The sequence below is a fragment of the Daejeonella lutea genome (assembly GCF_900168015.1).
Taxonomy (GTDB): Bacteria; Bacteroidota; Bacteroidia; order Sphingobacteriales; family Sphingobacteriaceae; genus Daejeonella; species Daejeonella lutea.
The window spans coordinates 1,945,388-2,002,296 of the sequence record NZ_FUYR01000001.1 but is presented as its reverse complement, the minus strand read 5'-3'; the positions used below and the strand labels follow the sequence as shown (position 1 = coordinate 2,002,296).

General features: G+C 41.9%; 63 protein-coding genes (2 of these 63 running past the window's edge). 46 read left to right on the top strand and 17 right to left on the bottom strand.

The window, feature by feature from the left end:
- The 3 genes from B5X60_RS08990 to B5X60_RS08980 all read left to right on the top strand — a co-directional run.
- Positions 1-1,182, top strand: partial view of a T9SS type B sorting domain-containing protein gene (locus tag B5X60_RS08990; RefSeq protein ID WP_139377409.1) — the 3' portion only. Its footprint begins 144 nt before the window's first position; the window shows 1,182 of its 1,326 coding nt (coding positions 145-1,326); the start codon falls outside the window, past its left edge; it ends in the stop codon at positions 1,180-1,182.
- A gap of 6 nt (positions 1,183-1,188) precedes the next feature.
- Positions 1,189-2,118, top strand: coding sequence for a PorP/SprF family type IX secretion system membrane protein (locus B5X60_RS08985; protein ID WP_170878412.1), 930 nt, complete (start codon positions 1,189-1,191; stop codon positions 2,116-2,118).
- A 144-nt stretch (positions 2,119-2,262) separates the two neighbouring features.
- Positions 2,263-4,182 carry a beta strand repeat-containing protein gene (locus B5X60_RS08980; protein WP_139377408.1) on the top strand — a complete coding sequence of 640 codons (1,920 nt, stop codon included), beginning with the start codon at positions 2,263-2,265 and terminating at the stop codon, positions 4,180-4,182.
- A gap of 91 nt (positions 4,183-4,273) precedes the next feature.
- Here the strand turns inward: B5X60_RS08980 and B5X60_RS08975 are convergent, their stop codons facing one another.
- Complete coding sequence (locus B5X60_RS08975) at positions 4,274-4,861, bottom strand: hypothetical protein (RefSeq protein ID WP_079702243.1); 588 nt, start codon at positions 4,859-4,861, stop codon at positions 4,274-4,276.
- A 1,286-nt stretch (positions 4,862-6,147) separates the two neighbouring features.
- Here B5X60_RS08975 and B5X60_RS08970 point away from each other — a divergent pair.
- The 31 genes from B5X60_RS08970 (at position 6,148) to dnaK (ending at position 24,654) form a co-directional block, all read left to right on the top strand.
- Positions 6,148-6,363, top strand: a complete 216-nt coding sequence (locus tag B5X60_RS08970) for a hypothetical protein (RefSeq protein ID WP_139377407.1) — start codon at positions 6,148-6,150, stop codon at positions 6,361-6,363.
- Positions 6,364-7,042: 679 nt separating this feature from the next.
- Positions 7,043-7,660: a 50S ribosomal protein L3 gene (gene rplC / locus B5X60_RS08965; protein WP_079702241.1), complete on the top strand. Its 618-nt coding sequence runs from the start codon at positions 7,043-7,045 to the stop codon at positions 7,658-7,660.
- A 4-nt stretch (positions 7,661-7,664) separates the two neighbouring features.
- Complete coding sequence (rplD, locus tag B5X60_RS08960) at positions 7,665-8,294, top strand: 50S ribosomal protein L4 (RefSeq protein WP_079702240.1); 630 nt, start codon at positions 7,665-7,667, stop codon at positions 8,292-8,294.
- 1 nt (position 8,295) lies between these two features.
- Positions 8,296-8,586 carry a 50S ribosomal protein L23 gene (rplW, locus tag B5X60_RS08955; protein WP_079702239.1) on the top strand — a complete coding sequence of 97 codons (291 nt, stop codon included), beginning with the start codon at positions 8,296-8,298 and terminating at the stop codon, positions 8,584-8,586.
- 7 nt (positions 8,587-8,593) lie between these two features.
- Entirely contained in the window at positions 8,594-9,418 is an 825-nt protein-coding gene (gene rplB, locus B5X60_RS08950; RefSeq protein ID WP_079702238.1) for a 50S ribosomal protein L2, read from the top strand.
- Positions 9,418-9,684 carry a 30S ribosomal protein S19 gene (rpsS, locus tag B5X60_RS08945; protein ID WP_079702237.1) on the top strand — a complete coding sequence of 89 codons (267 nt, stop codon included), beginning with the start codon at positions 9,418-9,420 and terminating at the stop codon, positions 9,682-9,684. Before rplB ends, rpsS begins: the two co-directional genes overlap by 1 nt.
- 3 nt (positions 9,685-9,687) lie before the next feature.
- Positions 9,688-10,050, top strand: coding sequence for a 50S ribosomal protein L22 (rplV, locus tag B5X60_RS08940; RefSeq protein WP_079702236.1), 363 nt, complete (start codon positions 9,688-9,690; stop codon positions 10,048-10,050).
- A 6-nt stretch (positions 10,051-10,056) separates the two neighbouring features.
- Positions 10,057-10,950, top strand: coding sequence for a 30S ribosomal protein S3 (gene rpsC, locus B5X60_RS08935; RefSeq protein WP_079702235.1), 894 nt, complete (start codon positions 10,057-10,059; stop codon positions 10,948-10,950).
- A 96-nt stretch (positions 10,951-11,046) separates the two neighbouring features.
- Positions 11,047-11,469: a 50S ribosomal protein L16 gene (rplP, locus tag B5X60_RS08930; RefSeq protein WP_079702234.1), complete on the top strand. Its 423-nt coding sequence runs from the start codon at positions 11,047-11,049 to the stop codon at positions 11,467-11,469.
- An 83-nt stretch (positions 11,470-11,552) separates the two neighbouring features.
- The gene (gene rpmC, locus B5X60_RS08925; RefSeq protein WP_079702233.1) at positions 11,553-11,789 is read left to right on the top strand and encodes a 50S ribosomal protein L29; all 237 of its coding nucleotides are present in this window, start codon (positions 11,553-11,555) and stop codon (positions 11,787-11,789) included.
- Between the two features lie 13 nt (positions 11,790-11,802).
- On the top strand, positions 11,803-12,057 hold the full coding sequence (gene rpsQ, locus B5X60_RS08920; protein WP_079702232.1) for a 30S ribosomal protein S17: 255 nt from the start codon (positions 11,803-11,805) through the stop codon (positions 12,055-12,057).
- Position 12,058: 1 nt separating this feature from the next.
- The gene (rplN, locus tag B5X60_RS08915; RefSeq protein ID WP_008244575.1) at positions 12,059-12,427 is read left to right on the top strand and encodes a 50S ribosomal protein L14; all 369 of its coding nucleotides are present in this window, start codon (positions 12,059-12,061) and stop codon (positions 12,425-12,427) included.
- A gap of 2 nt (positions 12,428-12,429) precedes the next feature.
- Entirely contained in the window at positions 12,430-12,771 is a 342-nt protein-coding gene (gene rplX, locus B5X60_RS08910; protein ID WP_079702231.1) for a 50S ribosomal protein L24, read from the top strand.
- Positions 12,771-13,337, top strand: a complete 567-nt coding sequence (gene rplE / locus B5X60_RS08905) for a 50S ribosomal protein L5 (protein ID WP_079702230.1) — start codon at positions 12,771-12,773, stop codon at positions 13,335-13,337. Before rplX ends, rplE begins: the two co-directional genes overlap by 1 nt.
- On the top strand, positions 13,337-13,606 hold the full coding sequence (gene rpsN, locus B5X60_RS08900) for a 30S ribosomal protein S14 (protein WP_079702229.1): 270 nt from the start codon (positions 13,337-13,339) through the stop codon (positions 13,604-13,606). The genes rplE and rpsN overlap by 1 nt, the downstream gene beginning before the upstream one ends.
- A gap of 183 nt (positions 13,607-13,789) precedes the next feature.
- Positions 13,790-14,188: a 30S ribosomal protein S8 gene (rpsH, locus tag B5X60_RS08895; RefSeq protein WP_079702228.1), complete on the top strand. Its 399-nt coding sequence runs from the start codon at positions 13,790-13,792 to the stop codon at positions 14,186-14,188.
- A 14-nt stretch (positions 14,189-14,202) separates the two neighbouring features.
- Positions 14,203-14,760, top strand: a complete 558-nt coding sequence (gene rplF / locus B5X60_RS08890) for a 50S ribosomal protein L6 (RefSeq protein ID WP_079702227.1) — start codon at positions 14,203-14,205, stop codon at positions 14,758-14,760.
- Positions 14,761-14,765: 5 nt separating this feature from the next.
- A complete protein-coding gene (gene rplR / locus B5X60_RS08885) occupies positions 14,766-15,119 on the top strand; it encodes a 50S ribosomal protein L18 (RefSeq protein ID WP_079702226.1) in 354 nt (117 codons plus the stop codon).
- A 12-nt stretch (positions 15,120-15,131) separates the two neighbouring features.
- A complete protein-coding gene (gene rpsE, locus B5X60_RS08880) occupies positions 15,132-15,650 on the top strand; it encodes a 30S ribosomal protein S5 (protein ID WP_079702225.1) in 519 nt (172 codons plus the stop codon).
- Between the two features lie 5 nt (positions 15,651-15,655).
- A complete protein-coding gene (rpmD, locus tag B5X60_RS08875) occupies positions 15,656-15,835 on the top strand; it encodes a 50S ribosomal protein L30 (protein ID WP_079702224.1) in 180 nt (59 codons plus the stop codon).
- A 4-nt stretch (positions 15,836-15,839) separates the two neighbouring features.
- Complete coding sequence (rplO, locus tag B5X60_RS08870; RefSeq protein ID WP_079702223.1) at positions 15,840-16,286, top strand: 50S ribosomal protein L15; 447 nt, start codon at positions 15,840-15,842, stop codon at positions 16,284-16,286.
- 8 nt (positions 16,287-16,294) lie between these two features.
- The gene (secY, locus tag B5X60_RS08865; protein WP_079702222.1) at positions 16,295-17,620 is read left to right on the top strand and encodes a preprotein translocase subunit SecY; all 1,326 of its coding nucleotides are present in this window, start codon (positions 16,295-16,297) and stop codon (positions 17,618-17,620) included.
- Positions 17,621-17,625: 5 nt separating this feature from the next.
- The gene (map, locus tag B5X60_RS08860; protein WP_079702221.1) at positions 17,626-18,411 is read left to right on the top strand and encodes a type I methionyl aminopeptidase; all 786 of its coding nucleotides are present in this window, start codon (positions 17,626-17,628) and stop codon (positions 18,409-18,411) included.
- Positions 18,412-18,568: 157 nt separating this feature from the next.
- Complete coding sequence (gene infA / locus B5X60_RS08855) at positions 18,569-18,787, top strand: translation initiation factor IF-1 (RefSeq protein WP_026897900.1); 219 nt, start codon at positions 18,569-18,571, stop codon at positions 18,785-18,787.
- Between the two features lie 7 nt (positions 18,788-18,794).
- Entirely contained in the window at positions 18,795-18,911 is a 117-nt protein-coding gene (rpmJ, locus tag B5X60_RS08850; protein WP_079702220.1) for a 50S ribosomal protein L36, read from the top strand.
- 91 nt (positions 18,912-19,002) lie between these two features.
- Complete coding sequence (gene rpsM, locus B5X60_RS08845; RefSeq protein WP_079702219.1) at positions 19,003-19,380, top strand: 30S ribosomal protein S13; 378 nt, start codon at positions 19,003-19,005, stop codon at positions 19,378-19,380.
- Between the two features lie 134 nt (positions 19,381-19,514).
- Positions 19,515-19,904, top strand: a complete 390-nt coding sequence (gene rpsK, locus B5X60_RS08840) for a 30S ribosomal protein S11 (protein ID WP_079702218.1) — start codon at positions 19,515-19,517, stop codon at positions 19,902-19,904.
- A gap of 71 nt (positions 19,905-19,975) precedes the next feature.
- The gene (gene rpsD / locus B5X60_RS08835) at positions 19,976-20,584 is read left to right on the top strand and encodes a 30S ribosomal protein S4 (RefSeq protein WP_079702217.1); all 609 of its coding nucleotides are present in this window, start codon (positions 19,976-19,978) and stop codon (positions 20,582-20,584) included.
- A gap of 152 nt (positions 20,585-20,736) precedes the next feature.
- On the top strand, positions 20,737-21,729 hold the full coding sequence (locus tag B5X60_RS08830) for a DNA-directed RNA polymerase subunit alpha (RefSeq protein ID WP_079702216.1): 993 nt from the start codon (positions 20,737-20,739) through the stop codon (positions 21,727-21,729).
- 81 nt (positions 21,730-21,810) lie between these two features.
- Positions 21,811-22,485, top strand: coding sequence for a 50S ribosomal protein L17 (rplQ, locus tag B5X60_RS08825; RefSeq protein ID WP_079702215.1), 675 nt, complete (start codon positions 21,811-21,813; stop codon positions 22,483-22,485).
- 252 nt (positions 22,486-22,737) lie between these two features.
- On the top strand, positions 22,738-24,654 hold the full coding sequence (gene dnaK / locus B5X60_RS08820; RefSeq protein WP_079702214.1) for a molecular chaperone DnaK: 1,917 nt from the start codon (positions 22,738-22,740) through the stop codon (positions 24,652-24,654).
- A gap of 223 nt (positions 24,655-24,877) precedes the next feature.
- Here the strand turns inward: dnaK and B5X60_RS08815 are convergent, their stop codons facing one another.
- From B5X60_RS08815 to B5X60_RS08790, 6 genes are all read right to left on the bottom strand, one after another.
- The gene (locus B5X60_RS08815; protein WP_079702213.1) at positions 24,878-25,744 is read right to left on the bottom strand and encodes an alpha/beta hydrolase; all 867 of its coding nucleotides are present in this window, start codon (positions 25,742-25,744) and stop codon (positions 24,878-24,880) included.
- Between the two features lie 184 nt (positions 25,745-25,928).
- Positions 25,929-26,849 carry a nucleotidyltransferase family protein gene (locus B5X60_RS08810; RefSeq protein WP_170878411.1) on the bottom strand — a complete coding sequence of 307 codons (921 nt, stop codon included), beginning with the start codon at positions 26,847-26,849 and terminating at the stop codon, positions 25,929-25,931.
- A 40-nt stretch (positions 26,850-26,889) separates the two neighbouring features.
- Positions 26,890-28,422 carry a helicase HerA-like domain-containing protein gene (locus B5X60_RS08805; RefSeq protein ID WP_079702211.1) on the bottom strand — a complete coding sequence of 511 codons (1,533 nt, stop codon included), beginning with the start codon at positions 28,420-28,422 and terminating at the stop codon, positions 26,890-26,892.
- 67 nt (positions 28,423-28,489) lie between these two features.
- Positions 28,490-29,596, bottom strand: coding sequence for a M42 family metallopeptidase (locus B5X60_RS08800; RefSeq protein WP_079702210.1), 1,107 nt, complete (start codon positions 29,594-29,596; stop codon positions 28,490-28,492).
- 7 nt (positions 29,597-29,603) lie between these two features.
- Positions 29,604-30,011, bottom strand: coding sequence for a GNAT family N-acetyltransferase (locus B5X60_RS08795; RefSeq protein WP_079702209.1), 408 nt, complete (start codon positions 30,009-30,011; stop codon positions 29,604-29,606).
- A 95-nt stretch (positions 30,012-30,106) separates the two neighbouring features.
- On the bottom strand, positions 30,107-31,648 hold the full coding sequence (locus B5X60_RS08790; RefSeq protein ID WP_079702208.1) for an acyl-CoA carboxylase subunit beta: 1,542 nt from the start codon (positions 31,646-31,648) through the stop codon (positions 30,107-30,109).
- A gap of 240 nt (positions 31,649-31,888) precedes the next feature.
- Between B5X60_RS08790 and B5X60_RS08785 the strand changes: the two genes are divergently transcribed.
- The 3 genes from B5X60_RS08785 (at position 31,889) to B5X60_RS08775 (ending at position 34,710) form a co-directional block, all read left to right on the top strand.
- A complete protein-coding gene (locus B5X60_RS08785) occupies positions 31,889-32,224 on the top strand; it encodes a hypothetical protein (RefSeq protein ID WP_079702207.1) in 336 nt (111 codons plus the stop codon).
- A gap of 176 nt (positions 32,225-32,400) precedes the next feature.
- Positions 32,401-33,078 (top strand): carbonic anhydrase, encoded by a 678-nt coding sequence (locus B5X60_RS08780; RefSeq protein ID WP_079702206.1) that lies wholly within the window; start codon positions 32,401-32,403, stop codon positions 33,076-33,078.
- Between the two features lie 66 nt (positions 33,079-33,144).
- The gene (locus B5X60_RS08775) at positions 33,145-34,710 is read left to right on the top strand and encodes a SulP family inorganic anion transporter (protein ID WP_079702205.1); all 1,566 of its coding nucleotides are present in this window, start codon (positions 33,145-33,147) and stop codon (positions 34,708-34,710) included.
- 109 nt (positions 34,711-34,819) lie between these two features.
- On the opposite strand, the gene pruA is transcribed toward B5X60_RS08775, so the two are convergent.
- Together pruA and B5X60_RS08765 are read right to left on the bottom strand one after the other, a co-directional pair.
- Complete coding sequence (pruA, locus tag B5X60_RS08770; protein WP_079702204.1) at positions 34,820-36,454, bottom strand: L-glutamate gamma-semialdehyde dehydrogenase; 1,635 nt, start codon at positions 36,452-36,454, stop codon at positions 34,820-34,822.
- A gap of 186 nt (positions 36,455-36,640) precedes the next feature.
- Positions 36,641-37,612 (bottom strand): serine hydrolase, encoded by a 972-nt coding sequence (locus tag B5X60_RS08765; protein WP_245803486.1) that lies wholly within the window; start codon positions 37,610-37,612, stop codon positions 36,641-36,643.
- 134 nt (positions 37,613-37,746) lie between these two features.
- Here B5X60_RS08765 and lpxK point away from each other — a divergent pair, with 134 nt between their 5' ends.
- The 3 genes from lpxK to B5X60_RS08750 are packed head-to-tail and all read left to right on the top strand — an operon-like array spanning position 37,747 to position 41,570.
- A complete protein-coding gene (lpxK, locus tag B5X60_RS08760; protein ID WP_079702203.1) occupies positions 37,747-38,811 on the top strand; it encodes a tetraacyldisaccharide 4'-kinase in 1,065 nt (354 codons plus the stop codon).
- The gene (locus B5X60_RS08755; RefSeq protein ID WP_079702202.1) at positions 38,783-39,604 is read left to right on the top strand and encodes a purine-nucleoside phosphorylase; all 822 of its coding nucleotides are present in this window, start codon (positions 38,783-38,785) and stop codon (positions 39,602-39,604) included. Before lpxK ends, B5X60_RS08755 begins: the two co-directional genes overlap by 29 nt.
- Entirely contained in the window at positions 39,597-41,570 is a 1,974-nt protein-coding gene (locus B5X60_RS08750; protein ID WP_139377406.1) for a putative porin, read from the top strand. The genes B5X60_RS08755 and B5X60_RS08750 overlap by 8 nt, the downstream gene beginning before the upstream one ends.
- A 114-nt stretch (positions 41,571-41,684) precedes the next feature.
- Here the strand turns inward: B5X60_RS08750 and B5X60_RS08745 are convergent, their stop codons facing one another.
- Positions 41,685-42,947, bottom strand: coding sequence for an asparagine synthetase B (locus tag B5X60_RS08745; RefSeq protein WP_079702201.1), 1,263 nt, complete (start codon positions 42,945-42,947; stop codon positions 41,685-41,687).
- A gap of 114 nt (positions 42,948-43,061) precedes the next feature.
- Between B5X60_RS08745 and B5X60_RS08740 the strand changes: the two genes are divergently transcribed.
- Complete coding sequence (locus B5X60_RS08740) at positions 43,062-43,499, top strand: peptidylprolyl isomerase (RefSeq protein WP_079702200.1); 438 nt, start codon at positions 43,062-43,064, stop codon at positions 43,497-43,499.
- A 140-nt stretch (positions 43,500-43,639) separates the two neighbouring features.
- Complete coding sequence (locus tag B5X60_RS08735) at positions 43,640-44,167, top strand: DUF5606 family protein (protein WP_079702199.1); 528 nt, start codon at positions 43,640-43,642, stop codon at positions 44,165-44,167.
- A 382-nt stretch (positions 44,168-44,549) separates the two neighbouring features.
- Here B5X60_RS08735 and rlmH read toward each other — a convergent pair whose 3' ends face one another.
- The 6 genes from rlmH to B5X60_RS08705 all read right to left on the bottom strand — a co-directional run bounded on the left by rlmH (position 44,550) and on the right by B5X60_RS08705 (position 51,737).
- Positions 44,550-45,023, bottom strand: coding sequence for a 23S rRNA (pseudouridine(1915)-N(3))-methyltransferase RlmH (rlmH, locus tag B5X60_RS08730; protein ID WP_079702198.1), 474 nt, complete (start codon positions 45,021-45,023; stop codon positions 44,550-44,552).
- Positions 45,023-47,035, bottom strand: a complete 2,013-nt coding sequence (locus tag B5X60_RS08725; protein WP_079702197.1) for a PKD domain-containing protein — start codon at positions 47,033-47,035, stop codon at positions 45,023-45,025. Before B5X60_RS08725 ends, rlmH begins: the two co-directional genes overlap by 1 nt.
- Before the next feature lie 48 nt (positions 47,036-47,083).
- Positions 47,084-47,950 carry an SDR family oxidoreductase gene (locus tag B5X60_RS08720; protein ID WP_079702196.1) on the bottom strand — a complete coding sequence of 289 codons (867 nt, stop codon included), beginning with the start codon at positions 47,948-47,950 and terminating at the stop codon, positions 47,084-47,086.
- Positions 47,951-48,088: 138 nt separating this feature from the next.
- Positions 48,089-50,356 carry an aconitate hydratase gene (locus tag B5X60_RS08715; protein WP_079702195.1) on the bottom strand — a complete coding sequence of 756 codons (2,268 nt, stop codon included), beginning with the start codon at positions 50,354-50,356 and terminating at the stop codon, positions 48,089-48,091.
- Between the two features lie 286 nt (positions 50,357-50,642).
- On the bottom strand, positions 50,643-51,008 hold the full coding sequence (locus B5X60_RS08710; RefSeq protein WP_079702194.1) for a response regulator: 366 nt from the start codon (positions 51,006-51,008) through the stop codon (positions 50,643-50,645).
- Positions 51,009-51,119: 111 nt separating this feature from the next.
- A complete protein-coding gene (locus B5X60_RS08705) occupies positions 51,120-51,737 on the bottom strand; it encodes a polysaccharide deacetylase family protein (protein ID WP_079702193.1) in 618 nt (205 codons plus the stop codon).
- 103 nt (positions 51,738-51,840) lie between these two features.
- Here B5X60_RS08705 and B5X60_RS08700 point away from each other — a divergent pair, with 103 nt between their 5' ends.
- From B5X60_RS08700 to B5X60_RS08685, 4 genes are all read left to right on the top strand, one after another.
- Positions 51,841-53,190, top strand: coding sequence for a TolC family protein (locus tag B5X60_RS08700; RefSeq protein WP_079702192.1), 1,350 nt, complete (start codon positions 51,841-51,843; stop codon positions 53,188-53,190).
- A gap of 32 nt (positions 53,191-53,222) precedes the next feature.
- The gene (locus B5X60_RS08695) at positions 53,223-54,587 is read left to right on the top strand and encodes an efflux RND transporter periplasmic adaptor subunit (protein ID WP_079702191.1); all 1,365 of its coding nucleotides are present in this window, start codon (positions 53,223-53,225) and stop codon (positions 54,585-54,587) included.
- A 77-nt stretch (positions 54,588-54,664) separates the two neighbouring features.
- The gene (locus B5X60_RS08690) at positions 54,665-55,663 is read left to right on the top strand and encodes an NAD(P)H-dependent glycerol-3-phosphate dehydrogenase (RefSeq protein ID WP_079702190.1); all 999 of its coding nucleotides are present in this window, start codon (positions 54,665-54,667) and stop codon (positions 55,661-55,663) included.
- Positions 55,664-55,798: 135 nt separating this feature from the next.
- Entirely contained in the window at positions 55,799-56,119 is a 321-nt protein-coding gene (locus tag B5X60_RS08685) for a hypothetical protein (protein ID WP_079702189.1), read from the top strand.
- Between the two features lie 162 nt (positions 56,120-56,281).
- On the opposite strand, the gene B5X60_RS08680 is transcribed toward B5X60_RS08685, so the two are convergent.
- Positions 56,282-56,909: the end of a DEAD/DEAH box helicase gene (locus B5X60_RS08680; RefSeq protein WP_079702188.1), read on the bottom strand. Its footprint extends 1,241 nt past the window's final position; only the last 628 of its 1,869 coding nucleotides appear in the window; the start codon falls outside the window, past its right edge; it ends in the stop codon at positions 56,282-56,284.

The following is a 56,909-nucleotide window of genomic DNA, read 5'->3' as shown; positions in this document are numbered from 1 at the left end:
ACGAATATATTCTCTAATGTCTATCAGGGTGGAACGCTTGTTTCATACGACACAGCGCTGATAAATTTCTATGCTCAAATCTGGCAAAACGAAGCAGGCAGCCGTCTTCCGGATGAATCAGCGCGCGGAATTGATGGCATAGGGGGCATATTCAGATTTTCCGGACAATTTTTAAACCCTCAGCGGATTATAACCTTAGGTTCTCAGCCCTACAACGGTTTCCCGAATTTGCGCTTAGATAATTTATTGAACGTAACGGCACAGGCCGGAAATCTTCATGTAAACAATAACCTTGACTTCGTAAACGGCAACCTTATTTTGAGTAGTGTTGATGTTAATGTTGGTCACGATGGGCTTGGCACGATTACTGGCTACGGAAATAACAACTTTATTGTTACTGGCACGGGTTTTACGGGCGGCAGCCTGATGAGAAGCTTTACCGGAACCGCCAATACGGCCACAGACTATCCTGTAGGTACTTCCCTGAATAGTTACACACCCGCGTCACTCATTTATACTGGAATCCCTCAAAATATCAAAGTACGCGTAGCTGATAACGTGTATAATAAAATGAATTTCCCCGAGTACGTGAACAAGACCTGGATTGTAGTTCGGGATTTTCCTGATGCTAATGGTACCCTTAACCTCACACTACAGCATAATTCTGCGGATGAAGGAATTGAATATTTCCGCAACCGGACCGAGGCCTACGTAACCCGTTATGATGCAAAACTTGTAGGTTTGTATGACATCGTTGCTCCGCACCCTACCACTACTCCTGGAGCAATTTCTGCCCGAGCCCCAGTGTTTGGAGCGTATATGAATACGAGGCCGTCAATTGGTGCACTGGCAACCACGGAGTATTTTACCAAATCGGTAATTAAAAAGCAGATTGATGAAAATACCCCTGTAAATATTCCGGATGCAATTTCACCTAATGGTGATGGTTTGAACGATACCTATATCATAGTGAAACGTTTGCCGACGGATAAGGTGCGTTTTGAAGTGTATAGCCGGAATCAGGTGCTGGTATATCAGAATCTGGATTATGATAATACGTTTGACGGCAATGGTAATCAGAAAGGATTTATGGGTAATGTGCTTCCTGATGGGATCTACTATTACCTCATCAGTGTTAATGGGGCCAAAGGCATCCCAGGTTATCTGATCATTAACAGATAAATGTGTATGAAGAAATTATTTACCCTGACTGTATGTAGTTTGTTGTGTTCAGCTTTCGGTTTTCAGCTTTCAGCCCAACAGTTACCGCTATATTCCCAGTACATGTTCAATACGCTTGAGATCAATCCCGCCTATGCCGGATTTAAAGAGTCCATGCAGTTTACGAGCATTTTTAGAAAGCAGTTCAACGGGATTAAAGACGCTCCTCAAACAGCCCAGTTGTCGTTCGACATGCCCATTGGTACTACTCAGCTTGGAGTGGGCTTGAAACTTGTTGATGACAAGATTTCCGTTTCCCGCACTACCGGCGCGCAAGGCTCTATGTCGTACCATATAGATGGGGATAATTCAAGAATTTCATTTGGTCTTCAGGTTGGCGCATTGAATTATAAAGCGAATATGGTCGATCTGAACGTGACCCATGCAGGTGATCCCATTTTTGCTCAGGACGTAAATACCCTTGTTGCAAACTTTGGAACCGGGATATTCTATAATACGGATAAATTCTATGCCGGTGTATCGGTGCCCAATATTGTGAGAACGCATTTGAGGGAAACCAATATTGCCCTTAACCATTACGAAGTGAAACAAAGCCCGCATTTTTATATCAATGCAGGGATGCTGTTCACGCTGAACGATAACTTCGTTCTTAAACCAAGTTTTTTATTGCGCGGTGTAAAGGGGATACCGCTTAATTATGATATTAATGCTAATGTGTTCTTTAGAGAATTATTCTCTATGGGCGTTTCATACCGCAGTCATAGCGCTGTGGTCGGATTGATGGATGTACGAGTAATCCCTGAATTGCGTCTAGGGTACGCATATGATTACAATGTAGGTCGGCTGAGCGCTTTCGCTAAAGGAACTCATGAAATAATACTGCGGTATCACATTCCTTTTGACAGGGACATTTTGATGCCGTCATACCTTTTTTAATGGAGAGTTGAGAATTGAGAATGTGCAGACGATGGGTACGGCAGCCTGATAGCTGATAACTGACTGCTGATAGCCAAACCATATTAATATAAGATACAACTAACCGGGCGACAGGATTTAATTAGTGGCCCTAAATAAAGTACTATGAAGAAAATTTACTTATTCCTCCTAATTCTAACGGTGTTAATGATAGCAGGTAATGCCGAAGCCCAGATCAAGATCGGAACAAACGGCGCTACGATAGCTCCGTCTTCATTACTGGAGCTTGAGAGTACCAATCAGGGCCTTTTGCTTCCGCGGATGGCAGATACCGTGGCAATCAACGCCTTGGCCCCGCCAAACGGGATGTTGATATACCTGACAAAAGCGCCTGCTGTAGGTCTATATGTCCGTAAAGTTACAGGCTGGGAATATCTTACCGGTTCTCTGGGAGGTGCAGGTAATTTCAGCTCGCTTACTGTTTCAGGAACGGTAACTGCCGGTAGTTTTACCGGTCCCCTAAACGGAAACGCAACATCGGCCAATACTGCAATAAACGCTACCAACTCTGCAAATTCGACCGTAATTAATGATCTTGCTACACCAGCCCCGGTATATCCAACTTTTGTGACCACTACCCCGGGAAACTCGCAACTAAGAACTGCTACAACCAAGCTTAGTTTCATACCTAACACCGGTATTCTAACAGCCACAGGGTTTGCAGGCCCCTTGACTGGTGATGTAACTGGAAATGCAACTTCCGCTACTAATGCTACGAATGCGTCAAATACGGATATCTTGAATGAGGTTGTTTCCGGCGCTATTCATTATCCGACATTTGTTTCCGGCACAGCAGGAAATTTGCCGCATATGGTAAGTAATCCGGGTTTGAACTATGTACCATCCACCGGAACGCTGAGTGCTACGCGCTTTGCAGGAACATTTATTGGAAACGCCTCAACTGCTACAAATGCAGTAACCACCACTATTACTAACGATAATACTTCGGCATCAACGGTTTATCCAACCTTCGTGACAGCGAGTTCTGGAAATATGGGACAGCGTACTTCTGACGCAAGACTTACATTTGTGCCGGCCACCGGTAATTTGACGGCAAGTATTTTAACTTCTACCGTACCAACTGGAGGTGCTCCTTTAATAGTTGCTTCCACTACACCGGTAGCTAACCTGACATCTACCAATACATTAAATACTGCAGTGACGGATGACGTTGCTACTGCAGTTCCTGTTTATCCAACATTCGTTACTGCAACTACCGGTTACCAGAATCAACGTACTTCGAGTTCAAGACTGTCGTTTATTCCGTCAACAGGCGCCTTAACGGCAAATAGCTTCGTAGGTCCATTGAACGGAAATGCAACATCGGCCAATACCGCCATTAACGCTACGAATTCTGCTAATTCCAACATTACGGATGATATCGTCACTCCCACTACTGCCTACCCGGTATTTGTAAATGCGTCTCCTGGAAATCAGCCGCTTCGTGTCGGCCCTTCGAATTTGAGTTATGTTCCGTCAACCGGGATATTAACAGCAAGAGGGTTTGTTGGTCCGTTGACGGGAAATGTTACTGGTACTGCGACAGCGGCCCTAGATGCACAGAGAACGGTGGAGATTCAAATTACAGATGATGTAATTTCAAATACCCCAATTTTTCCAACAATGGTCACGAATAACACGGGTACCTTGCCTGCTAGAGTGAGTTCTACAAAATTGAGCTTTATCCCATCAACTGGTGAATTGACCGCTCCAATATTTAGAGGAAGTCTTAGTGGTAACGCGAGTTCTGCTACAAGCCTCGTGGGAATGATTAAGCTGACAAGCGTTCCAGCAATTGCTCCTGTAATTGTCACCTCTGGACAGGAACTCGATGTTAACTATACCGTCACTGGTGCAGCACCTACAGGAACTGTAGTTGTGTCTCCAAATCCAGCATTGCCCGCAGGCCTTGGTATTATGTCTGCGAGAATAACTACTGCGGGTGTCGTAACCGTAAGATATCGTAATTTCAATGGTTCAGGATCAGTTTCTGCAGGAGCCATAAACCTAACCGTTATTCAATAAGAGAACTTGCCTCCCTGTCCTTTCCGCAAGACCGTAAGGTGCGTTTTTACTTACAACGTATAACGTATAACGTATAACGTACAACGTACAACTACCTCCCCGTCATCTCCGCAATCCGATTCCTTTCGGTTTGGAGTTCACGGGCGAGTTTCTTCTCTTTCTCGTTTGCATTAACCTTGTGTTTCTGGAATTCTTCAGAGAGGTCGTTGTATAGCCCGGTGCGGTAGCGAGCCTCCTTTAATGATGAGCTGCTGCGATAGATTGCAAAGGCAAGTCCGGCACCCAGGAGAAAGACTAATCCCCACATAACCATATTATATGTCCCTTTTTCAAGATACATGCCCAAGAGGTTGATCTGGTCAACGCGTGCCTTAGATTGCTCCAATTCTTTCCTTGCATTTTCAAGTTCCGTCTTTGAGCTGAGGGCAGCCTGGTCGTTCGATCCAAGCTTTGCTTTGGCGTCTGCCAACAGAGCGCGTTCTTTATTAAGGGTATCTGATATATTTTTCCAGAACAGGTCTAGCTTATCCTGCCTTATTTCTTTAAAGCCCTGGTAAGAGCCGGAATTGATTACTACATCCTGGTATTGCTGGGAAAGGGTAGTGCCGGGCTTTTGAGCATGAACGTTTACCGTTGTATATATAATAAGGAGTAGCAGGGTGATTTTTAGTCTCGACATAAGGTTGGGTTTAGAAATATAGAACAGGTTTTGGGTTGTGTTTATTGTGGGGAAGGTATCAGGAGTCAGGTATGAGGTATCAGGGCAACCGTACCATAGCCTAAACACTCGTGGATAACAATACCCAACTTTCGGTGATGTGTGCAATTTGCAATTTGTAAATCAAAATTCATAATCGAGATTACGTTCCCAATTAGATATACATTCAACGTCCGGATGCTTGCACCTTAGTCTATCCGATAAGGCCTGATACCTGATACCTCAAACCCGATACCCGACAAACCCGCAAAAAAACCGCAAGATCTGCCCACCCTCATTACCTTTCTCTAGCACTCTCTTAGTACACTCTAAGCACTGAGATCACACTGAGATAAGGCCTTGGTTAGACTTGCGTGAAACTGCGGTATTTTTGACGTCAACTAACTATCTGCGGGTTTATGCTACGCACACCGCCAAATTCCGCCAAATCCCGTCATAATTTGGATCATTTTGTTCTCGGAGTTAAGTTTGAGATGACCGCTAAAGTCCATGTCGAAATGTGGAAACCCATGTGAACGCTAGGTGAATCCTAGGTGAATGAAAGGGGAACGTCGGAGGAGCTCTGAAGCCGGAAGGATGAGGCCAGAGGTCTGAAGTCAGAGATGTCATGGTTAATTACGAGAGGAATGGATAGTGAACGTAGGAGGAGGCTTGAATAGCGAGAGTTAAGCGAAGAGCTATGGGAGAGCATTGTACCGGTATGAGAGTATATATATAAACGATTAAATTTTTGTGAATGAGAAAGGAAAATTGAAGAATGAAGTAAGAAGTCGGAGGTCAGAGGTCTGAGAAGGGCTCCTGGAGTATGGGGCCACGTATTATTAGGAAAGCTTCCCGGGCTTGGAGCGGGTTTCGGGAAAAGGTATGAGCGGATGCCTCTCCGCCCAGCCTGATACCTGATACCTTACGTCTGATACCTCCAAAGGCAAAGAAAGACCTGCCTTACGGTCAATAGCTTACTGTTGCTTTAAACACAACGACTGGTGCATTACAGTTATTGGGTTCTAATCCCGAATGGTGCCGTTAGTAGATGAATCTGTCCATCGAAGGCGAAATAGGCGGTAAGTATGGGGACTCTGCTAAAAGTATTATTTTAGAGAGCCAAGAATCAAGTATCAAGAATCAAGATTTCTGCACAGCGTACCTATGTCGCCAGGCGGGGTTACATGGGAGGTGTGGATAAAGGCGCGATGATGAGCAGGCGCAGCTGCGAGTTATCGCGCCTTTTTTTTACGAAGCTAATCGTCATGGCGAGGAGGGACGACGAGCCATCTCTTAGCGGAGAGTGGAGATCGTATCAAGAATCAAAACTTCCACAAAGCGGATTGACGAGGGAACAAGGAACAAAGAGCAAAGAACGAAGACTTCCGCCAGGCGAGAAAGGACGGATAGCCGGCTTTTCTATCCGATCAGAACAACTAAGTGCTAACAACCAACACCAGGAACCAACAACTAACAACTAACTCGTTGTACAATGCCTTAAATCAATGCACCAAACCTGCGTAAGCTAAACCGGGGCGAAGCGGCAGCTTTTTGCCCGCGGGGTGCGTGGTCGGTACTGGTAATTTTATCGGGCAAAAACTATAGCATAGCACCGGGCTGGCTGTGGCGATGAAATGGAGGGGTTGCTTTTCTGAAAAAGTTATAGGTTATAGGTTATAAGTTGTAAGTCTGGGCGGATAGCATACTGGATATGTATACGCTTATTGCTACAAGCTTGGGTTTATCGACCCCTCAGTCCCGCAGAAAAAACGGGACAGCTCCCCTTAAAGGAAGGGGAGCAGGAAGCGTACCTACCGCAACACTCTTGAATTAAGCTCAGCAGTTTGGTGTTCGTTTTCCGCTTTTCAAGTCAGGTTTGTCATGTTTCTCGACATCCCTATTACCGCATCTTGAAAATGCAACTCTCACAGCGTCTAGCAACTTATAACTTATAACCTATAACTCCTATAACAGGGTCTAGAAAACGTATAACCTACCACGTACCCCGTAAAACTCAACCCTCGCAATTATTTACAAAAATAACTCAGCAACTATTTGATAATTAACAGAACTTCCCTATCTTTGCCGTCCCTTTAGAGGGGTTTACTATGTCTTGAACGAAGCCCTACTGCTTCGATGGACACAAATTGAATTTAGAAAATGTCAGGAATTATTGGAAAAAAAGTAGGAATGACCAGCATTTTCGATGCTGACGGGAAAAACATCCCGTGCACAGTTATCGAAGCTGGCCCATGCGTAGTTACTCAACTACGTACCGTCGATACAGACGGCTACACCGCAGTTCAGTTAGCTTTCTCAGACAAGAAAGAAAAAAACACAACCGGTTCACTTAAAGGACATTTCGCAAAAGCAGGAACTACACCAAAGCGCAAGCTTGTTGAGTTCAAAACTTTTGAGGATGAAAAAGCACTTGGTGATACAGTTGACGTTTCGATCTTCGAGGAAGGCGACTTTGTTGATGTAGTTGGTACCTCAAAAGGTAAAGGATTTCAGGGTGTTGTAAAACGCCACGGATTTGGCGGTGTGGGTGGTCAAACTCACGGTCAGCACAACAGGTTAAGAGCACCAGGTTCACTTGGAGCATCTTCATGGCCTTCACGTGTATTCAAAGGAATGCGCATGGCAGGACGTACTGGTGGTGATCGCGTTAAAATTCAGAATCTTCAGGTTTTGAAGGTGTACACAGAGCAAAACTTATTGGTAGTTAGCGGTTCAATACCGGGAGCTAAAGGTTCTTACGTAATCGTTGATAAATAGGAAGATGGAAGTTAAGGTTATAAATATATCAGGTAAAGAAACAGGTGCCAAGGTGCAGCTTCCTGATGCGATCTTCGCCGTAGAGCCAAATGATCACGCGATTTACTTAGATGTAAAGCAATACTTAGCGAATCAACGCCAGGGAACGCACAAGTCTAAGCAACGTAATGAGATCGCAGGATCTACCAAAAAATTATACAAACAAAAAGGTACTGGTGGTGCCCGTGCAGGATCTATTAAATCGCCATTGTTCAATGGTGGTGGTCGTATATTCGGTCCGCAGCCCCGCGACTATAGCTTCAAGCTGAACAAAAAGCTTAAATCATTAGCGCGTAAATCAGCACTTACTTATAAAGCACAGGATAATAGCATCGTGGTTTTAGAGGATTTCAATTTCGATTCTATCAAAACTAAAAACTACGTAAAGTTAGTTGCTGATTTAAACCTGACTGACGCTAAGTCGTTATTGGTTCTTCCAGCAGCAAACAACAATGTTTATTTATCAAGCAGGAACATCAAGAAAGCAAAGGTTGTTACCGCTGCAGAATTAAATACATATGATGTATTAAATGCAGGAACATTATTGCTTACTACTGAGACTGTTAAAACATTAACGGAGGCGTTCGCGAAGTAAGATGGAAATTTTAAAGAAACCAATCCTAACTGAGAAAGCATCAGCATTAACTGAGAAGTTAAACCGCTTTACTTTCAAAGTAGATCACAGAGCCAACAAATTGGAGATCAAGAATGCGATCGAGAAAATGTATGGTGTGAATATCAAAGCTATCAACACGGCGGTAGTATTTGGAAAAACAAAATCGCGTAACACTAAAGCAGGTGTTGTAACAGGAAATGCTCCTAAATACAAAAAGGCTATAGTAACGCTGAATGATGGTGAAACTATTGACTTTTACAGCAATATTTAATTAAGACATGGCAGTAAGAAGATTTAAACCGGTTACCCCGGGTACTCGTTTCAGAGTAGGAGGAGTTTTCTCTGATGTGACGACTAACGTTCCAGAAAAATCGTTAGTAACAAGCATCAAGAAGTCCGGCGGTAGAAATAATTCCGGTAAAATGACTATGCGTTATCTCGGTGGGGGACATAAAAAGTCATACCGATTGATTGATTTTAAACGCGATAAAAACGATATCCCCGCAACTGTTGCCACTATCGAGTACGATCCAAACCGTAGCGCACGTATTGCACTTGTGCATTATGCTGACGGTGAGAAACGTTACATCATTGCTCCGGAAGGACTGACAGTTGGAATGAAAATCATTTCAGGTGAAGGCTCGGCTCCGGAAATTGGAAACGCTCTTCCTTTGAAGAACATTCCTTTGGGATCTATTATTCACAACATTGAACTGAACCCTGGTCAGGGAGCTATCATTGCAAGAAGCGCCGGCACGTATGCACAGCTTTCAGCACGTGATGGTAAATATGCGATCATTAAGATGCCTTCTGGCGAAACGCGTATGATCCTGGCTACTTGTATCGCAACTATCGGTACTGTTTCTAACTCTGAAAAAGCTAACGAGGTGTTAGGTAAAGCAGGTAGAAAGCGCTGGTTAGGTCGCCGTCCAAGAGTTCGTGGTGTGGCAATGAACCCTGTCGATCACCCTATGGGTGGTGGTGAAGGAAGATCATCTGGTGGTCATCCACGCTCTAGAAAAGGTTTATTATCTAAAGGCTTCAAAACCCGCGATAAAAAGAAATCATCTGATCGTTACATCATAGAGAGAAGGAAGAAATAATGGCTCGTTCAATAAAAAAAGGACCCTATATAGATCATAACGTAGAGAAGAAAGTATCTACTATGAATGAGGGTAACAAAAAATCGGTGATCAAAACTTGGTCACGCCGGTCAATGATCTCTCCGGATTTCGTAGGCCACACATTTGCAGTACACAACGGAAACAAGTTTATTCCTGTGTATGTAACTGAAAACATGGTTGGTCATAAGCTTGGTGAATTTTCTCCAACGAGAACATTCAGAGGTCACTCTGATAAGAAGAAATAAGCAATGGAAGCAATAGCAAAATTAAACGATTGCCCTACCTCACCACGTAAGATGAGATTGGTTGTTGATCTGATCAGAGGTGAACGGGTTGAAAAGGCTTTATATATATTAAAGTTTACCAATAAAGATGCTGCGATAAGAGTTGAGAAGCTTTTATTATCAGCGATCAAAAACTGGGAAGCTAAAAATGAAGGCCAGCGCCCTGAAGACAATGAATTGTATGTCAAGACAATCATGGTTGACGGCGGACGTCAGTTAAAAAGATTAAGACCAGCTCCTCAGGGACGCGGACATAGAATTCGTAAACGTTCTAACCACGTTACACTGATAGTTGATAGCAAAAACACTGAACCAAAAACTAAGTAAGGAGAAATGGGACAAAAAGCACATCCGATAGGAAACAGATTAGGAATCATCAAAGGTTGGGATTCTAATTGGTTCGGTGGAAACGATTACTCTGAGAAATTAGTTGAGGACGAAAAGATCAGGAAATACCTGGCGGCACGTATCTCAAAGGGCGGTATCTCGAAAGTTGTTATCGAGCGTACTTTGAAACGTATCACCATCACTATCCACACTGCCCGTCCGGGTATCGTGATTGGAAAAGGTGGACAGGAAGTTGACAAGATCAAAGAAGAGCTTAAAAAACTGACTAAGAAAGACGTACAGATCAACATTTTTGAGATCAAGCGCCCGGAATTAGACGCACAATTAGTTGGAGAAGGTGTTGCTAAGCAATTAGAAGCAAGAATCTCTTTCCGTCGTGCCATGAAGACTTCAATCGCATCAACCATGCGTATGGGAGCTGAAGGTATCAAAATTATGTGTTCAGGTCGTTTAGGTGGTGCTGAGATGGCACGTACCGAGCAATATAAAGATGGACGTGTTCCATTGCATACATTCCGTGCTGATATTGATTATGCTTTATCAGAAGCGTTAACTACTTATGGTAAAATAGGTGTTAAGGTTTGGATCATGAAAGGTGAGGTTTACGGTAAACGTGATCTTTCTCCTAACATCGGTCAAACAACCGGAGTAAAAGGCAGAGGCCCTGAAGGTGCAGCACCATTTGCTGGTGGCGCAGACAGACGTGGCGGTGGCGACAGACGCGATAGCCGTGGTGGTGGAGACAGGAGAGGTGGAGCAGGCGATAATCGTGGCGGTGCAAACCGTGGTGGAGGCCCAGGCCAAAACCGTGGCGGACAAGGTGGCCCGAATCGCGGCCCAGGTGGTAACGCTGGCGGTGGTTTCAGAGGTAAGAAATAATTAGTTATACGTTATACGTTCTACGTTATACGTGCATGTGCGCCCAGACGTACTACGTAAAACGTACAACGTACAACCCAAAAAAGAAATAAGAACATGTTACAGCCAAAGAGAACGAAGTTCAGAAAGATGCAGAAGGGCAAAATGAAAGGTCTGGCCGGTCGCGGTGCAGAGCTTGCCTTTGGATCTTTCGGAATCAAATCATTAGAGCCGGCCTGGATCACCAGTCGTCAGATAGAAGCTGCCCGTATTGCCGTTACGCGTTTCATGAAACGTGAAGGCCAGGTTTGGATCCGTATTTTCCCGGACAAACCAGTTACGAAAAAGCCAGCTGAAGTACGGATGGGTAAAGGTAAAGGTGCTCCTGAATATTGGGTAGCAGTTGTTAGACCTGGTAGAATGATCTTCGAAGCTGAAGGTGTGCCTTTGGAAGTTGCAAAGGAAGCCATGCGTTTAGCTGCTCAGAAATTACCGGTACAAACGAAATTCGTTATACGTAGAGATTTCGTGGAAGCATAAAGTTATAAGTCATAAGTTGTAAGTTATAAGTCTCCGACTTGCGACTTATAACCTAAAACTTACAACTTACAACTCAAGAAAAAATGAAGAACTCAGAAATACAGGAACTATCAACTGAAGAAGTTGTAGCCCGAATTAATGAAGAGAAAGCTAATCTCACCAAACTGAAATTTGCACATACTGTATCTGCAATTGAAAATCCGACAAGGATCACAAAGGTTAGAAAAGATGTAGCACGTTTAAACACAGAATTGACTAAGCGCAAAGCGGAGGCAGCAAAAGCTGCAGCATCTGCAGAGCCAGAGTCCGCTTCTGAATAAATAAAAGTCCAAAATGGAAAGACAATTAAGAAAAACAAGAACCGGGCTGGTAGTAAGCAACAAAATGGAGAAATCTATAGTAGTTGCGGTTGAAAGGAAAGTGAAGCACCCGATCTATGGTAAGTTTGTTAAGAAAACTACCAAATTTATGGCTCATGACGAGACTAACACTTGTGGTATCGGTGATACAGTGTTAATTATGGAAACTCGTCCGCTGAGTAAGACCAAGAACTGGAGATTAGTGGAAATTTTAGAAAGAGCTAAGTAACATGGTACAACAGGAATCAAGACTGAATGTTGCTGACAACAGTGGAGCTAAAGAAGTTTTAGTTATCCGTGTTTTAGGTGGTACCGGCAAGCGCTACGCATCCATAGGTGACAAAATCGTTGTCACTGTAAAAAGTGCGCTTCCATCAGGGAACATCAAAAAAGGAACTGTCTCTAAGGCGGTTGTTGTGAGAACAAAGAAAGAGATCAGGCGTAAAGACGGATCATATATCCGCTTTGACGATAATGCAGCTGTATTGCTGAACGCACAGGACGAGCCGCGTGGAACACGTATCTTCGGCCCTGTTGCCAGAGAGCTACGTGAAAAACAATTCATGAAGATTGTATCATTAGCACCGGAGGTTTTGTAAAAATGGAAAAGAAGATAAAATCACAGCCTAAATTGAAGATCCGCAAGGGAGACCTGGTACAAGTTACTGCAGGTGATTCTAAAGGTAAACAAGGAAAGGTTTTAGAAGTAGTTTTAGCTACTAACAGAGTTATTGTTGAAGGCGCTAACATGGTGTCTAAACATACAAAACCAAATGCTGCCACTCCAAACGGTGGTATCGTAAAAAAAGAAGCCAGTCTTCATGTTTCTAATGTAATGGTGGTTGACGCGAAAAGCGGCAAGCCTTCACGTATTGGAAAACAGAAAAATGCAGATGGCAAATCAATTCGCATCGCTAAAAAATCTGGGGAGGAAATTAAGTAATGGCTTACGCACCAAGATTAAAGACAAAATATAACGAGGAGATCGTTACTGCTTTAAAGGATAAATTCCAGTACAAAAGCGTAATGCAGGTTCCACGCTTGCAGAAAATTGCTATCAACCAGGGTGTTGGTGCAGCTGCAACTGATAAGAAACTTATTGATAACGCAGTTAATGAAATGACGACTATCACTGGTCAGAAAGCTATTCCTGCGAAATCTAAGAAAGATATATCTAACTTTAAGTTACGTAAAGGGATGCCGATTGGTGTTCGTGTTACATTACGTGATAACAATATGTATGAGTTCCTTGATCGTTTGATCGCTGTAGCTCTTCCACGTATCCGTGACTTCAAAGGTATCAATGATAAGGGGTTTGACGGACGCGGTAACTATACATTAGGTATCACTGAGCAGATCATCTTCCCTGAGATCAATATCGATCAGATCAATAAGATCTTAGGTATGGATATTACATTTGTAACTACTGCCAAAACTGATGTTGAAGCATTAGAGTTACTAAAACAATTTGGTTTACCATTTAAGAATCAAAACCCAACCCAACAATAATGGCTAAAGAAGGTGTAAAAGCGCGTGAAGTAAAACGTGCGAAATTAGTTGCCAAATACGCAGACAAAAGAGCAGCCCTTAAAGCAGCAGGAGATTTAGAAGGTTTAGATAAATTACCTAAAAATTCTTCACCGGTACGTTTACACAACCGTTGTAAATTAACTGGCCGTCCGCGTGGTTATATGCGTCAATTCGGTATTTGCCGTGTTGTTTTCCGCGATATGGCTTTGGCAGGTAAGATTCCTGGAATCCGTAAGGCGTCCTGGTAAGGAGTTGTAAGTTGTAGGTTATAAGTTATAAGTTTTAATACTTCTAACTTTGGAACTACACTTTATAGTAACATTCGCTTTAGGCGACACGCTACTTATAACTTACAACTTATAACCTATAACTTTGAGTATTAACCGATGGCAGGTCCCTAATCCGGAAACCACCATCACAACAAATAAATAATGAATACAGATCCAATAGCAGATTATCTTACACGAGTAAGGAATGCCATTAAGGCCAACCACCGTGTGGTAGAAATTCCTGCATCAAACCTGAAAAAAGAAATGACTAAAGTTCTTTTTGACAAAGGTTACATTACTAATTACAAGTTCGAGGATACTACAGCTCAGGGAACGATAAAGATCGCTCTGAAGTACAATCCTATAACTAAAATATCCGCGATCCGCAACATTTCACGTATCAGCAGACCTGGTCTGAGAAGATATGCTGGTGTTGATAACATGCCGCGTGTATTAAATGGTTTGGGTATCGCTATCCTTTCTACTTCTAAAGGTGTAATGACTGATAAAGAAGCTAAGAACCTGAATATTGGTGGCGAAGTTTTATGTTACGTTTATTAATAGGAGGATAGAAGATGTCAAGAATAGGAAAAGCCCCGATTAATATTCCAGCTGGTGTTACGATATCAGTTGATGATCAGAATGTGGTTACTGTTAAAGGTCCAAAGGGTGAATTAACCCAGAATGTGGATTCTGATATTAAACTTTCTCAGGAAGACGGAATTCTTACTGTAGAACGCCCATCTGAGCAAAAACGTCATAAAGCATTGCACGGTTTATACCGTTCGTTGATCAACAACATGGTTGTTGGTGTAACCGATGGTTACAAAACAGAGCAGGAACTTGTAGGTGTTGGTTACCGTGCTACTAACGTAGGTAACACATTGGATCTGGTTCTGGGATTCTCTCACCATTTCGTGTTTGAATTACCTAAAGAGATAAAAGTTACTACAGCATCTGAAAAAGGTAAAAACCCAATCATTACTTTAGAGAGTATAGACAAACAATTACTGGGACAAGTAGCAGCGAAAATTCGTTCGTTACGTGCTCCTGAGCCATATAAAGGTAAAGGTATCAAGTTTGTTGGTGAAGTGTTAAGAAGAAAAGCTGGTAAATCAGCCGCTAAAAAATAATCATCATGGCAGGAATTAAATTATCTCGCAGAGAGCGAATCAAAAGAGGAATCAGAAAGAGATTAACCGGTTCTGCTGAGCGCCCACGTTTATCTGTATACAGAAGCAACAAAGGCATCTATGCTCAGATTATCGATGATAACAGCGGAAAAACTATCGTTTCAGCATCGTCTTTATCAAAAGATTTCACAGCAAACGGTAACAAGTCTGATCAGTCTAAAGCAGTTGGTAAATCAGTAGCAGAAAAAGCAATCGCAGCAGGTGTTAATACCGTTGTGTTTGACAGAAATGGTTACCTGTACCATGGACGTGTTAAGTCATTGGCAGAAGGTGCACGTGAGGCTGGTTTAATATTTTAATCTGAAAGTAAGATGTCAACAATCAATATAAAAAGAGTAAAATCAAGCGAGATCGAATTAAAAGACCGCTTAGTTAGCATCCAGCGTGTTGCTAAGGTTACCAAAGGTGGTCGTACATTCAGTTTCTCAGCTATCGTTGTGGTAGGTGATGAGAATGGAGTTGTAGGATTCGGACTTGGTAAAGCAAAAGAGGTTACTGAAGCAATTGCTAAAGGTATCGACGACGCGAAGAAAAACCTGGTAAAGGTTCCTGTAATCAATGGAACTGTGCCTCACGAGCAGATCGGTAAATATTCAGGTGGTTTCGTATTCATTAAGCCAGCAGCGCCGGGTACCGGTGTAATTGCAGGTGGTGCAATGCGTGCTGTACTTGAAAGCGCTGGTGTACATAACGTACTTGCAAAGTCAAAAGGTTCATCTAACCCGCATAACGTGGTTAAGGCAACTGTATTAGCATTATCACAATTACGTGATGCATATACTGTAGCTCAGCACCGTGGTGTGGATCTTAAGAAAGTATTTAACGGATAATCATCATGGCTAAGATTAAAATAACCCAGATTAAGAGCGTTATCGATAGAAGCGAGCGTCAGAAGAGAACCATGCAGGCATTGGGATTGAAAAGAATCAATCATTCTGTAGAGGTTGAAGCCAATCCGGCAATTATCGGAATGGTGAGAAAAGTTAATCATTTAGTAGCAGTAGAAAGTATCTGATATCATGAACTTAAGTAACTTACAACCTGCAGAAGGTTCAACAAAAAATAGGAAACGTATCGGTCGCGGAACCGGTTCGGGTCGCGGTGGGACTTCCACACGTGGTCATAAAGGTGCTGGATCTCGCTCTGGTTACAAGAGCAAGGTAGGTTTTGAAGGTGGTCAAATGCCTTTGCAACGCCGTTTACCTAAGGTAGGATTTAACCCTATCAACCGCACAGAGTATGTAGCAATCAACCTTGATGCATTACAAACTTTGGCTGAAACATATAATTTAACTGCAATTGACTTTGATACATTCAAAGAGCATGGATTAGCTTCTAAGAATGACCTTATCAAGATATTAGGCAGAGGAGAAGTTAAAGCTAAACTTGACGTTAAGGCTCATGCTTTCTCTGCAGCAGCTCAAAAAGCAATCGAAGCTGCTGGTGGTGCAATAGTTAAATTGTAATATTACACATGAAGAAGCTTTTTACAACGCTATCCAATATCTGGAAGATTGAAGACCTGAGAGCGCGGATCCTTTTCACGCTCTTATGCCTTTTAATTTATAGAATAGGATCATTTATAATTATACCTGGTGTAGATTCTGCATCTGTACAAGACGCACAGGCTAAGGAAGGACTTCTTGGATTACTGAATATGTTTGCCGGCGGATCATTCTCCCGGTCTTCTATATTTGCTCTGGGCGTTATGCCGTACATTTCTGCATCTATTGTGGTGCAGCTTTTAGGTATAGCTGTTCCTTATTTCCAGAAGCTTCAGAAAGAAGGTGAAAGCGGGCGTAAAAAGATCAATCAGGTAACGCGTTATCTGACGATAATTATTACGGCTTTACAGGCCATGGGTTATGTGAAAACTCAAATTGCTCCTGAAGCCAAGTTAATGGCTGAACCATTGTTTACGATATCGTCGATGTTCGTGCTTACGGCTGCAACCATGTTTGTTGTATGGCTTGGAGAGAAGATTACAGATAAAGGTATCGGTAACGGTATTTCCATGATCATCATGGTGGGTATTATCGCACAATTGCCGTTTGGTTTACTATCAGAATTTAATTCCCGCATGGGAGCACAGGGAGGACTAATTTCCTTTATCGTTGAGCTTGCTGCTTTATTCCTTGTGGTAATGTTCACTATACTTATTGTTCAGGGAGTGAGAAAGATCCCGGTACAGTATGCGAAGAAGATCGTTGGTGCAAAACAATATGGTGGTGTTCGTCAGTACATTCCTTTAAAGGTGAATGCTGCCGGAGTTATGCCAATCATTTTCGCTCAGGCAATCATGTTTATCCCAACAACAATAAGTTCCTTCTTCCCATCACTGCAGTCTTCATTCCTGGCTTCATTCAGTGATTATACTTCGTTAACGTATAATCTGACCTTTGCCTTTATGATCATTGCCTTTACATTCTTCTACACTGCCATTACCGTTAACCCGGTTCAAATGTCGGACGATATGAAAAAGAATGGTGGTTTTGTTCCGGGTGTTAAACCAGGTAAAACTACAGGCGATTACATTGATGCTGTTATTTCGAAGATCACTCTTCCGGGATCGATATTCCTGGCCATTATTGCAATCATGCCGTCGATAGCCATTATTTTAGGTGTTAACAGCCAGTTTGCTCATTTCTACGGCGGAACTTCGTTATTGATTCTTGTTGGTGTTGTATTGGATACCTTGCAGCAGGTTGAAAGCCATTTGTTGATGCGTCATTATGATGGATTGATGAAGACCGGCAGAATTAAAGGGCGTACGCCAGTTGCCGGCGGTTCGGTAATTTAAGGTACATGTCAAAAATTTATTTTAAGTCTTCTGAGGATATCGAGAAAATAAGAGAAAGTTCTCTTCTTGTATCCAAAACTCTCGCTGAAGTAGCAAAAGTTATCAGAGAAGGCTTAAAAACAATAGAGCTTAATAAATTAGCAGAGACTTTTATTCGTGATCACGGTGGAGTCCCTGCTTTTTTAAACTACAACGGTTTTCCTTATTCCCTTTGCATTTCTTTAAATGATCAGGTAGTTCACGGTTTCCCCGGGGATTATGAGATTAAAGATGGTGACATTGTTTCTGTGGACTGTGGCGTAATTCTGAATAAATTTTATGGTGACTCGGCTTATACTTTCCCAATTGGAAATGTTGAACCTGAGACGCTGAAGCTTTTGAAAGTTACAAAAGAGTGTTTGGATCTGGGTGTTGAGAAAGCAGTTACAGGAATGCGGATCGGCGACATTGGATTTGCTGTTCAGGACCATGCTGAGAAAAATGGATTTGGTGTAGTGAAAGAACTGGTTGGCCACGGTGTGGGAGTAAAGCTTCATGAGAAGCCTGAAGTTCCAAATTACGGGAAGCGCGGGTCAGGTATCAAACTTGAAGACGGCATGGTGATAGCAATAGAGCCAATGATAAATGCTGGTCGTGCCGGAGTGAAATTCTGGGATGATAACTGGACAGTTAGCACAGTTGATAAGAAACCATCAGCCCATTACGAACACACTGTTGCTGTTAAAAAGGGTAAAGCAGATGTTCTCTCAACCTTCAGCTATATTGAAGAAGTTTTAGAACAAAAACATTAAAATATAAATATTTTTATTTAATTTTGCATCCCTGTTCCGATGGGGCAAATGAGGTAAAAGCCAGTACATAAAGGGTTGTTTTTGAGATAGATTATAGAAAAACTGGTTTCTCAGGCGTTCAGGAGTAGAAAAGACATTAGAGAAATCAATATAATATATGGCCAAACAGGCTTCAATTGAACAAGACGGAATCATCAGAGAAGCATTGTCGAATGCAATGTTTCGGGTTGAACTGGAAAACGGACATGAGATCATAGCGCATATTTCAGGTAAAATGAGAATGCACTACATCAAAATTTTACCAGGAGACAAGGTAAAGCTGGAGATGTCGCCATATGATCTGAGTAAAGGTAGAATAACGTACAGATATAAATAGAATAAAGATGAAGGTTAGAGCATCAATTAAAAAACGTAGCGCTGATTGTAAAGTGATCCGTCGTAAGGGAGTACTTTATGTGATCAACAAAAAGAATCCTAAGTACAAACAACGTCAGGGATAAGATTAATAGTTATAGGTTTTAAGTAATAAGTTATAAGTCTCCGACTTGCGACTTACAACTTACGACTTACAACACACAACTTCAATAATATATGGCAAGGATAGCAGGTATTGATTTACCAAGAAACAAAAGAGGAGAGATCGGTCTTACTTACATTTACGGTATCGGGAAGTCTACCGCTCAGCGGATTCTGAAAGATGCTGGTATTGACGTTAACGTCAAGGTGCAGGATTGGTCTGATGATCAGTTAGCATCAATTCGTGGTTTCATCAATGATGAGATCAAGGTTGAAGGTGCTCTACGCTCCGAAGTACAGTTGAACATCAAGCGTTTGATGGATATCGGTTGTTACCGTGGATTACGTCACCGTAAGGGATTACCTGTTCGCGGACAACGTACGAAAAACAACTCACGTACCCGTAAAGGAAAACGTAAGACTGTAGCTAACAAGAAAAAAGCAACTAAATAGTAATTAGATATGAGATATGAGATTGGAGATATGAGAATATCGAAGATGCTCAGCTCATGATTATTAAAAAGAAATAGATATGAGTGCCGTCCCGATTAGGATCGGGACAAGTCTCACTTCTCAAATCTCACAAAATGGCAAAAACTAAAAAAGTAACCAAAAAGCGTGTTGTTGTTGTAGAACCAATTGGTGAAGCACACGTAAACGCAACATTTAACAATATCATTATCACCCTAACTAACCTTCAGGGTCAAACCATCAGCTGGTCATCTGCCGGTAAAATGGGTTTCAAAGGTTCCAAGAAAAATACTCCTTATGCTGCCGGACAAGCTGCAGGCGACTGCGCTAAAGTGGCACATGATCTTGGCCTTCGTAAAGTTCAGGTATATGTTAAAGGTCCAGGTTCAGGCCGCGAGTCAGCTATCCGTACTCTGCAGACTGCCGGAATTGAGGTTACTACTATACAGGATATTACTCCGCTTCCGCACAACGGTTGCCGTCCTCCAAAAAGAAGAAGAGTTTAATTAATAATAATCAGTTTTAAAGCTAAGATTCTCCCGGATTAGCCGGGATGATACTTTAAAAACACACAACCATGGCTAGATACACCGGACCAAAGTCCAAAATCGCCCGTAGATTCAGAGAACCAATTTTCGGTCCTGATAAGGCATTAGAAAGAAAAAATTATCCTCCGGGAATGCACGGTACCTCCAGAAAAAGAGGTAAGCAATCAGAGTTTGCTGTGCAGTTAATGGAGAAGCAAAAAGTTAAATACACTTATGGTGTATTAGAACGTTACTTCGAAAACCTTTTCCACAAAGCTTCTGCTAAAGAAGGAATTACTGGTGAGAACCTTTTGAAATTCCTGGAAGCCCGTTTAGACAATACAGTTTACCGTTTAGGAATTGCTCCAACCCGTTCTGCTGCCCGTCAGTTAGTAGGTCACAAGCACATTACTGTTAACGGTGAAGTGGTAAATATTGCTTCATATGCTTTGCGTGCAGGCGACGTTGTTGCAGTACGTGAGCGTTCAAAATCTCTTGAAGCTGTTTCAAATTCAGTTGCTGCGAGAACTATAAACAAATTCAGCTGGTTAGAATGGGATGCTAATGCCTTAACAGGTAAGTTTCTTAACTACCCAAGCCGCGATGAGATCCCTGAGAATATCAAGGAAAACCTTATCGTCGAGTTATACTCTAAGTAAGATACGAGAAGCGAGCTACGAGATTCGAGAAAAGAATCTTGTAACTCATTTCGTAACTAGTTAACATGAAGAGATTTAGGTAAGATTAAGACAAAAGTCTGTTTTCTCGCCTCTCGGATCTCGAATCCTTAAACAATAAACAAATTAGATAAATGGCAATCTTAGCATTTCAGAAACCTGATAAAGTTATCATGCAGAAATCTACGGATTTCGACGGAACATTCGAATTCAGACCCCTTGAGCCTGGTTTCGGTGTTACCATTGGTAATGCTTTACGGAGAATACTTTTATCTTCATTGGAAGGTTTTGCAATAACCTCTGTACGGTTTTCAGGTGTATCTCACGAATTCTCAACCATTAAAGGTGTTGTAGAAGACGTTACTGAGATCATTCTTAACTTAAAGCAGGTTCGTTTCAAGAAAACTGGTGAGTCTGGTGATAACGAAAAGATCTTTGTGATCATCAACGGTCAGGATCAGTTTAAAGCTGGTGACATTACTAAGTTCTCTAACAACTTTACAGTTCTGAATTCTGATATGGTTATCTGTAATATGGAGTCTTCAGTTACCCTGGAGATCGAATTAACAGTTAGCAAAGGAAGAGGTTACATCGCTGCAGAAGAAAATAAGAACGTAGACGCTGTTCTTGGTGTGATCGCGATTGATTCGATCTATACTCCGATCAAGAACGTTAAATACACTATCGAGAACTTCCGTGTAGAACAAAAAACTGACTACGAGAAATTAGTTCTTGATATCACTACAGATGGTTCGATCCACCCGGAAGAAGCTTTGAAAGAAGCTGCGAAGATCCTGATCCACCACTTTATGTTATTCTCTGACGAGAATATTATGCTTGAATCTCAGGCAAAAGAAGAAACTAAGGAAGTTGACGAGGAAATCCTGCACATGCGTAAGATCCTTAAAATGGAGTTAGTTGATCTTGATCTTTCTGTTCGTGCATTAAATTGCCTTAAAGCTGCTGATATCCGCTCATTAGCTGACCTCGTTTCTTACGATGTTGCTGATATGCTGAAATTCAGAAACTTCGGTAAGAAATCACTTACTGAGATCCAGGATTTAGTAAAATCTAAAGGCTTGTCATTTGGCATGAACCTTTCGAAGTTCAAATTAGACGAAGAATAATAATATAACAATAAGCGAAATGCATAATTCCCGATCCCGAAAGGTTGATTGACGGTATGCACGTGCAAAATCTAACAAACAATGAGACACGGTAAAAAAGTAAACCATTTAAGTCGTACTGACAGTCATCGCCGCGCGATGCTTGCTAATATGGCTTCTTCGCTTATCTTACACAAGCGCATTACAACAACACTTGCAAAAGCAAAAGCTTTACGTGTGTATGTTGAACCTATCATCACTAAATCTAAAGATGACACTACTCACTCACGTCGTACAGTATTCAGTTACTTACAGAACAAAGAAGTAGTATCTATCCTTTTCCGTGATGTAGCTCCTAAAGTTGCAAACCGTCCGGGTGGTTATACCCGTATCCTTAAGATGGTTAACCGTCTTGGAGATAATGCATCAATGGCATTAATCGAACTGGTTGATTACAACGAGATTTACACTAATGGTGATGCAGCTGCTGCTGAGAAGAAATCTACTCGTCGCCGTGGTTCAAAAGCTAAGAAAGCTGATGCTCCTGCTGCTGCGGGAAAAGCTCCAAAAGCTGAAGCGGCTCCTGCTGAAGAGGCTGTAGTTGTTGAAGAAACACCGATTGCTGATGTTGAAACTGCACCAGTTGCTGAAACTGTAGAAGCTCCTGTTGCTGAAGCTGAAGAAGTTGCTGTTGCTGAAGAGGCACCTGCTGCTGAAGAAGCAGCTCCTGAGGCACCTGCCGCAGAAGGTGATGATGCAGACGAGAAAAAAGCATAAATTAGCTTTTACTTAAGATAAAGAAAACCCGTTCTGAAAAGAGCGGGTTTTTTTGTGCCTCACTTTCCGAGTGGTGAAGTGCTTCAAATCTAATTCCTGCCATCCTGTCATTTTCAAAATGTCCTGATTGTTTGGTATTTCATACTCTTAGTGGCAAAATACTGTCAATATAAGGCGCTAATTGATTTGGCACAACGCTTGTTAATTGCACTGTAAAAAACTAAACACAAATTAAAGAAGGGTAATAATAATATGGCAAAGATAATTGGTATTGACTTAGGAACAACAAATTCATGCGTTGCAGTAATGGAAGGTAATGAGCCTGTAGTTATTCCAAACAGCGAAGGAAAGCGTACAACGCCTTCGATTGTTGCATTTGTTGATAATGGAGAACGTAAAGTTGGGGATCCGGCAAAACGCCAGGCAATCACCAATCCCACTAAAACGATTTCTTCAATAAAGAGATTTATGGGTAACGCTTTCGGCGAAGTTACCAATGAGATTACGCGTGTTCCATACAAGGTTGAAAAGGGTGACAACAACACTCCACGTGTTAAAATAGATGATCGTCTGTATACTCCACAGGAAATCTCAGCGATGATTTTGCAGAAAATGAAAAAGACTGCAGAAGACTTCCTTGGACATGAAGTAAACGAAGCTGTTATCACTGTACCGGCATACTTCAACGACGCACAACGTCAGGCAACTAAAGAGGCTGGTGAAATTGCAGGCTTAAAAGTTTCTCGTATCATCAATGAACCAACTGCCGCTGCTTTAGCATACGGTTTGGATAAGGCTCATAAGGATATGAAAATCGTAGTGTTCGACTGCGGTGGTGGTACGCATGACGTGTCTGTTCTTGAGCTTGGTGACGGTGTATTCGAAGTAAAATCAACTGATGGTGATACCCACCTGGGTGGTGATGACTTTGATGCTACGATCATTGACTGGATGGCAGATGAATTTAAAAGCGATGAAGGTATTGATCTCCGCAAAGACCCAATGGCTCTTCAACGTTTAAAAGAGGCTGCTGAGAAAGCGAAGATTGAGCTGTCTAGTTCAACACAAACTGAGATCAACCTACCTTATATTTCAGCAGGTGATGGAATGCCGAAGCACCTTGTGAAAACCTTAACACGCGCGAAATTTGAGCAATTAGCAGATAGTCTGATCAAACGTACTATCGAGCCTTGTAAAAAAGCGCTTAAGAATGCAGGTTTAAGTACTTCAGATATTGATGAGATCATTCTTGTAGGTGGTTCAACCCGTATTCCTGCGATTCAGGATGCTGTTAAATCTTTCTTTGGAAAAGAGCCTTCAAAAGGTGTTAATCCAGATGAGGTTGTAGCTATTGGTGCAGCAATCCAGGGTGGTGTATTAACTGGTGAAGTTAAGGATGTACTTCTTTTAGATGTCACGCCACTTTCATTAGGTATCGAGACAATGGGTGGTGTAATGACCAAACTAATTGAATCTAACACAACTATTCCATCAAAAAAATCTGAGGTATTCTCAACTGCTTCTGATAACCAGCCTTCGGTAGAGATTCACATCCTTCAGGGTGAGCGTCCAATGGCTAATCAGAACAGAACAATTGGAAGATTCCACTTAGATGGTATTCCACCTTCACCACGTGGTATTCCGCAAATCGAGGTTACTTTTGACATCGATGCAAACGGTATATTACATGTAGGCGCGAAAGATAAAGCGACTGGTAAAGAGCAAAAGATCCGTATTGAAGCTTCTTCAGGCTTAACTGATGAAGAGATCAAAAAGATGAAAGATGAAGCAGAAGCAAATGCTGAATCGGATAAGCAAGCACGCGAAGAAGTTGAGAAACTGAACGCAGCTGACGCATTGATCTTCTCGACAGAAAAGCAGTTGAGCGAGTATGGAGATAAATTATCTGACGATAAGAAAACTCCAATTCAGGAAGGATTGAAGAAATTGAAGGAAGCTCATGCTTCTAAAGATTTCGCAGCAATTGATGCTGCACAAGCTGAACTTCAAAGCGCCTGGAACGTGGCATCAGAAGATATGTATAAAGCTTCACAAGAAGCTGGCGCAGGTCAGGAAGGTGCTCCGCAAGGAGATGGGTCAGCAAATGATGCTGGCGATCACGTAACTGACGTTGATTTTGAGGAAGTGAAAGAGGACGATAAGAAGTAAGATCAATGTCTTATAGAGGAACAGGCTGACCCATTTGGGTCAGCCTGTTTTGTTTAATCAGGATTTATAGGATGGGATTTTGTCTGGAGTAGGATTCATAGGATGCAAACATATAGTTTAGCAGGCTGATAAGTGTCTGCTTAGGATGAATTCGAGATATATCTGATAAAGCTACCAACTTCTATTCTGCATCTTATGGATCCTATAATCCTATGCATCTTAATTAGAATTGATGAAACGAAGCCGATACGAATTCCAGCACCTTGGGTAATGATGCCCTCCAATAGGTCCAGGTGTGGCCGCCATCTCGGATCCGGAATTCATGGGGAACCTGCTTTTCCATCATTGCCATATGCACGAAGGAATTGCCCGCTGATAATCTGTCGTCATCACCACAGTCAATAAACCATCTGATACTGTTTTTACTGGCATCGGGAATTGCTTTTATGAGCGCTACGGCACTATGTCTGTTATAATAAGCCTCCATTTGTTCATCAGTGGCATCGGGAGTGTTCCGCTTGTAGCTGATTTTAGCTTCCTCTAAGGTTACTGGTCCGACAGCAGCGCTAAGAGGAGCGGCTGCAGAAAATAGCTCCGGATGATGAAGGGCATACATGAACGTTCCTCCGCCACCCATAGACAGACCGGAAATTGCACGGAAGCGTTTATCTTTTTTGATCCGGTATTTCTTTTCGATAAAAGGCATAAATTCATTGAAGAAGAAGTCTTCATAAAGCCAGTCACCTTTCATGCTGTTAAAATAACCGCGCCTTCCTGTATTAGCATCAGGCATGACAATGATCATGGGAGTGGCTGTGCCGTCATTGATAGCTTTATCTGCTATATTTAAAACTTCGCCAAACTGAATCCAGCCCGTTTGGTCGTCACCTGAACCGTGGAGTAGGTACAGCACCGGGTACTCGCGCTCTGAAGTAGCATAATCAGGGGGAAGGTAAATTCCATATTTTCTCTCGCCATTCAGGATTTTGCTTGGCAGGGATAAATTGTCTGAGACTTTCCCGCTTTGAGCCACTAGCAGGGCTGGTACGAATAATACAGCAAGCAATAGTAGAGCTTTCTTTTTAAACATCTTTGTTATTTAAGGTTACTAAATATAGGAAATTCAGTATCGCCTTCGAGATGTATCGGAAAAATATCCTGAGTCGCCGGAAATTACGACAGGGAAGTTTCTTAAGATTTATAAAAGCGGAGTAAAAGGAATTGTTGAAAACAACCATCGATAACATTTACGATATCGATGGTTGTCGGGGCTCTTATGCCCATAATTTTTGAGGATATTCTCCGCTGGCTACCAACTTATCAATGCTTTCCTGGACAATAGGTTTATCTTCGATGTAGGTAACACCGAACCATTTGTTCTGAGTTGGAATAACCTTAAAGGCTGCTTTACCAGCTTTGATAAGCTCATCAGCCACTAGTGGAATAAAAAACTCAGCTTTGGGATTCTCTTTATTTGCAAGAGCAAACTCTTTAAACATTTCTGCGCTTAGTTCAAATATTTTTGGCGTGAAGCCCCAGAAGTTCATCGAAACCCTCGAATCAGCTTTCAGTGGAAATTCTTTCCCATCTTCTTCAAATGCTACTTCAGGAGTATTGTTGCCGCCGGTATCTTTTTTGAAATACACCTTCAGTCGTTCATTTACTTCAGTGAGATTTCCACTAGCATCGACTTCACAAACTCCCCGGGATACTGAACCATAATCCGATAAAGTCTTATCGATCTGAAAACCGATCAGGGAAAACTGTTTATCACTAACTTCAGTCGTCAGGAAGTCATGCATTTTTTGGTAAGCTTCGCGACCATAAAAGTCATCTGCATTTATCACACAGAATGGCTCGTTTACAGCATCTTTAGCTGCTAGAGTTGCATGCGCAGTTCCCCAGGGTTTAAGCCGTTCGATCTCAATGTCGATCCCGTACGGTTTAAGGTCGAAAGTTTGAAAGACGTAATCTGTTTCAATCTTGCCTTTTAATTTAGGCTCAAAAATGGATCTGAAATTATCAGCGAATTCTTCTTTGATGACAAAAATTACTTTGCCGAATCCAGCTTGAATTGCGTCGTAGATAGAATAGTCAATGATCGTTTCACCATTTGGCCCAAATCCATCGGTTTGTTTCATGCTGCCGTAGCGGCTAGCCATTCCAGCCGCAAGAATTACTAAAGTAGGTTTCATCAATTTTGTTATTAATTCTATTTATAAATTTATCGATCGATTAGTATCGTGGTTTTTTGCCGGTTAGCATCCCAAACAAACCTCTGACTATTGCAGTCCCGATTTGGCGGGTAATTGGAGCGCTTATCACTTTTTCAAAGGTACTTTTCTCATTTCTTTTCGGCGCATTTTGTTTCTCTTCTACTTCTTGTTGTTTGATGTTTGCTTCTTCAGTAAGTTTTGCGTCAACGCGTTTAGTCAGAATATCATAAGCGCTTTCAGGGTCAATTACTTCCTGATATTTACTGAAATTATTGCTGGATTTCATCAGAGCATCTGCCTCAGCTGCAGGCAGCGGCGACATTGAAGCTCTTGGCGGGATAAGGTGTGCGGCTACTACTTCCGTAGGGATTCCCTTTTCATTTAATACCGTAATTAGGGCCTGACCAGTTCCCAGTGCGGTCAAAGTGCGGTTGATTTCGTAGAAATCTGAGCGTGGGTATGTATTTACAGTTTTCTTGAGAGCTTCTGCATCGTTAGGGGTAAAGGCTCTAAGCGCATGCTGAACTCTGTTTCCCAACTGCCCTAGAACGCTCTCAGGAACATCCATTGGCGACTGGGTGCAAAAGAAAACACCAATTCCTTTAGACCTGATTAGTCTGATGATTGTTTCTATCTGCTCAAGGAAGGCTCGGGAAGAATTTTTGAAAAGCAGATGAGCTTCATCAAAGAAAAACACAAGCTTTGGCTTTTCCGGATCACCAGCCTCAGGCATGCTGTAAAAAATCTCGGCAAGTAAGCTCAATAAAAACGTGGAGTATAAAACCGGTTGCGCTTGCACGTCTGATATGTTTAGCAGACTGATTACTCCTTTGCCGTCAACCCTGTTAAACAGATCCTGAATGTCAAAGGAACGTTCACCAAAAATTCGTGATAAACCCTGCTGCTCTATAGCGACGATTTTTCTGAGCATCGTACCAGATGTTACGGTGGAAATACTACCGTAGCTTTCTTTTATCTCAGCGGCACCGGGACCGCTTGATAAATAAGAGATAAGTTTTTTGAGATCATTCAGGTCCAGAAGGGGAAGTTTGTTATCATCGGCATATTTGAAGATCACAGCCATAACTCCCGCCTGGGTGTCGTTAAGATCCAGGATCTTCGCAAGTAGTACCGGTCCGAACTCCAGAACAGTTGCCCGCATTTGTGCTCCTAACTCTCCCGATAGAGAATATAGTTCTACAGGAAAGGCAGAAGGTTCGAATGTCCGGCCAAGTGCAGCAGCACGTTCTTCCAGTTTGGGATTAGTTTGTCCAGCCTGGTTAAGCCCAGACAGATCCCCCTTGACGTCGAGCATAAACACCGGAACTCCTGCATCAGAAAGTTGTTCTGCAATTAACTGCAGAGTGCGGGTTTTTCCGGTTCCTGTAGCTCCGGCAATCAGGCCGTGCCGGTTCATCATTTTCAATGCTAAATTAACTTCAGCCTCAGGAATAATTTCACCGTCCAAAATGCCGGCACCGAGATAGATAAATGCCTTCTCTGTGGTGTAAGAAGATTTTATCGTTTCTGTGAATTTGGATTTTCTATCCATAGTCTTAGATCTATCTTATGCTAACCTGCGATAAGCCTTAATGTTTTTGCGTCAAGCCGAGATATCTTTATTTTATCGATCTAAAATCATGATCGACTTTAATGTTTAATAATGATTCGTAAATCAGCCGTATGACATTGTCCACGTCTTCCTTGTGAATCATCTCAACTGTCGTGTGCATATACCGCAATGGAAGTGAAATCAGAGCAGAAACAACGCCCTCATTTGAATATGCAAAAGCATCAGTATCGGTTCCCGTTGATCTGGATGAGGCCTGACGCTGGAAGGGAATATTGCTTTTCTCGGCAGTTTTGATAAGGAGCTTATTCAAGTTAGTTTGAACAGCCGGCGCGTAAGAAACCACAGGTCCTTTACCACATGCTAAATCACCCTGCGTGATTTTATTAATCATCGGGGTTTGTGTATCATGAGTTACGTCTGTGATGATGGCCACATTCGGTTTGATACGATGAGCAATCATTTCTGCACCTCGTAAACCGATTTCTTCCTGTACGGAATTGACAATATATAATCCGAAAGGTAATTTTTTCTTATTCTCTTTTAAAAGCCGAGCGACTTCTGCAATCATGAAACCGCCAGCGCGGTTGTCCAATGCCCGGCCAACATAATACCTGTCATTAAGCACCATGAACTCGTCTTCATACGTAATAACACAGCCAACATGAATTCCCAGAGCTTCGATTTCCTCTTTGGTAGTACAGCCGCAATCCAGAAAAATGTTTTTGAGAGTTGGAGCTTCTTCTTTTTCCCCGCTACGGGTATGAATGGCCGGCCAACCGAAGACAGCTTTGACAATACCCTTTTCAGTGTGAATATTAACGCGTTTCGAAGGTGCAATCTGATGATCTGAGCCACCGTTTCTGATCACGTATATCAAACCATCTTTTGTGATATAATTGACAAACCATGAAATTTCATCAGCGTGGGCCTCAATAACAACTTTATATGCTGCCTTTGGGTTGATGACCGCTACGGCAGTGCCGTAATTATCAACAAAATGATCATCAGTAAAAGGCTTGATATAATCCAGCCATAAACGTTGTCCTTCCCACTCAAATCCTGTTGGTGAAGGGTTATTAATATAGTTCTCGAAGAATGCCAGGGACTCTTTATTTACTACCGGGACGTGTTTATCTTCCTTTTTCTTGCTCATAATTCAATTATAATAGTCTTTCCATGATCACATAATCGTGACCGTTAGCGCTTGAAGTTTTATTGGTTTCAGAAAAGCCGAATTTACTATAAAATCCGGAAGCTTTCTGTCGGGCATTGCACCAAATATGATCGCACCCCTCAGCTTTAGCAAACTCCAAGAGGTAATTCAATAGCTCCGCGCCATAACCTTTCCCCTGATGCTCTGATAGTGTAGCGAATTTTCTGAATTGCATGGATTTTACAGTTTTGAACAGTGAAACCACACTAATTAATGTATTGTGATCAAATAAGCCAAAATGTATACCATCATCATCATTGGGCAGGATCACCTTCTCAAAATTTAGATCTGGGTACATTACCTTATGACGAATCTTCCATGTAAGGTAGGAGGGGATTTGTTCGATATGGCTCATCAGAGGTATACGTTGTACGTAATACGTTATAAGTACTTAAACGCTGTGTACGAGTTTCACGTAGAACGTACTACGTATAACGTCCTACGTAAAACTTACAACGGTATATTGCCGTGCTTCTTCCTTGGATTGTTAACCACTTTATTCTCAAGCATCTTGAAAGCCCTTATCAGCTTCTTTCTGGTGTCAGCTGGTTCAATCACTTCGTCAATAAACCCACGTTCAGCGGCCCGGTATGGGTTCGCAAAAATATCTGAATATTCTTTTTCTTTTTCCAGCCAGCGAGCGTTTGGATCTTCTGCAGCAGTTATATCTCGCTTGAAGATGATTTCAGCGGCCCCTTTTGCACCCATAACCGCAATTTCTGCGCTAGGCCAGGCATAATTCATATCCGCTCCAATATGTTTGGAATTCATAACATCATAAGCACCACCGTAAGCTTTTCGTGTTATGACTGTTATCCTGGGGACTGTCGCCTCACAAAATGCATAAAGCAATTTGGCGCCATTAGTTATAATGGCATTCCACTCCTGATCCGTTCCTGGAAGAAATCCAGGAACATCTTCAAGTACAAGTAACGGAATGTTGAAACTATCGCAAAAACGCACAAATCGTGCTCCTTTAACTGAAGAATGTATATCAAGAACACCAGCCAGAAAAGCGGGTTGATTGGCTACGATACCAATGCTTCGTCCAGCCAGGCGTGCAAAACCTACCACTATATTTTCAGCGAAATCTTTGTGAACCTCCAGGAATGTATTTTCATCGGCAATTTCCGCAATAACCTCACGAATGTCGTATGGCTGAGAATTATTATCCGGAATGATTTCGTTTAAGTGAGGCCTGTGTTCATCCGTGGGATCGTAGACAATAGCAGGAGTGTTTTCTTCACAATTCTGTGGCATATAGCTCAGCAATTGTTTGACATGGTTTATGGCTTCTATTTCGTTCGCGCAAGCAAAATGTGTAACACCAGATTTGGTAGAATGTGCACTCGCACCCCCAAGTTCCTCTGAACTTACTATTTCATGTGTCACGGTCTTAACCACATTCGGCCCCGTTACGAACATATACGATGTGTTTTCGACCATTAATACAAAATCAGTTATAGCCGGGGAATACACTGCGCCACCCGCACATGGACCCATGATCGCTGATATCTGCGGAATAACACCCGAAGCCATGGTGTTTCTATAGAATATATCAGCATATCCACCAAGTGAAACCACGCCTTCCTGTATCCTTGCCCCACCAGAATCATTTAAACCAATTACAGGTGCGCCATTTTTAAGCGCCAGATCCATAATTTTGCAGATCTTTTCAGCATGAGTTTCCGATAAGGATCCCCCAAAAACCGTAAAGTCCTGAGAAAATACATATACCAGGCGTCCGTTGATCGTTCCATAGCCAGTAACTACCCCGTCACCAGGATATTTTTCTTTTTCCATCCCAAAGTCGGTAGACCTGTGTGTGACCAGCATGCCTATTTCTTCAAATGAGTTTTCATCCAATAGAAAGTGAAGCCGCTCCCTCGCAGTAAGCTTGCCTTTTTTATGCTGGCTGTCAATTCTGGCTTCTCCTCCTCCAAGCAGGGCTTCTCTCTGTTTATTCTGTAGAGTTTCTATCTTCTTGTCCACTTTATACTTTTTGGTGAAATTAACAAAAAATGGTGATTAGACACTATGAAGAAGGCAAACATAAGTGCATGACAAATGTTGTAAAACACATCGCCCATAAAGGAGAAATGTAAATTGGGTGGTAAATTGTAATTGTTTTGTTATTTTTTTAACTTTTACCTAAGTGTCTTAACGCTTTGGTGTTCAAATTGCTAATTTAGCATCGAACCAATTAGCCATTGTGTATTGAATACACGTGAAATGAAAAAGGAATTCGCTAAAAAATTATTTAGTTACGTCTTTTTGTTCATCTTCTTTGCGAAGATGGCTATTTCCGTAGCACCACTAATTGCCATCCATATGGATAGCCAGGTGGTGAATGCCGTGATTATGCAACTTGAGATAGAAAATCATTCTTCAAAAGGAACAGATCAGGCCAAAGATTCTCTTAATAAAGGAGAATGGCTCAGCGGACTTAGTAAATTTAAATTTGCCATTCCACAAATTGATTTGGCTTCAAAACAATTTATATTGTTGAGAGACTATCCTATACAGGCATTTTACCCCTCGGTGCCTACCCCTCCACCAAACTGTTAATATTCCTTTTTCCATATCCTGATTCTATCAGGAGAATTATCTGCCTTCAACATCTGGATGATTTGACTCTGCGCGTCAGCGTGTAATGGATTCACCAAAAAGTTTGGCACGATACCTTAATTCTGTCTTTTCGACAGGGAATACTTTTAATAGCATTAACATTAATATCATATATCATGAGACATCATATAGGACAAACACGCGAATCACTTACGCCACAAAAAGCGTTAGAATTTCTTAAAGAAGGAAACACTCGTTTCTGCAATAACCTGAGTTACAAACGCGATTTTATGCAGACAGTAACCGAAACTACTGAGGGTCAGTGGCCGTTTGCAGCGATTTTAAGTTGCAGTGATTCCAGGGTCGTAACCGAACTTGTTTTTGATCAGGGACTTGGAGATATTTTCAGTATACGACTTGCAGGAAACATCGCAAGTCAGCAAGCCATAGCAAGTATGGAGTACACCTGCAAAGTTCTTGGAAGTAAGCTTGTTGTTGTATTAGGTCACACGTCTTGCGGAGCTGTGAAAGCTGCCTGCGACGGGGTAGAGATGGGACATCTTGGATCCCTTACTAAAATGATCGATCCTGCAATTACCGCTGAAACAGAAACAACAGAGAACAGAACATCAGGTAATAAGAAATTCCTGGATAATGTTCTTCACAATAATGTGCATCATCAAATTCAAACCATAGTCGGTCACAGCCAGATTATACGGGAAATGCTTGAAAAAGGCGAAATCGGAATTATCGGCGGTATCTACGACATTAGTACAGGTTGTGTTGAATTCTTCGACGAGATGTTTGACCTGGAAAGTAACCTGGAAAGCGTTAGCAAAGCAGGAGCCGTTTGATACAAGGCCGCGCAATGAAATGCGGTTATAAATACATGAATTAACAGATAAAGAATATAAATTATTATGACAAAATACTTTTTAAGTAAAAACTTGAAAAAGGATTTGCCAGCAGGAATTGTTGTCTTCCTGGTAGCATTACCCTTATGTCTTGGTATTGCTATGGCATCAGGGGCACCACTATTTGCAGGAATTCTTACCGGGATAATCGGCGGGATAGTGGTTTCGTCGATCAGTGGTTCGCAACTTAGTGTTAGCGGACCAGCTGCGGGCTTGACAGTAATAGTTTTTAGTGCTATAGCATCATTAGGTTCGTACCAAACCTTCCTTTTGGCAGTAGTAATTGCCGGCTTTTTACAGATAATCCTCGGTTTCCTTAAAGCCGGGATTATTGCAAATTATTTTCCTTCTGCAGTTATTGAAGGAATGCTAGCGGCGATCGGTATTATTCTGATCCTTAAGCAACTGCCACATGCAGTTGGGTATGACTCAGATTTTGAAGGTGATGAAAGTTTTCTTCAGACCGACCAGGGGAACACATTCTCAGCTATCAGTGATGCGCTAAGCAAATTTACATATGGGGCAGTTGTGATCAGTCTACTTTCACTTCTGGTTCTGATTTACTGGCCTAAGATTAAAAAGTTGAGTATGATTCCCGCACCGGTAATAGTTGTATCACTGGGAATTCTGCTTTCTTTTCTATTTCAGGGCACATCTTTCGCTCTAAGTTCTGAGCATTTAGTTACAATACCCGTGGTTAACTCGTTCAACGAGTTCATGGGCTTGTTTTCTATGCCTGATTTTTCCCAAATTGGGAACAAGAACGTATGGGTAGTGGCATTTACAATTGCCATTGTAGCTAGTATCGAAACTTTGCTTTGTATCGAGGCGGTTGACAAAATTGATCCTATAAAACGGATCTCACCGACAAACAGGGAGCTTGTAGCCCAGGGAGTGGGTAATATTACGAGCGGTATGCTTGGCGGGCTGCCGATGACCTCCGTTATTGTAAGGTCGTCAGTGAATGTTAATTCAGGTGGGCGGACTAAGATGAGTGCAATATCACATGGAATGTGGCTTCTTCTTTCAATCCTGTTCATTCCACTTATTCTTAATCAAATTCCATTAGCTTGTTTAGCTGCTATTTTGTTGGTGACCGGATACAAGTTAGCACGAATCGACTTGTTTAAGAAAATGTGGGCGCATGGTAAAGATCAATTCATACCTTTCGTTGTAACTATACTGGCGATTGTTTTTACTGACTTGTTGAAAGGGGTTGCAATTGGAATGATGGTTGGAATATTCTACATTCTGAGAAATAACCTTCGTAATCCTTATTTCTATAAGATTGAGAGAAACGGTGGTAAAAAACTCATCACTATCAAATTAGCACAGGAAGTTTCATTTCTTAACAAAGCAGCTATCCAGTATACGCTCACAAATTTGCCTGCTGAATCGGATGTAGTAATCGACGGATCTGATTCTAAGTATATCGACAAAGATGTTCTTGAGATTATCGATAATTTCAAGCATAACGCGTATACGAAAGGGACTATCGTTCAGCTCGTTAACATCAAAGATCATTACGAGGTTCCACCCTTGAAAGACATGATTGTTGCCAAAGTGAATTAAGGGTTAAAAATGTCCGGGAAACCGGGTTTTAGTTTAGTTGAATGGTAAAGGCGTCCTAGGACGCCTTTACTTTTTTTAGCTTTTACAGAAATTAGGGTGTTGAAACCTACTATTCCTTTTCTAAAAACGGGTACCCGTATTCGGTTGGTGGATCAAACGTTTCCTTTATCGCTCTTGGAGAGGCCCAACGTAGAAGATTTATCATCGAACCTGCCTTGTCATTTGTACCTGATCCTCTGGCACCTCCGAAAGGCTGTTGTCCAACGACAGCACCTGTGCACTTGTCGTTTATATAGAAATTTCCAGCTGCGTTTCTCAGGGCATTTGTTGCAGTGGCTATTGCATAGCGATCCTGGGCAATAACGGCCCCCGTAAGCGCATAAATAGATGTATTATCAACAAGTTCAAGAGTCTTTTCAAAATCCTTGTCGGCAAAAACGAAAATTGTCAGAACTGGTCCGAAAAGCTCTTCGCACATGGTGATATAGTTCGGGTCTTTTGTTAGGATGATAGTGGGTTCTATAAAGTAGCCTTTAGATTTGTCGTAATTTCCGCCAGCTATTATTTCAAGACTTTTGTCCTTCTTCGCAGCATCAATATATTTAGCCAACTTATCGAATGATTTTTCATCAATAACTGCATTTACGAAGTTGGCGAAATCCTCAACTGGTCCCATTTTTATATTTGCCAGATCGGCAAGGACGCGTTCCTTTATAGCAGGCCAAACCGACGACGCTACATATACTCTCGATGCTGCTGAGCATTTTTGGCCCTGGTATTCGAATGCACCACGGACAATGGCCGTACTTGCTGCATTTACGTCTGCTGAGCCATGAACCAGAATAAAATCTTTGCCACCTGTTTCTCCGACAATACGCGGGTAGGTTTTGTATTTGTGAATGTTATTACCGATTGTTTTCCAGATGTCCTGGAACACCCCAGTGGAACCCGTAAAATGAATACCAGCGAAATCAGGATGATTAAAAATCACTTCACCGGCATCTGGTCCGGAAACATATACGAGGTTTATAACTCCGTCAGGTAGTCCTGCCTCGCGGAAGATCTCCATTAATACATTGGCAGAATAGATCTGGGTATTTGCTGGCTTCCAAACTACAACATTGCCCATCATTGCGGCAGAAGTTGGCAGGTTTCCGGCAATTGCTGTAAAATTGAACGGTGTTAAGGCAAACACAAATCCTTCCAATGGCCTTTGTTCGAGCCTATTCCATACGCCGCGAGGTGAAACGGGAGGTTGTTGTTTATAGATATCGGTCATATACTTTACATTGAACCGAAGGAAATCTATAAGTTCGCAGGCAGAATCTATTTCTGCCTGATAGGCGTTTTTCGACTGCCCGAGCATCGTCGCCGCGTTAAGTTTATAACGATAGGGGCCCGCAATCAGATCTGCAGCTTTCAAAAATATGGCAGCGCGTTGTTCCCAGGCTAGTTCTTCCCAGTTAGATTTAGCTTTCAGAGCGGAGTTTATCGCATCAGTAACATGTTTTTTTTCACCCTGAGAATAATTAGCAAGGATATGCTTATGATCATGTGGCGGATGAATACTTTCTTTTTTGCTTGTAGTTACTTCTTTGCCGCCTATCACCATCGGTATATCAATAACTTTTGACCGTGCTTCCAGAATAGCCTCTTTTAGCTGTTTCCGTTCTCTACTTCCAGGAGCATAATTTAATACAGTCTCGTTTACCGGTTCCGGCACGTTGAAAAATCCTTTTAACATAATTGGTTGTGTTAGTTACTGCAAAGGTAAGGGAAAGTTATAAGTTGTACGTTATACGTTTTACGTCCCCGTGCTAGCGTATAGTAGTTATAAGCTATACATTCACGTGTTAGCGCATATAGAGCAAAGAGTTAGCGACCACCGGTAGCACAGCGTTTAAGAAACGTATAACTTACAACGTGTTACTTATTCAACGTATTTTTCCACGCCCGGAGCAGGTTTCCATTCAGATTTCGGCTCATAGTAGTTCCAAAGCAACCTGGAAAGCCCCCGGATGAGGCGATAGCCTTCGTTGTCCGGTGTCCAGCTGGTATCTTTTTGATTTTTGGTGGTTATACAAAATACATAGTCACCATGTGGAGCATTTACGAGTACCACTTCCGAGCGGGAACGATCTACAGCTCCTTGTTTGGATGCCGCCTGAACATATGGCGGGATTTGGGATAATGCTTCCGCATCCCAATATATGCGAATCATGTTCCTATACATTCTTTCGCTTGCAGCCGGGCTGACTGCTTTGCCCTCATGAATCATTTTAACCAGAGTAGCCATTTCACGAGGAGTTGTTTGGCCCCAGCCATATTTACGCCAGTCGCCCTGTCTGCCAGCTGTACGGGAATTCATACGGGTGCTTTTAAAGCCGTTCGCATCAAGCCACTTATTTATATTTTCACCCCCAACAAATTTTTGAAGCCATAAGCTTGCAGTGTTGTCACTTGTGGTAATACTTAGCATTTGAACTTTACCAAGCTTAATCTTTTCCCCGTCTTTAAACGACCCGAGAATATCTTCACCAGCATATAACAAACTATCTTTATATATGAGGTTTTCATCGTATTTAAGCTTACCTTTTTCTATTTTATCGAATACACCGCACATAATGGGAACCTTTATCATGCTGGCTGTTGGGAAGATCGTATCAGCATTGATTTCGGCGATCCGGCCGGTTTTTAAATTCTGAACATAGATCCCTACATCACCCTGAAATCCCTTTACCAGCTCCTCCAGTTTCACTTTTAATTTACGATCAGTTTTTACTTGAGCTGTTAGAGTTAAGCTGGTGACAAGAATGCAGGCAATTGCAATAGAAATTTTCATCTGTTTATATAGTTTATTTTTAAGGACTTTAAACTTCCTGTTGCTAAGCAGGGTTATCATGATTTAAATCCAGCTGCTTATATGGGCTGGCAAAATCATAAAGTCTCTTGATAGTTTTTTTTATTTCAAAGTAGTGAAATATCCTAAATATCTGGTTGAATTCAAAAGTGTATTTTTGTGCTAAGCCGAATTTTATGAAACCGTTTAGATTGCTTCTATTTCCTTTCTCTTTAATTTATGGCCTCGGGGTAATGGCCCGTAATCTTGCATTTGACCTGGGTGTGCTGAAGTCTACCGAATTTGATATTCCAATTATTTCAGTAGGCAATTTATCCGTTGGTGGGTCAGGAAAAAGTCCGATGACCGAATACCTGGTACGATTACTTAAAGACAAATACAAAATATCAACGTTGAGCAGAGGTTATGGGAGACGGTCAAAAGGCTTTCGCCTGGTGGAACAAAGTTCATTAAGCACTGAAACCGGTGATGAACCCCTGCAATTTAAACGAAAGTTCAAGGATATAACTGTCGCTGTATGCGAGAATAGGGTAGATGCAATTAAACGGCTTCGTACCGATCATGAGCTGGTAATCCTGGATGATGCGTATCAGCACAGAAAACTCAGGCCCGGTTTGAGTATTTTGCTTTTCGACTATAACAGCATTTCCAATTTTAAAATGCTTCTCCCAGCTGGTGATTTGAGAGAGCCTGTTTGGGAAAAGGATCGGGCAGATATCCTGGTGATTACGAAAACGCCTCCAGGATTGGATCAGGCTGACCGACAGGAAATATTGAGTATGGTTAAGCCGAGAAACCAGCAGGAAATTTTTTACTCGTATCTGGAGTATGGAAATTTGAAACCATTTAATTGTGATATGGAGGAACGCACTCTGTTATCGATAAAAGTCACAACTCAGATTATTCTACTTACCGGGATAGCCAATCCTGCGCCTCTATTATCTGAAATTGGAGGCTATACGCAGCTTGTAACCCATCACAAGTATGCAGACCATCACAACTTCAACAAAAAAAATATCAGTAAACTTGTGCAGGCTTTCAATTCAGCTCATGCTGAAGATAAGATCATCATCACTACAGAAAAGGACGCTCAGCGATTGGGATCTGCTGAAGTTCAAGAACTTTTGAAGAGTTTGCCGGTTTACTACTTGCCGGTAGAGGCTGAGATCCATGAGCCGGAAAAGGCTCGTTTTAACGAATTAATAGAAAAGTATGCAGCAGAACCTACAGTTGACCACTGAATATATAAAGAATAAAATAGGAGATTTTGAACCTGAAGTTGGAATAATTCTGGGGACTGGACTTGGAGCCCTTGTTGATGATATCGAGATTGAGCATAAATTGATGTATTCTAATATACCCAATTTCCCAATTTCCACGCTCGAATTTCATTCCGGACGTTTGATCTTCGGAACGCTTAGTGGCAAACGGGTAGTAGCGATGCAAGGCAGGCTACACTACTATGAGGGGTATGATATGAAGCAAATTACCTTTCCTGTACGTGTGATGAAGATGCTGGGCATTTCGAAATTAATTGTTTCGAATGCAAGCGGTGCGCTTAATCCTGATTTTCGGAAAGGCGATCTGATGATTATTGACGATCATATCAACCTCCAAACTGATAATCCTTTACGGGGAAGAAATTCCGAAAACCTGGGTCCGCGTTTCCCGGATATGAGCGAACCGTACAATAAGAACATGATTTCGGCGGCAATGAAAATTGCAAAAAAGAACAACATCACGTGCCATCAGGGAGTTTATGTTGCGGTTAACGGACCAAATTTGGAGACACGTGCAGAGTATAAGTTTCTAAGGACCATTGGAGGCGATGCAGTTGGAATGAGTACCGTGCCGGAGGTGATCGTTGCCAATCATATGTCTTTGCCGGTTTTTGCGATTTCTGTGCTTACTGATGAAGGCTTTCCAGATACCTTGCAAGCTGTTTCTTTGGAAGAGATCATCAAAACTGCAACGGAAGCAGAGCCCAAAATGACCATCATATTAAAGGAGCTACTTCTGGAATTACATGATTAAGTATTTAATCTCATTACTACTTGTTTCACTTTACGTGATTGACGTCTTTGGACAAGACCCTCAGCGAGCTGGCAGTACCATGAGCCTGGACTCCCTGCGGTTAAAGGAAGAATCGTCCATGGATTCCATTGTTTACACATCCAAGTTCATCCGGTATACGAATCTGAAGCTTTTCCGAGAGGGTACCCAGACAATCGCCATTGATACGACCCTGGCTAATTTTCAAAATTACAGTCCGTTATACCAGCCCGATAACCCCACCATTGGTCTTGGCAGTAATGGGATCGCTTATCGGGAAATGCTCTTCAGACCTTCAAAAACTATTGGATTTGACGCTGGATTTCATTCCCTGGATCTTTATCGGTTAATTCAAGACTCTGTTCGATTTTATCGTGCTAAGACACCCTACACTGAATTATATTATGTTAACGGTAAGACTGTCGAACAGACGTTCAAGGTTACTCATTCGCAAAATGTAAAACCCAATTTGAATGTAGGTGCTAACTTCAATCGATTAGGAGGAGATGGACTGTATACAAATCAAAAAAACGATCATCTGAACGCGGCTATATTTGCGTGGTATGAATCTCCTAACAAGCGATATAATATTATCGGCGACATACTTTTTAATAAAATAAAGGCTGGCGAGAATGGCTCGACAATAAATGATACAATATTTAAGGGGAACTCAATCGCAAAGAATGGGGAAACAGTTCGATTATCCGGGATAGGAGATGACCGGCCGATGCAGACATGGCGAAGAACACAATATTTTTTAAAACAATATTACTATTTGGGAAGAAAGGACAGTTTGCCCGGTGAGAACGGATCAGAGAAAATCCTTCCTACACAACGGGTTTCACACTCGCTTTCATATACCCGAGATCGCTATCGTTTTTACAGAAATGAGGAAGACATTTTCGATGCATTCCCTATTCTACCTTCTCAGGATTATATCAAAACTAATGATTCGACGATTGTCAATAATCTTCGCAATGAATTTAACTACGGCTTTTATCTAAGAAGCAAAGCGGTCAGCTTTCTGAAAAATGAGGCAAAATTGGATCTTGGTGTGCAAAATGATATCTATCATTATGAGCAGATGGATTATAAAAAGAATTTTTCAAATACCACATTGAAAGCTGGCATCGCTTATAGGTTTAGTGATAAATTGGGTATCGACGCTGATCTCCAACAGATTATGCAGGGCGAGAACTTTGGTGATTTTCTCCATGAAGCTAAAGCAAATTTTCTCCTCAGTAAATCAATTGGAAGGATAGTTCTCGGAGCCTATACCCAGAGTAAGTCTCCCGAACAGATGTACGAACGTGTGAATTACCAGTATCACACCTGGGAGCGGAACTTTAGTAATTCTAAAATCAATAACCTATCTTTCCTTTATGAAAATCCGAAGTTCAGGATGTCGGGCAAAGCGGAATACTTTCTGGTAAGTGACTATTTATATTACAAGGAAACATCGAGGGTACAAACTATAGAGCCTGCCCAGTTTGACTCGAACATTAACCTGCTGAAACTTACTCTGACGAAAAATTTCAGGTTTCGCAGATTCAATCTTGATAATTACATTGTTTACCAGAAAACAGATTTTCAAGATGTGTTGCGGACTCCCGAAATCTATATGTATAACAGCCTCTACTATGCTTCAAAACTGTTTAAAGTGTTGTATACCAATGTTGGTTTTGACTTGCGATTTAATACCCCATTTAAGGCTCCTGCCTACGCCATTAACGTAAGCCAGTTCTACAATGATAACCGGGGCCTCGAATATTCAACTTACCCGGTAGTGGATGTTTGGGTAAAAGCGACTTTAAAACGCACTAACTTATTTATTAAATACGACTACGCTAACCAGAACCTATTTTCACGAGGATATTATACTGTCAGAGGCTATCCGATGCAGGATGCACTTTTGAAATTTGCGGTGAGCTGGAAATTTTATAATTAGCCACGAGAGATGATATTCGAGTAGCAATCTTTAGCACTCCTTGGGGCCTCATAAAACGAAATTTGATTATCGATTGCAAGTAGCTTGCAACTCAAAGCTCGCTCCCCGGATCCCTTAGGTTTTCTGCTTCTTCTTCTTAGCAGCAGGGAATAACACGTTATTTAAAATAAGTCTGTAACCCGGAGAATTTGGATGCAGATTGAGATCTGTAGGGGGATCGCCAACGAGATGACGATAATCCTCGGGATCGTGCCCACCATAGAAAGTCCATTGTCCTTTCCCAAACTCCCCGTGTATGTAACGTGCTTCATCGGCTGTTTTAGTTTCTCCCATTACTAATACATGAGGTTTGATAAGGCTTTTGCGGAAGGCTGTGGTTTGACCCATAAATCCTTTAATAACTTTATCGTGGCTTTGCGTGAGCATGGCTGGAACAATGTCCCACTTGGCGGAAAAGTCAAAAAGGGTGAAAAAGTCGTTACTCTGATTGAGTGACAGATCCCTGCTCTGAGGAACATCTATATTAGAAAATTCATTGCTGGCCGGATTGAGGTCTAGCTTAAAGTTTTGAAAAGCAAATGTCTGGTTAAAATCCAGTTTTGCCTGGGCCTGTGGATCAGAGCCATCGCCATCAAACATACGTTCAACAATATCGAGCCCATTAGCAGCGAGCGAAATATCAAATGTTTCAGGACCAGAGCACATCGCAAACATAAATCCGCCACCTGCACAAAAATCGCGGATGGATTGCGCTACACTCAATTTCATTGTCGATACCTTTTTGAAACCGTTTCGTTTCGCTGTTTCTTCCTGAATCTTCACATCTTCAATATACCAGCTGGAATTTTTATAATTCCCCCAGAAACGATTGTACTGTCCCGTAAAGTCTTCATGATGAAGATGCAGCCAGTCATATTTAGGCAAATCTCCCTTTAGCACCTCGTCATCGTAAATGATGTCATAAGGTATCTCGGCATATGTAAGCACCATTGTAACCGCGTCGTCCCAGGGTAGTTTGTTCTTAGGTGAATAAACCGCAACCTTGGGAGCTTTTTCGAGTTTAACCAGTTCCATATTAACGGAAGGGTCGGTGATCTCGTTCAGAATGGAGTTTACTTTAGCATCTGGAACCACGTCATAAGAGACCCCGCGTATTTTACATTCAGACTCTAAGGCCTGGGAATATTTAATTAGAAAACTTCCTCCACGATAATTTAAAAGCCAATCGGCCTCTAAGCCATTCTTTAATGTCCAGAAAGTAATACCGTATGCCTTTAAGTGATTCTTCTGTTCCTCATCCATCGGGATCAGGATAGAGGATGCCCGGGAGATAGCTGTAATAAGTATGAAGAGAAACGTTAATCTAATCCTAAGCATATTCAATAAACGTATTCGAGTCTTATAAAGTTATAAAAAGCAGAAGATATTTGAAGAATTTCATCAATTGGCTTAAATAATTAACTTTGTCCTCCATTCAAAGCAAATACACATATGAGCAAAGCAATTATAAAAACCGAGAAAGGTGACATGACTGTGCAGTTTTACGATAAAGATGCGCCTAACACAGTTGCAAATTTTCTGAAATTAGCTAAAGAAGGTTATTATGATGGAGTAACATTCCACCGTGTGATAAATGATTTCGTGATCCAGGGTGGTGACCCGACAGGAACAGGTGCTGGTGGACCGGGATACCAGATTGATTGTGAGCTTACAGGCGATAATCAGTATCACGATCGGGGAGTACTTTCTATGGCTCACGCTGGTCGTAATACAGGTGGTTCTCAGTTTTTCATCTGCCATAGCAGGAATAATACTTCACATCTTGACCGCAACCATACTTGTTTTGGTAAGGTTATTGAAAATGTTGATGTTGTAGATGATATCCGTCAAGGTGATAAGATCCTGGGGATAGAGGTAACGGAAGAATAGGCTAGGTATCTGCTATCAGGTATGAGCCTGTCTGCCGGCAGTCAGGCTATCACGACTGGAAGCAAATTGTTAAGAATATACGTATCGGGTAATTGGGATTTGTCTTTATACTTGATACTCAATACTAAATACTAATTAAAATGAATCTAAGAGGACTTGTATCCGTATCAGGTAAACCTGGCTTGTTTAAGCTGATCGGACAGAACAAATCAGGCTTTATCCTGGAGACACTGGACGAACAAAAAAATAAGATTGTGGTTAATATCAGCACTGCAAAAATGGCCTCTTTGGAAGACATTACTGTTTTCGGCGAGAGCGGCGATTTGAAATTGAGTGATATCTTTGAGCAAATTAAAGCGAGCAAAAACATCCCTGACCCTAAATCAGCAGATGGAAAAACTCTTCGGGAATTTTTTAGTGATGTTGCTCCAGATCATGATGAAGAGCGGGTGTATTCTTCAGATATTAAAAAAATCATTAGCTGGTATAACACCATAAGTGTCCTTCCATTATTTACTGAAGCTGCTCCGGAGCCTCTGGCAGAGGGCGCTGGTGCACCTGCTTTGTCGGAAGCGGTTAAGAAGCCAGAGCCAGTTGCAAAGGAAAAGCCAAAAGCAACCAAAGCAGCCGGGAAAAGCACGACAAGATTGTCTCAAAAATCGAAGTAAATACCTGTGGCATCTAGCCATCATGTTTTAGTAATTCTCCCCTGTTGGTTCCAACTGACAGGGTTTTTTTATGAGATTTTTCCAGCTGGTCTAACCATCTGACATACGCTTGGGTTGTTTATCGCCTATTTCCTTCTGATTTAAATACAAAGAAGTAGCTGATTAGATTTACAAAGGTTGAAGACGCAGGTGGCATTTATTGGCTACGAAAACTTCAAACCCGGGTCCAAGCATGACCTGGTACTAATTGATATTAAAAGAAATATAAAATTGCGGCGCCAATGGCTATTGCAATAGTGATCATTATCCAGAATTGTTTGCTTTCCTGGCTGCTTCTGCCTGATTTGAATCGGTAATCTCTTTTGTAGTCCATAATAGATTATTAATCGTGATGGTATGGTTCTCCTCTGAGTATGGTATAAGCCCGATATAATTGTTCTGTAAAGAATAAGCGGATCATTTGATGCGAAAATGTCATCCTAGATAAGGAGATCTTTTCGCCGCTTCGTTTATACACTTCCTCGCTAAATCCATAAGGTCCACCAACAACAAATACCAAATGCTGCTGGCCACCAACCATTTTCTTATTTAAAAACATCGAAAACTGTTTTGATGACAGTTCCAGACCATTTTCATCTAATAACACAACGTAATCTGTGCTGTTTATGTTTTTAAAGATCAATTCAGCTTCTTTCGTCTTCTGCTGATCCTGGGAAAGATTCTTTGTGCCTTTAAGTTCCGGAACTTCGAGAATCCTGAAAGAGATATAGTGCTTAAGCCTCTTCAAATATATTTCAATTCCTTCCAGCAAGTACTTATCCTCAGTTTTACCGATAGTTAGTAAAGTGATCTTCATTACTTCAATATAGTGACAGATCCTGATTTTTTGATAATATTATTGTCTAGATCAACTGCATCGAGCACGTAGTAATATGTTCCCACGGGGACAGGCTTGTTCTGATAAGTGCCCTTCCAGTTTTCTACCAAGTCCGTTGATGAATACATCAGAATACCATACCGATTGAATATTTGGATACGATAGGTTTTGATGTTATTCATGTTTACCACGAACTCATCGTTTACTGCATCATCGTTGGGGGTGAAGGTGTTTGGGATGAAGATAGCGCCGGCCTCACTTATCATAAATTTGCCTTGTATTGAAGAAACGGTGCAGACATTTGTTTTGAACGCTGTTAGAGTCACGTCGTAACTTCCACGGCCCGTATAAGTATGTTCGGGGTTTTGATCTGTCGAAGTGGTACCATCTCCGAAATCCCATAAATATGAGTCGGCATCTTTAGATTCGTTAAAGAATCTGACGGTGACCGGGAACGAGAGTTTGGCAGGTGCCTTTGGATCTGTTCTGAACGCAGCAACCGGATTGTTATAAATAGCGGGTATGGTAATATTAACAGGCGATGTTAGGCAATCACCTCGACTGACAACCAGAGTGTATACACCTGCTACTGCTTTACTTGTCACGGGAATTGTCGGCTCCCGGGCATCTGATGTAAAATTTCCGGGCCCTGTCCATTTATAGGTAACATCTGTTTGCGCTGGTGTGCTTAACCGTATTGTATCAGTAAGGCAGAAATCCGGCTTGTTTGCAAATAACTGTGGTTGAGCCGGAGAAAGGCCAACCATAAATGTTCTGGTTTCTACAACGGAACAACCTAGATCATTTTTCACCTGGAGGTAAACGGTCTTTAAGCCTGGCGTGCTGTAGGTAATAGTGAATGGACCAGCTGTTGTGGCTTCGGGTATGCTGGCTCCCTGGCCGAAGTACCATTGGATTGACGTTTGCCCAGTTACAGCGGCAGCAAAGGTAAAAGATTGCTGTGGAGTACAGAGATTAGCATTCGATTCGATTAATTTAGCTGTTGGGCCCTTGAATAAGCCTGTACCTGCTTTACCTGCATCATCAGTAAACTTTATTTCAAAGCCATTGTTGCCCGATGTGAAGTTGTTTACAACAAGGGCATAAACATAGCCTTGCTTCATGTCGACCGCTTTCAACATACCATTTTGACCAGACCCGCATCCACCTGTTTCGGTTTCGTCATTCTCCGTAAAGTTAAGTCCCGTTTTCGTGTAAATGGGTTCATTTGGGCAGCCCGCATTACTTATGCCATGCCCCGCCGCACATCGTATTGCATTTGCTGCGGAAGCCGGTTGAGTATTCCCTTCAGGCCCCAACTCAAATAGAACCCAATCCAGGTCATCATTTTTAGTCGGAGTAATTGTAAACACCAAACTTCCACTGTTTTGAGCAGTCCATTTATACCAGCCACTATGCTTTTCTGCTCCGATACATGTATTTGCGGTTTCATTATTATTGCTTCCTGAGCCACTGATACTTGTTTCCTTGATTATGCTTGTTGAAGAACATAATAAAGAGGCGGTACTATTATCCTGACCAGGTTTAATCTCTGACTTGTAGTTTTCGATACATATTTGAAATGTACCTGTGCTACCGGCACCACTAACGCTGATATAATAGAGACGACTGTCAGGTGTAAGGCCAGCTTCATTAAGGATAGTAGTATTGCCATCTGTTAAAACCGGAACAACACGCGCACCCTCATCACAGTTATTATATATTTTGACAACGGGAGATTGCAGTGTTCCTCCGGTTACAGTGATTTTGACTTCAACATCCCTTGACACGAAAGCGAACCATACGTCAGGTCCACTGTTGGTGAATGACGGCGTCGCATTTGCGTTGGTATACTGTCCCACTGATGAACAGTATTTTGTTCTGGCATCGTTAATGACTATCGCTCCGCTGCAATTATCATTTAAAGGGGCTTGGGTAAACCCTTTTAACGAGAGCAGAATTAAGGCGAATAAAAATACTATCCTCTTCACGAATGATTGTTCTAAATCAATATACGAAAAAGCGAGCCCAAACGCACACTACTTGTTGAGGATGCCTTTCCTAACCTGTGCTTTTATACCCTCTCCGTCCGGATCCAGTCCAGACTTTAATTTTGTAAAAGAAGCTGCCCCGTCAGAACTAAGGTAGCGTAGCTTTGGTTCGGGATCATTGATGCACTTTAGGATCACTTCTGCGATTTGTGCAGGCTTTTGGAAAACACGTTCTTTTACTTCATCGGTAAATGTAGCTCTGTAATCCATGTAGGTTTGGATCAATGGCTTGTAATCATCATCTTTTATGCCGCCTGTTTCCTCAAAGTATCTGGTTAGGCTATTGCCAAATTCCGTTATTACACCGCCGGGCTCAACTAGCGAGACATTAATCCCGAAATAGGGTTTCATGTAAGTTGCGATGCTTTCTGTCAAACCCTCTAACGCAAATTTAGCTGCGCAATAAATCTCGTTTACCGGTTGCCCAACGAGTCCGCCGACCGAAGAAATATTTATGATGTGCCCGCTTTGTTGATTGCGCATAATAGGCAAGACAGCCTTAGTACAGCGAATCACACCATAGAAATTCACGTCCATGACTTGCTGGATCTCTTCCATCGTCGCCTGCTCCATGGTTCTTATGAAGCCTGCTCCCGCATTATTTACGAGTATATCAAGCCTTCCTTCCTTTTCGAAAATAGTATTCACACAAGAGGCAATACTTTTTTCATCCTGGACGTCCAGATTAAGGATATTAATCTCGATCGCTCTTTTTGCTGCTTCTGATTCAAGCTTTCCAGCTTTAGAAGTGTCGCGCATCGTAGCATAAACCTTATGCCCCTCTTTAGCAAGAAGCAGGACGCTTTCAAAACCAATCCCGGTCGAAGCTCCGGTAACAAGAATTACTTTGAACATTTTTACTGAGTTTAAAATCTGTTAAAAAAAAGCCGTATTCCTGGGCATTATGCTTTTAGAATACGGCTTTGTTCGATGCTATTCACACAGCGTTCAGGTATCGTTTGACACTGTCAACTGTTACCTGTCAACTGTCAACTAGGTTTTTTGGTTCATTCTGATAATATTCAATGCACCACCGGCTTTGAACCATTCAATCTGCTGCTCATTATACGTATGATTAACAGGGAACGACTCAGAATTGCCATCTTCGTGGTGGAGAACGATAGCTAACGGCTTCCCGGGAGCAAAGTCGCTAAGTCCTGTGATGTCAATTGTGTCATTTTCAAGGATGCGGTCATAATCATTAGCATCAGAGAAAGTTAATGCAAGCATTCCTTGTTTTTTAAGATTGGTTTCGTGTATACGTGCGAATGACTTTACCAGGATGGCACGAACAGCCAGGTGCCTTGGCTCCATCGCAGCGTGTTCTCTTGAAGATCCTTCCCCGTAGTTTTCGTCACCAACCACGATACTTCCGATGCCAGCTGCTTTGTAGGCACGAGCTGTAGCCGGTACGGCCCCATATTCACCGTTCAGCTGGTTTTTAACATTGTCAGCTTTCTCGTTAAAGAAATTGGTTGCACCAATCAGCATGTTATTTGAAATATTGTCCAGGTGTCCGCGGAATTTCAGCCATGGGCCAGCCATAGAAATATGATCCGTTGTACATTTACCTTTAGCTTTAATCAACAGTTTCAAGCCTTTTATGTCAGTACCTTCCCATGCTTTGAATGGATCAAGCAATTGAAGTCTTGCGGATTTTGGATCTACAATTACACTTACTTTAGTTCCGTCTTCTGCTGGCGCCTGATAACCTGCATCTTCAACTGCAAAGCCTTTCAAAGGCATTTCCAATCCCTGAGGCTCATCAAGTTTAACCTGCTGGCCTTCCGAATTCGTCAGCGTATCGGTCATAGGATTAAATCCTAGATCACCCGCAATTGTCAATGCAGTAACTACTTCCGGAGAAGCTACAAATGCATGTGTATTCGGATTACCGTCGTTACGTGATTTGAAGTTCCTGTTAAATGAAGTGATGATGGAGTTTTTGCGCGTTGGATCGGTACTGTGGCGGGCCCATTGTCCGATACACGGGCCACATGCATTAGCAAGTACCACTCCGCCCATATTCTCGAATGTATTCAGGTAGCCGTCGCGCTCAACGGTGTAACGAACCAATTCGGAACCAGGAGTTATCGTAAACTCCGCTTTCGCCACTAAATGTTTATCGACAGCCTGCTGAGCAATAGAGGCAGCCCGGCTAATATCTTCGTATGATGAATTGGTACAAGAACCTATCAAACCAACTTCAAGTTCCTGAGGCCAGCCGTTCTCGCGAACTGCAGTAGCAAACTGTGATAATGGCCATGCCATATCCGGAGTGAAAGGCCCGTTAACGTGTGGCTCGAGTGTGGAGAGGTCAATCTCAATAACCTGATCGAAATAAAGAGCAGGATTCGCATATACTTCATCGTCACCAGTAAGATGCTCCTTAACAGCATCAGCCAGGTTTGCTATTTCTTCGCGCTCGGTACCTTTTAAATAAGTAGCTATCTTCTCATCGTAACCGAAAACTGAAGTAGTAGCACCGATTTCAGCACCCATATTACATATTGTTCCTTTTCCTGTAGCGGAAAGTGATTGCGCACCTTCGCCAAAGTACTCGACGATATGTCCTGTACCACCTTTAACAGTGAGGATACCAGCAACTTTGAGAATAACATCTTTTGCAGATGCCCATCCCGACAATTTGCCAGTAAGTTTTACTCCAATAAGTTTAGGGAATTTTAGTTCCCAGGCAAGTCCGGCCATTACATCACATGCGTCAGCACCGCCAACACCAATTGCTATCATCCCCAACCCACCAGCATTCGGGGTGTGAGAATCCGTACCGATCATCATCCCGCCAGGAAATGCATAATTTTCCAAAACAACCTGATGGATAATACCAGCTCCCGGTTTCCAGAAACCAATACCGTATTTATTTGAAACAGAAGCTAGAAAATCGTAAACTTCTTTATTTTGAGTGTTTGCTGTAGCCAAATCTTCATCTGCGCCAACTTTAGCCTGGATGAGGTGATCACAGTGCACGGTTGATGGAACTGCCACGGTAGGTCTTCCCGCTTGCATAAATTGCAATAAGGCCATTTGAGCTGTCGCATCCTGCATTGCTACGCGATCAGGTGCAAAATCTACGTACGTAACTCCGCGTTCGTGAGCTTCTGAAGCATTTCCCTGCCACAAGTGGGCATATAAAATTTTCTCTGTTAATGTAAGGGGCTTATTAACAACTTTGCGGGCAGCCTCAAGACGGATACCGTAGTTGTCATAAACCTTTTTGATCATGTCTAAATCAAATGCCATGTTATTTGCTTGATTTTAATTATTCTTGTTACAACTGCGAGCGAAGTTACAAAAAACACCCTTAAAAATGCAGGATTTACCAGATTCTAAACAGAAAAAATCCCCTGTTTATAGACTGCGGGAATAATTAGCCAATATTTAAATTCCGGAACTTAAAAGAAAGTGCTTTCGCTTTATTGAGAGGCCGAATATGCTCATTGATACAACTAGAAGCATTAAAGCTTCTGAAAGTCACAATTCGTTGACAAAAGATTTGGGGTTGTTCTAAATTAGTGTGAAGTGATGATTAACTTGCCAGATGAAGTGCAATTTTACTCATCAGTTCATCCATATTAAAGGGCTTTTCCAGAAAATCATCTGCCCCCGCTTCCCTAGCAGAACGAGCCAGATCAGTGCTGGCAGAAATCATGATCACTGGGATGTTTTTAGTACTGTCTCGTTTTTTCAATTCCCTACAAATATCCCTGCCGTCCTGGCCTGACATCCAGATATCAAGTAGGAACAGGTCAGGAAATTCATCACGTAATTCAAGCACTTTAGCTCCATCCATAGTGGATAAAACTTCATATCCCTCAAACTCAAGCATCATTTCCACAGCATCGACAATACCAGGATCGTCATCAGCAATCATAATTTTTTTTGGAGCTGTCATTGTTGTTTTACAGCAAAAATTGAGCCTTTATTTTCGTAATAGGTAATATTTTTTATAATACATTGATATTCTCATTGATTTTTGTGTAGTAGAGCTGATTTTGGTGAGTGTTTAGAGCAGCCTGAACTCATAGCCCTCAGAACGGAGGGTCTTTAATACGACAGGAAGGGCATACTCCAGTCTTGAGAAGGCTTTCTCACTATCATGAAAAACTATTATCGATCCATTTTTGACATGATCAAGCACATTTTTGACACATTTTTCCCCGCTGATATTCGTATCAAAATCTCCACTCAAAACATCCCACATGATTGTCCTCATTTTTGGAAAACGTAGGTTAATTTTCCTGATCTGTGAGTATCTTATTCTTCCGTACGGCGGCCGGAAAAGATTTGAGTTGACCAGACTAGTGCATTTTTCTATATTCAGCAAATATTCGCTGTCTGGAGTTTTCCAACCTTTGAGATGATTTTGAGTGTGATTGCCTACCGCATGACCATTTGATAAGAGATCTTTGTAAATCTCCGGATGCTTGTATACATTTTCGCCAATGCAAAAGAAAGTGGCGCAAGCATTAAAGTTTTTTAAGGTATTTAATACGAATGGTGTAACAACAGGTATAGGTCCATCGTCAAAAGTGAGATAAACATGTTTTTCTTTCCGGTTTTTATGCCAGGTCAGTGTAGGATATAACCATTGCAGCCAAAACGGAGAGTTTACGAGATACAAATCGTTTTTTCGTTAATTTATAGCGAAGATAAATATGTTAAGTAATTTATAGTATTAATTTTATCGAGGAATTCTAACCATTTTGACGTTGTTTAACAATTATATGAAACAAAAAAACCTAACAGGATTTTTAAAATTCTCTGTTTTAGTGGTGATATTATTGTCCGTCGGCGCAGTTACCTTGCACGCTCAGGAAAAAATCACGCTAAAAAGAGCAACTGAACTTGTAGTTGAAAACAACCTTCAGATCAAACAGGCTCAGTTTTCAGAAGCCATATCTGATGAGAATCTCAGGCAATCAAAGTATTCGCTATATCCAACCCTGAACGCCAATACTAGTCTTAACTTTAATTTCGGACGGAGTATAGACCCCTTAACAAACCAGTTTGTAAACCAGGCGATCACTTCGACTAATGGAAATATTTCGTCTAATACACCCCTCTTCGGAGGATTTCAGCGTATAAATATTATTGCCCAAAATAAACTGCAGTTAGAAGCAGATAAAAGCTTTACCCAGAAAGTTAAAAATGACCTGGTCCTTGCGGTTGTCACTAATTACCTCACAGTTCTTAATTCCCAGGATCTTCTCACAGCGGCACGCCAACAATTAGATATTTCCCGTCAGCAATTGGATATAGAGCAAAAGTTTTTCGACGTGGGCAACAGAACCCTTGCTGATCTTGCCCAGTCTAAATCTCAAGTCGCTACCGCGGAGTTGAATGTTACCAATGCCCAGAATCAGGTCGATCTTGCTTTTCTAAATCTTGCACAACTGCTCGAGCGCGATCCATCTGTGCCATTTGAAGTGGAAAAGCCTGCCTTAAACGACGTTGCCACCGTCAACACTGCTTATTCAGCAGCCGAAGTATACAAATCAGCCTCCGTAAATTTTCCGGACATTCAGTTAGCCGAACTAAGGAAGCTTGTTTTGCAAAAGGAAATTGACATCGCTAAAAGCGGCTATTATCCATCATTGAACTTACAAACGGGTATGGGCACACGTTACTCTAACGGATCATTTGGTAATACCTCTTTTGCTACGCAAATTCAGGATAACTTCAACCAGTTTATCGGATTCGGTTTGAGTATTCCGGTGTTTAATGGATTTTCAGCACGATCGGCTGTACGGAGAGCTAAAATCAACTTGCTTAACGGAGAGGTAAATGAGCAGCTTGCAAAAAATAACCTCAATAAAGTTATCAATCAGGCGGTGTACGATTTAAGAGCGGCAGAAAAACGATATTATTCTGCCCAAACGGCATTTGAGTCATCAAGAGAGGCGTTTAATGTCATCGAGCAGCGTTACGGGGTAGGTTTAGTTAATTCTCTCGACTTCAATCTAGCACAAACAAACCTAAATAAGGCTCAGTTTGATCAGATCCAGGCCAGGTATGATCTGATTTTCAGAAGCAAAGTGATTGACTACTATCTTGGAAACCCAATAACTTTTTAACTCTAAAAGACTTTCCCCTTTATAAAACAAACATGGCAAAGAAAAACAATACGTTAAAATATGTGCTCATTGGAGCAGGTGTGCTTTTAGTTATAGCTGTTGCCGGTAGTAAACTCGGCTGGTTTGGCAAAAGCGACACTGTACAAGTTGCAGTCGAAAAGGCAACTTCAAGATCAATTGTAGAAACAGTTTCTGCAAGCGGAAAAGTGCAACCGGAAGTTGAGGTAAAATTAAGTGCAGAAGTGTCTGGTGAGGTTGTAGAGCTTCACGTGAAAGAAGGTGATGTGGTCAAGCGTGGCCAGCTTTTATGCAAGGTTCGTCCTGATGTACTTCAATCCGGCTATGACCGTGCCGTAGCTTCGTTGAACAGCCAGCGGGCTGCATTGGCAGGCTCTCAGCAATCTTTAAAACAAGCTGAGGCAAACTTTGCTAATACTGCTGCGAAATATAAAAGAAATCAGGAGCTGTTTTCTAAGAAAGTGGTTTCTGCTGCTGAATTTGATGCCGTGAAAGCGGAATACGAAGGAGCGCGGGCTAATCTGGAAGCTGTTCGTCAAAATGTAGTTGGATCCAGGTTTGGAGTAGAGCAATCAAATGCGGTCGTAAAGGAAGCTGGAGCTAATTTAGCGAAAACAACAATTTACGCACCTACAGATGGCGTGATTTCGAAGTTGTCGGTTGAACTTGGAGACAGGATCCTGGGGACGTCACAGATGGCTGGTACAGAAATTATGAGAATCTCGAACCTGAGCTCTATGGAAGTAAGTGTAGATGTCAACGAAAGTGATATCAATCGCGTATCAGTAGGCGATGTGGCTGAAATTGAAGTCGATGCATTCCAGAACCAGAAATTTAAGGGTGAAGTTACTGAGATTGCAAGTTCATCTAATGTGGTAGGAACTTCTACTGATCAGGTTACAAACTTTACAGTTAAAGTTAGAATACTCCAAGATTCATATCAAAAGCTTATTCGTACGAATAGCGCGAACCCATCTCCGTTCCGTCCGGGTTTATCTGCCACGGTTGATATTCAAACGGAAGAATTTAAAGGTCTTGCAGTGCCGATTCAATCAGTTACTACCCGCGAAGAGAAAAAAGACGCCAAAGCGGATGGTAACGGTGGAGCCCCCGCATCAGCTAATGCTGAAAAAGAAAAGAAAAAGGATGCTGAGCCTGTTAAAGAATATGTGTTCGTTTATAGCGGCGGCAAAGTAAAACAGGTACAGGTTACTACAGGCATTCAGGATGATACTTATATTCTAATTAAAAGTGGGCTAAAAGGTAATGAAGAAATTGTTTCCGGACCGTTCACGGCTATTTCTAAGGGCCTTAAAGACGGTTCGATGGTTGAAAAAGTAGATAAAGAAAAGCTTTTTGCAAGCGACGCTAAGAAGTAATTTCTAAGAATTCACTAACTTGTCCCTCCCTGAAAGATTATCATTCAGGGAGGGATTTTTTGTTTAAATATATATTGATGAAAAACAGTATAGCAGTTGTTGGTGGAGGAAGTTGGGCTACAGCTATAGTTAAGATATTGAGTGATAATCTTGCAGCGAAAGATGTGTATTGGTGGATGCGAAATACTGAGGCAATTGAGCATATTAAAAAGTATAACCATAATCCACATTACCTCAGCTCCGTTGAAACAAGACTCCCTAACGAGCACTTAAGCAGTGATCTAAAAGAAGTTATCTCGCACTGCAATATGGTTCTTCTGAACGTGCCAGCAGCGTTTTTAAAAGAGGCATTGAAGGATATTACGTCAGCTGACTTAAAAGGGAAGAAGATAATTTCAGCGATAAAAGGAATTGTGCCTGACGATAACCTGATTATTGGGGAGTTTATGAACAGGAATTATGACATCCCATTTGATGATATCGTTGTAATAAGCGGTCCTTGTCATGCAGAGGAGGTTGCCCTTGAGAAATTATCCTACTTGACAATTGCTTCACAGGATTTGCAACTGGCCAATTCTTTTGCAGCGATGCTCAATACCCGCTATATCAAGACTAATGTTTCTGATGATATCTACGGAACAGAATATGCGGCGGTACTAAAAAATATTTATGCAATTGCCAGCGGGATTTGTCATGGGGTGGGATATGGTGACAATTTTCAGGCGGTACTCATTTCAAATGCGATCCGGGAAATAGAAGCTTTCGTGCGAGCAGTCCACCCAATAGACCGGGACATAAAAGAGTCGGCATATCTGGGTGACCTAATGGTTACAGCGTATTCTCAATTTAGTCGTAACCGAACTTTTGGAAATATGGTTGGAAAAGGATATACAGTCAAGTCAGCCCAACTTGAGATGAATATGGTTGCCGAAGGATTTTATGCTGTATTTTGTCTTCATCAGATCAATAAAACATATAAGGTTAATATTCCTATCTGCCGGGCTGTTTATGCAATTTTATACGAGGGGCATTCCCCTCAAATAGAAATGAAATTACTTTCAGAACAGCTGACTTAATTAAGTCTATAAAGAATTACTATCATTCTTAACAGGATTCTTGCGCCCGGGTCATTATTTTTTCGTCAAAGAACATTTTTCTTTTTTTAAAACCTTCAGAACCAATGTAGTGTTGATAAAGAAAAAGAAATAGCTATGAAAAAGATGACCACGATATTAGGAATTGCCGCTGTGGCAGGAGTCGCCTATAAAGTATTAACACACAAAAAAGCAGATGGATCTACTTTGCTTGATGATCTGACGGATGCAAGTAAGGGGTGGACGGATAAGTTCAATGAATTTGCTGAATCAAATAAAGGCTGGACAGATAAGATCAGTCAGTTTGTAGATAATGTCAAAGACCGTTTAATGCCAGATATGAAGGGGCCGAACGGAGAAGATGTTTTTACCGACATGTATAAGAGAAGTTATTACACTGACGGCCAGGGTACCCGTGTCTATATGGACGAAGCTTAGAAAGTTATCAGGTAACAGTTATCAGCTGTCAGTTTAATCGGATAGATTTGATTCTATCATTTAGTTTCCGGTAAGCCTGATAACTGACAGCTTAAAACCTTTAATTCTTCAAAAAGAAAAAAGCCGCCAAATATTTGGCGGCTTTTTTATGTTCTGTTATAACTAGATGCGTCTGCGTCTGTCTCCGCCTTCGCGACGACCCCCGCCGGAACCGCTTCCACCACGATCTTCACGACGTTTTCCCGAAAAATCACGGAAACCGCCACCGCCGCTTGCACCTTCACGACGTCCGCCACCACCGCTGTTTCCACCACGGTATCCTCCTCCGCCTTCACGACGTGGGGAATTACCGCGATATCCTCCACCAGCTCCACCACGCTCGCTACCTGCATCACGATCACCTGCCATTTCTATCCGGACACTTCTGCCCTGGAAATCAACCGACTTGAATCCTTCAATAACTTTATTAACCTCAGAGTCTTCAACCTCGAAGAAGGTGAATACACCTTTCAGGTCGATTTTTCCAACACTTTTTCCGCTGATCTTTGTGTTGTTGCAAATAAATCCAAGCATGTCGCCACGGGTGAAATCATCTACAGAACCTAAGTTCATAAACAAACGGGTATATCCTGCACTTGATCTGGCGCCACGATCCGGACGGTCGCCGCGTTCACCGCGCTCACGTTCAAATCCACGATCATCTCCTGAGATGTTTAGGTCAGGCGCCTTTGAATAATATTCAAGGAAACTGTTGAATTCGAGAGATGCGAATCTTTTTATGATCTGCTCT

Excerpts from the sequence above, each read along its gene's own strand:
- B5X60_RS08985 (WP_170878412.1), top strand. The coding sequence starts at position 1,189 with ATGAAGAAATTATTTACCCTGACTGTATGTAGTTTGTTGTGTTCAGCT.
- B5X60_RS08980 (WP_139377408.1), top strand. The coding sequence starts at position 2,263 with ATGAAGAAAATTTACTTATTCCTCCTAATTCTAACGGTGTTAATGATA.
- B5X60_RS08975 (WP_079702243.1), bottom strand. The coding sequence starts at position 4,861 with ATGTCGAGACTAAAAATCACCCTGCTACTCCTTATTATATATACAACG.
- B5X60_RS08970 (WP_139377407.1), top strand. The coding sequence starts at position 6,148 with ATGGCGAGGAGGGACGACGAGCCATCTCTTAGCGGAGAGTGGAGATCG.
- rplC (WP_079702241.1), top strand. The coding sequence starts at position 7,043 with ATGTCAGGAATTATTGGAAAAAAAGTAGGAATGACCAGCATTTTCGAT.
- rplD (WP_079702240.1), top strand. The coding sequence starts at position 7,665 with ATGGAAGTTAAGGTTATAAATATATCAGGTAAAGAAACAGGTGCCAAG.
- rplW (WP_079702239.1), top strand. The coding sequence starts at position 8,296 with ATGGAAATTTTAAAGAAACCAATCCTAACTGAGAAAGCATCAGCATTA.
- rplB (WP_079702238.1), top strand. The coding sequence starts at position 8,594 with ATGGCAGTAAGAAGATTTAAACCGGTTACCCCGGGTACTCGTTTCAGA.
- rpsS (WP_079702237.1), top strand. The coding sequence starts at position 9,418 with ATGGCTCGTTCAATAAAAAAAGGACCCTATATAGATCATAACGTAGAG.
- rplV (WP_079702236.1), top strand. The coding sequence starts at position 9,688 with ATGGAAGCAATAGCAAAATTAAACGATTGCCCTACCTCACCACGTAAG.
- rpsC (WP_079702235.1), top strand. The coding sequence starts at position 10,057 with ATGGGACAAAAAGCACATCCGATAGGAAACAGATTAGGAATCATCAAA.
- rplP (WP_079702234.1), top strand. The coding sequence starts at position 11,047 with ATGTTACAGCCAAAGAGAACGAAGTTCAGAAAGATGCAGAAGGGCAAA.
- rpmC (WP_079702233.1), top strand. The coding sequence starts at position 11,553 with ATGAAGAACTCAGAAATACAGGAACTATCAACTGAAGAAGTTGTAGCC.
- rpsQ (WP_079702232.1), top strand. The coding sequence starts at position 11,803 with ATGGAAAGACAATTAAGAAAAACAAGAACCGGGCTGGTAGTAAGCAAC.
- rplN (WP_008244575.1), top strand. The coding sequence starts at position 12,059 with ATGGTACAACAGGAATCAAGACTGAATGTTGCTGACAACAGTGGAGCT.
- rplX (WP_079702231.1), top strand. The coding sequence starts at position 12,430 with ATGGAAAAGAAGATAAAATCACAGCCTAAATTGAAGATCCGCAAGGGA.
- rplE (WP_079702230.1), top strand. The coding sequence starts at position 12,771 with ATGGCTTACGCACCAAGATTAAAGACAAAATATAACGAGGAGATCGTT.
- rpsN (WP_079702229.1), top strand. The coding sequence starts at position 13,337 with ATGGCTAAAGAAGGTGTAAAAGCGCGTGAAGTAAAACGTGCGAAATTA.
- rpsH (WP_079702228.1), top strand. The coding sequence starts at position 13,790 with ATGAATACAGATCCAATAGCAGATTATCTTACACGAGTAAGGAATGCC.
- rplF (WP_079702227.1), top strand. The coding sequence starts at position 14,203 with ATGTCAAGAATAGGAAAAGCCCCGATTAATATTCCAGCTGGTGTTACG.
- rplR (WP_079702226.1), top strand. The coding sequence starts at position 14,766 with ATGGCAGGAATTAAATTATCTCGCAGAGAGCGAATCAAAAGAGGAATC.
- rpsE (WP_079702225.1), top strand. The coding sequence starts at position 15,132 with ATGTCAACAATCAATATAAAAAGAGTAAAATCAAGCGAGATCGAATTA.
- rpmD (WP_079702224.1), top strand. The coding sequence starts at position 15,656 with ATGGCTAAGATTAAAATAACCCAGATTAAGAGCGTTATCGATAGAAGC.
- rplO (WP_079702223.1), top strand. The coding sequence starts at position 15,840 with ATGAACTTAAGTAACTTACAACCTGCAGAAGGTTCAACAAAAAATAGG.
- secY (WP_079702222.1), top strand. The coding sequence starts at position 16,295 with ATGAAGAAGCTTTTTACAACGCTATCCAATATCTGGAAGATTGAAGAC.
- map (WP_079702221.1), top strand. The coding sequence starts at position 17,626 with ATGTCAAAAATTTATTTTAAGTCTTCTGAGGATATCGAGAAAATAAGA.
- infA (WP_026897900.1), top strand. The coding sequence starts at position 18,569 with ATGGCCAAACAGGCTTCAATTGAACAAGACGGAATCATCAGAGAAGCA.
- rpmJ (WP_079702220.1), top strand. The coding sequence starts at position 18,795 with ATGAAGGTTAGAGCATCAATTAAAAAACGTAGCGCTGATTGTAAAGTG.
- rpsM (WP_079702219.1), top strand. The coding sequence starts at position 19,003 with ATGGCAAGGATAGCAGGTATTGATTTACCAAGAAACAAAAGAGGAGAG.
- rpsK (WP_079702218.1), top strand. The coding sequence starts at position 19,515 with ATGGCAAAAACTAAAAAAGTAACCAAAAAGCGTGTTGTTGTTGTAGAA.
- rpsD (WP_079702217.1), top strand. The coding sequence starts at position 19,976 with ATGGCTAGATACACCGGACCAAAGTCCAAAATCGCCCGTAGATTCAGA.
- B5X60_RS08830 (WP_079702216.1), top strand. The coding sequence starts at position 20,737 with ATGGCAATCTTAGCATTTCAGAAACCTGATAAAGTTATCATGCAGAAA.
- rplQ (WP_079702215.1), top strand. The coding sequence starts at position 21,811 with ATGAGACACGGTAAAAAAGTAAACCATTTAAGTCGTACTGACAGTCAT.
- dnaK (WP_079702214.1), top strand. The coding sequence starts at position 22,738 with ATGGCAAAGATAATTGGTATTGACTTAGGAACAACAAATTCATGCGTT.
- B5X60_RS08815 (WP_079702213.1), bottom strand. The coding sequence starts at position 25,744 with ATGTTTAAAAAGAAAGCTCTACTATTGCTTGCTGTATTATTCGTACCA.
- B5X60_RS08810 (WP_170878411.1), bottom strand. The coding sequence starts at position 26,849 with ATGAAACCTACTTTAGTAATTCTTGCGGCTGGAATGGCTAGCCGCTAC.
- B5X60_RS08805 (WP_079702211.1), bottom strand. The coding sequence starts at position 28,422 with ATGGATAGAAAATCCAAATTCACAGAAACGATAAAATCTTCTTACACC.
- B5X60_RS08800 (WP_079702210.1), bottom strand. The coding sequence starts at position 29,596 with ATGAGCAAGAAAAAGGAAGATAAACACGTCCCGGTAGTAAATAAAGAG.
- B5X60_RS08795 (WP_079702209.1), bottom strand. The coding sequence starts at position 30,011 with ATGAGCCATATCGAACAAATCCCCTCCTACCTTACATGGAAGATTCGT.
- B5X60_RS08785 (WP_079702207.1), top strand. The coding sequence starts at position 31,889 with ATGAAAAAGGAATTCGCTAAAAAATTATTTAGTTACGTCTTTTTGTTC.
- B5X60_RS08780 (WP_079702206.1), top strand. The coding sequence starts at position 32,401 with ATGAGACATCATATAGGACAAACACGCGAATCACTTACGCCACAAAAA.
- B5X60_RS08775 (WP_079702205.1), top strand. The coding sequence starts at position 33,145 with ATGACAAAATACTTTTTAAGTAAAAACTTGAAAAAGGATTTGCCAGCA.
- pruA (WP_079702204.1), bottom strand. The coding sequence starts at position 36,454 with ATGTTAAAAGGATTTTTCAACGTGCCGGAACCGGTAAACGAGACTGTA.
- B5X60_RS08765 (WP_245803486.1), bottom strand. The coding sequence starts at position 37,612 with ATGATAACCCTGCTTAGCAACAGGAAGTTTAAAGTCCTTAAAAATAAA.
- lpxK (WP_079702203.1), top strand. The coding sequence starts at position 37,747 with ATGAAACCGTTTAGATTGCTTCTATTTCCTTTCTCTTTAATTTATGGC.
- B5X60_RS08755 (WP_079702202.1), top strand. The coding sequence starts at position 38,783 with ATGCAGCAGAACCTACAGTTGACCACTGAATATATAAAGAATAAAATA.
- B5X60_RS08750 (WP_139377406.1), top strand. The coding sequence starts at position 39,597 with ATGATTAAGTATTTAATCTCATTACTACTTGTTTCACTTTACGTGATT.
- B5X60_RS08745 (WP_079702201.1), bottom strand. The coding sequence starts at position 42,947 with ATGCTTAGGATTAGATTAACGTTTCTCTTCATACTTATTACAGCTATC.
- B5X60_RS08740 (WP_079702200.1), top strand. The coding sequence starts at position 43,062 with ATGAGCAAAGCAATTATAAAAACCGAGAAAGGTGACATGACTGTGCAG.
- B5X60_RS08735 (WP_079702199.1), top strand. The coding sequence starts at position 43,640 with ATGAATCTAAGAGGACTTGTATCCGTATCAGGTAAACCTGGCTTGTTT.
- rlmH (WP_079702198.1), bottom strand. The coding sequence starts at position 45,023 with ATGAAGATCACTTTACTAACTATCGGTAAAACTGAGGATAAGTACTTG.
- B5X60_RS08720 (WP_079702196.1), bottom strand. The coding sequence starts at position 47,950 with ATGTTCAAAGTAATTCTTGTTACCGGAGCTTCGACCGGGATTGGTTTT.
- B5X60_RS08715 (WP_079702195.1), bottom strand. The coding sequence starts at position 50,356 with ATGGCATTTGATTTAGACATGATCAAAAAGGTTTATGACAACTACGGT.
- B5X60_RS08710 (WP_079702194.1), bottom strand. The coding sequence starts at position 51,008 with ATGACAGCTCCAAAAAAAATTATGATTGCTGATGACGATCCTGGTATT.
- B5X60_RS08700 (WP_079702192.1), top strand. The coding sequence starts at position 51,841 with ATGAAACAAAAAAACCTAACAGGATTTTTAAAATTCTCTGTTTTAGTG.
- B5X60_RS08695 (WP_079702191.1), top strand. The coding sequence starts at position 53,223 with ATGGCAAAGAAAAACAATACGTTAAAATATGTGCTCATTGGAGCAGGT.
- B5X60_RS08690 (WP_079702190.1), top strand. The coding sequence starts at position 54,665 with ATGAAAAACAGTATAGCAGTTGTTGGTGGAGGAAGTTGGGCTACAGCT.
- B5X60_RS08685 (WP_079702189.1), top strand. The coding sequence starts at position 55,799 with ATGAAAAAGATGACCACGATATTAGGAATTGCCGCTGTGGCAGGAGTC.